Below are 51,549 nucleotides of genomic sequence, written 5' to 3' on the forward strand. Positions count from 1 at the left end.
TTGTCGCCACGAGCCACCAAGATCGCTGGCCCGTATTCGCAGACGCAACATTCAGTCAGCTCCTTGCCGTCGGTGGGGGCCGGCCGCGGGGGGGGCGGCGCCCCCGGCGGTTCTGGTTGATGCTCAGTGCGAAGGAGCCTCCGGTACGGCCGGGCGTTCACCCCGTACGTAGCCTTCGACGTAGATGTCCGGCTCCAGGTAGATGTGCTGGGACATCGGCTCGGCCTCGCGCACCGCGGCCTCGGCCGCGTTGATCGCGGCCGCGACAGCGGCGGCGTCGGAGCCGGGCTCGACCGCGACCTTCGCGGCGACCAGCACCTCTTCGGGGCCCAGGTGCAGGGTCTTGATGTGGATCAGCTTCTGGACGCCGGGCACACCCTCGATCGCCGCGATGATCTTCTGCTGCGCCTCGCGGGTCGCCGATTCGCCGAGCAGCAGGGACTTCATCTCGATCGCCAGGAAGATCGCCACCACGACCAGCAGCGCGCCGATCGCCATCGAGCCCGCGCCGTCGAACACACCGTTGCCGGTGGCAAGGGTCAGTACGACGCCGATCAGTGCCAGCACCAGACCGGTCAGCGCGGCGAAGTCCTCGAGCAGGATCACCGGCAGCTCCGGCGACCGCGCGTTGCGGATGAACCGCGACCACGACACGTGCCCGCGGACCTTGTTCGCCTCGACGATCGCAGTCCGGAACGAGAACGACTCCATCACGATCGCGGCGACCAGCACCACGACCGGGACCCACTTCCAGTTGTCGATCCCGTGCGGGTCGTGGATCTTGTGGTACCCCTCGTACAGCGCGAAGAGTCCACCGACGCTGAACAGCACGATCGCCACGATGAACGAGTACACGTAGCGTTCCCGGCCGAAGCCGAACTGGTGCAGCTCGTCGGCCTGCCGCTTGGCGCGCTTGGCGCCGACCAGCAGCAGGACCTGGTTGCCGGCGTCGGCCAGCGAGTGGATCGCCTCGGCCAGCATCGAGGCCGACTGGGTCAGGCCCCAGGCGGCGAACTTGGTGATCGCGATTCCGGTGTTCGCCAGCAGTGCCGCGACGACGGCCTTGTTACCGCCACCAGCCATGTCGGTCAGTCCTCCAGAGATTCAGGGGGGCTACAAATCGCCAGGAAATCAGCGAGCGGACACGACGAACGCCGTGCCGGAACCACGCAGGTTACAGGGTCCTTCGGGTCCACGAAGGAACGCGGACTGGCCACCGGCCAACGCTTCGGTCTCATCGGTGCCCTCGGCACCCACCGTGACCTCGCCGTCCACCACAGCGACGATCCGCGCGCCCTCCGCCGGTACGACGACGGCGTCGCCCGCGAGGTCGACCCGCCGGACGGCGAAGTACGGGCTGCCGGTCTCGTACGCCGTCACGCCCGGAGCCACGGACACCCCGCGCAGCAGCGGGTCGGCCAGCGGCTCGAAGTCGATCACCGAGACCAGCTCGGGGACGTCGACGTGCTTGCTGGTCAGACCGCCGCGGAGCACGTTGTCCGAGTTGGCCATCACCTCGAACCCGGTCCCCCGCAGGTAGGCGTGCACGTTCCCCGCCGGCAGGTAGACCGACTCGAACCGCTCCAGCCGAACCCGGTTGAGCAGCAGCGCAGCCAGTACGCCGGGGTCGTCGGGGAAGTCGACCGCAAGCCGCGCAAGCGTCTCCGCCTCGACGAGAAACTCCCCAGCGGGGGCGCGGGCAGGGGCGGGGGCGGTGTCGCCGGAGGCGCCGGGAGCGTCGTCGGCGGCGGCAACACGAGCGTCCACCTCCGCAACGCGAGCGTCGACGTCCGCGTCGGCAACGCGAGCGTCCACGTCGCCAACGCGAGCGTCCACGTCAACAACGCGAGCGTCGGCATCGGCACCGGGAGCATCGGCATCGGCGGCGCCAACGCGGGCGTCCGCGACGTACCGGTCGCAAGCGGCGCCCAGCGCCGCGACCAGCGGACGGATCGCATCCCGGTCGCTGCTCATGAACTCGGTGAACGCCTCGCGCAGCTTGCCGTCCCGCAGCGACGCGGTGAGCCCTTCGAGGGCTGCGGCGTCGAGGGCTTCGAGTAGTGCGACGGTCCGGTCCAGCGGCCGGAAGCCGACCAGTGCGTCGAACGGCTCGAGCGCGATCAGGATCTCCGGCTTCGGCCAGGAGTCCTTGTAGTTCCGGTCGCCCGCGTCCCGCGGGATGCCGGCCTCCTCGTCGCGCCGGTACCCGTCGACGGCCTGCTCCGGCGACGGGTGCGCCTGGATCGACAACGGCTGCGCGGCGGCCAGGATCTTGGCCAGGAAGGGGAAACGCCCGTCGAACCGCTCGGCCGTCTCCGCACCCAGAACCTCGGAAGGCGAGGCCGACACCAAGTCGTACAGCGACTCCCCCGACGGCAGCACGGACGGCGCCGACTCGTGCGCGCCCATCCACAGCTCAGCCTGCGGCGAACCGTCCGGCGAAACCCCGAGCAGCGCCGGGATCGCCGTCGGCGATCCCCACGCGTAGTCCCGCACGGTGTTGGACAGTCTGGCTACCACGCCGTCACCCGCACCCTCGTCATGCCGTCACTCACGCCGCATCATGTCGTCGCTCACGCCTCGTCGTGCCATCGCTCATGCCGTCACTCACGCCGCATCATGTCGTCGCTCACGCCTCGTCGTGCCATCGCATGCCGACACTCACCAAGCCGGATCGACGGCCGGGTTCCCCGGGACGATCGGGGTCTCGGTCGCCTCGGTGCCGTACCGGCCGAGCCCGATTCCCAGGTACGCCGCGGCGTACCGCCCGTGCTGGGTCAGCGCCGCGTACCGCGCGATGTCGGTCCCGCTGGCCTGCTTCACCACGTGCACGCGGACGTCGTTGCGCTCAGCCTTCTCCTCGAGCTGCCGGCGGTGCTCCGCGACACCGGCGTCCTCGACGCCGTCGTCCAGGATGACCAGGCCGGGACGCAGGTCGTCGGATCCCTCGAACGGGTCGGCGAAGAGGTCACGCGGCGGCTGGTTCAGCACCGGCAGCAGGTGTCCCGCGTCGGCGGCGAGCGCCGGACGGCCGCTGGCCAGCCGGAGCGCTTCGACGACACGACGCGCGGCACGCGCGGCCAGGACGGACCCGCCCCAGACGAGCGGCATCGCGTCCGCGAGCATCAGCGACAGGTCCTTGGCCGGGTTCGACGCGACGTCGTTGTTCGGCGAGCACTCGATCGCGACGTCGTCCAGCAGCGTCGCGACGGCCTTGGCGTCGACGACCGGGCCGAGCTCCATCTGGTGCAGCCCCTGCAGTACGGCGACCGCCGCGGCGAGCTGGTCGTCGGACTGCGACGGCAGGCGGATCGCGTGCCGCGAACCGGCCGAGGCCTGGGCGATCGGCGAGTCCGCCGGGCAGGCGACCATCAGGCCGCTGCCACGCCGTACGGCCTCGGAGGCGGCGGACATGGCCTCTTGGTCAGCGGCCGTGCCACCGAGCACGATCACCAGGTCGAGCGGACCGGTCCAGCCCGGCAGGCCGGGACCGGGCCACGCCACGAACGGCACCGGGCAGACCGGCTCGAGCACCGCACGGACCAGGCGAGCGTCCCGGCCGGCCGCGACGATCGCGCGCGGGCGGAAGCCGTCCGAGTCGAGCTTGGACAGCACCTCCTCGGCGGCGTCGATCTCGGCCCGGACGCGGGCTCCGGCGCCGGCGAGCCGGCGCAGCAGGTGGTCGGTCGCTTCGAGGGCGGCGGGGTCGTCCAGCCGCGAGTCGTCGAAGGAGCTCATCAGCGGGTTTCGGCCTCTTTGGTCTCCCGGGCTTCGTCGATCAGCAGCACGGGGATGTCGTCGCGCACCGGGTAGGCCAGCGCGCAGCCGGCGTTGGTGCAGATCAGCTCGTTGGCCTCGTCGTCCACGCGGAACTCGGAACGGCACTTCGGACAGACCAGGATGCTCAGCAGGTCGGGGTCCAGGTTCACTGCCATCAGTTCTTCTCCTCCACCGGTGCACCGGTGATCAGGGCCAGTACTTCGTCCCGGACACGCTCCATGGTGGCGGCGTCCCCGGCCTCGACGTTCAGCCGCAGCAGCGGCTCGGTGTTGGACGCGCGGACGTTGAACCACCACTGTCCCGCGTCGACCGTCAGACCGTCCAGATGGTCAACGGTAGTCCCGTCCTGCCCGGCGTAGGTGTCCTCGATCGCGGCGACCGTGGCGGCCGCGTTCTCGACCCGGCTGTTGATCTCGCCGGAGGCCACGTACCGCTCGTACTTGGCGAACAGCTCGCTGGCCGGCCTGTCCTGCTCACCGAGCGCGGCCAGCACGTGCAGCGCGGCCAGCATTCCGGTGTCCGCGCGCCAGAAGTCGCGGAAGTAGTAGTGCGCCGAGTGCTCGCCACCGAACACGGCGTCGGTCTCGGCCATCTGCTGCTTGATGAACGAGTGCCCGACCCGGGCCCGGATCGGCGTCCCGCCGTGCTCGGTGATCAGCTCCGGCACCGCCTTGGAGGTGATCAGGTTGTGGATCACCGCGGAGCCCGGGTGCTTGGCCAGCTCCCGGACGGCGACCGCGCCGGTGATCGCGCTCGGCGAGATCGGCTGACCGAGCTCGTCGATCACGAAGCAGCGGTCGGCGTCACCGTCGAAGGCGAGCCCGAGGTCGGCACCGACCTCGACCACCTTGGCCTGCAGGTCGACCAGGTTCTTCGGGTCGAGCGGGTTGGCCTCGTGGTTCGGGAAGTTGCCGTCCAGCTCGAAGTACAGCGGGACGATCTCGACCGGGCCGGTGGCGAAGACAGCCGGCACGGTGTGCCCGCCCATCCCGTTGCCGGCGTCGACGACGACCTTCAGCGGCCGGATGCCGGTCAGGTCGACCAGGTCGTTCAGATGATCGGCGTACGCCGTGAGCAGGTTCTTGCGGGTCACCCTGCCGGGCGCCGGGACGCTCGGGATCGGGTCGGCGACGGTCTTGGCGACCAGGTCCGCGATGTCCCGCAGGCCGGACTCCGCGCCGACCGGCGAGGCGCCGGCCCGGCACATCTTGATCCCGTTGTACTTGGCCGGGTTGTGGCTCGCGGTGAACATCGCGCCGGGCAGCTGAAGCCGCCCCGACGCGAAGTACAGCTGGTCGGTCGAGGCCAGACCGATGTCGATCACGTCGACCCCGGTACTGGCCGCCCCCTCGGCGAACGCCGCCGCCAGCGCGGGGCTGGACGGGCGCATGTCGTACCCGATCACGACCGCGCCCGGACCGGCGAGCACGTCGAGCACCTCGACGAACGCGGCACCGGTCGCCCGGGCCACCGCCTCGTCGAACTGGTCGGGGACGACCCCGCGTACGTCGTACGCCTTGAAGATGGCAGCTACGTCAACCATGAACGGACCCTATCCGGCCCTGGGCGTGCCCCGCTCACCAGGCACGCCCAGGCTGTGGACAACGGAGTCAGTTCTCGAACCAACCCGGGTTCTTGCGGTGGTGCACGGTCGGCAGCCGGCGCGGGCTGGTGGGTGCCGCCCAGCGGACCGCGTTGCCGAGGATCGTCTGGACTCCCGGCTGGTGGTACGTCGGGTACTCCTGGTCGCCCGGGCGGAAGTAGAAGACCCGGCCCTGGCCGCGGCGGTAGCAGCAGCCGGAGCGGAACACCTCGCCGCCGGAGAACGAGCTGACGAACACCAGCTCGTCCGGCTGCGGGATGTCGAACAGCTCGCCGTACATCTCCTCGCGCTCGATCACCAGCGGGTGCGGGACCCCCTGGGCGATCGGGTGCCCGGCCGCGACGGTCCAGAGCAGCTCGCGGTCGTTCTCGGAGCGCCAGTCGAGCGAGCAGGTCGTCCCCATCAGCTTGATGAAGATCTTCGAGAAGTGGGCCGAGTGCAGCGCGATCAGACCCATCCCGGACAGCACGTGCTTCTGCACCCGCTCCACGATCGCGTCGTCGACGTCGCCGTGCGCCGCGTGACCCCACCAGGTGAGCACGTCGGTGTCGGCGAGCACCTCCTCGGTCAGGCCGTGCTCGTCCTGCTGCAGCCAGGCGGTGCGCACGGTGGCGTCCTCGCCGAGCTGGGCACGGACGGCCGCCGCGATCGTCTCGTGCATCGTGTCGGGGTAGACCTTCTGGACCGACGCGTCGCGCTGGTCGTGGACGTTCTCGCCCCACACCGTGACGTTAACCATTGAGCACAACCTCTCGTCCTGCCTTCGCCGAGGCGTAGCAGGCGTCGATGACCTGGGTCCGGAGCAGAGCCTCCGAGCCGTTGTGGGCAGTCCAGTCGCCGGCCCGGACGATCGCGACGAACTCGCTGACCACCGCCCGGTGACCGAGCCCGGCACCGGTGGCCGGACGGACCTCGGCCGGTACGCCGCCGACGTCGGTGTAGATCCGCAGCGTGTCGGTGGTGGTGTAGTTCTGCACCTCGATCTTGGCGCCGCCCTCGGTGCCGAACAGCTCGATGCCGAAATTGTCACCGGGGGCCCGGTACGTCGCCCAGCTGGTCTCGAGCTGCAGCGCGCCGCCGCCCTCGAGCCGCAGGTACGCCGTGGCCAGGTCCTCGACCTCGAACTTCGAACCGAGCGTGTCGACGGTCGGCCGGATCGTGCTGCTCGCGCTGCCCCGGCCGCGCGGGCCGAGCTCGGCGAACGTGCTCGCGCTGACCGTGGTGACCTTCGGCTCCTGCAACAGGTGCAGGGCCATGTCGAGGATGTGCACGCCGAGGTCGATCAGCGGGCCGCCGCCGGACAGCTCGCGGTTGGTGAACCAGCCGCCCATGCCGGGGATGCCGTTGCGGCGCATCCAGTGCGCCTTGGCGTAGTAGATCCTGCCGAGCTGGCCCTCGTCGATCTGGTGCTTCAGTGCCGCGACGTCGCCGCGCTCGCGGTGGTTGAAGATCACCTTGAGCACCTTGCCGGCCTTCTTCGACGCCTCGACCATCGCCAGGCCCTCGTCGACCGTGCGGGCCAGCGGCTTCTCGCAGAGCACGTGCAGCCCCTGGTCCAGCGCGGCCAGCGCGATCGGGGCGTGCAGCTGCGTCGGCGTACCGATGCTGACGGCGTCCAGGCCGCCGTCCTGCAGGAGGTCCTCCCACTTCTCGTAGAGATGCGGTACCCGGTGCTTCTCGCCGAGCTCGGCCAGGATGTCCTTCTCCAGCCCGGCCAGCGCCACCACCTCGACATCCGGCAGCTCCGAGAACGCTTCGAGTGCGGTCCGCCCGGCAAAGCCGAGACCGACCACTCCGACCCGTAGTTTTTGATCGTTCACAGGTCAGGAGTCTTGTCAGTACCTGACGACGCGGTCAACCTCATCCCACGCTACGAAACACATTCGAACAACAGAACCCAAACCGACCGCAGCTGTTGAGAGCGCGTCAGCCCTGTTCGGTGTTGCCCTGGTTCTGCGTGTTGCTGGGGTCCTGGAGCATGCGGAGGTGGCCTCGGCGGGCGACCTCGACCGGGGCACCGGGTGTGGTGGAGCCGGGGCGGCCGGTGTCGCGCGGCGGTAGCGGCCGGGCGGCTTCCCGTACGGCGTTGGCCAGCGCTTCGAGGTCGTCGGACGAAGGGCCTGCTGCCGCCGGGTCCGGAGCGAGCCGGATCACTTCCCAGCCGTTCGGCGCGGTCAGCCGGTCGGCGTGGTCGGCGCAGAGGTCGTAGCAGTGGGGTTCCGCGTAGGTCGCCAGCGGGCCGAGGACACAGGTGGAGTCGGCGTACACGTACGTGAGCGTCGACACCGCCGGTCGATGACAGGCGGCGCGCGAACAGATCCTGGCGATGCTCACGACCAGACGTTACCCCCACTAGGCTGAGGGCGTGACCGAGGCTCGCCGTCATCGCAGGCACATCGACCGGCACGGCCGGGGCATGCTCGGGCCGATCAGCCGGCCGAGCAGCTTCGCGCCGCGTGGACTCCCGCTGCAACGCTCGTCGGCGGCGCAGTTCGACGAGGTGGTCGCGATCGAGGTGACGCGGCTGGAGAAACGGCTGCCGCAGGTGGTGGCCCGGGTCGAGTTCGCGATCGAGGACGTGCCGAACCTGGACGCCCACGCGGGCGAGATCCCGTTGACGCACTCCACGGGCGGCACGTCGCACGAGCCGTACCGGATCGTCGTCTTCCGCCGCCCGATCGAGCTCCGCGCCGAGCGCTCCGGCGCCGGGCTGGCCTGGCTGGTCCGCTCAGCCCTCGTCCTCGAGCTGGCCGACGTACTGGCGCTGTCGCCGGAGCAGATCGACCCGGACTTCGACGCCGAAGAGGACTAGGGCGTGTCTGGCAGTTCCCCGTCGTAGCGAGCAGGTGCTCGGTGCGGTAGCTCGGAGTGCTGGAGTGAAGCCCTCGATGTTTTTCCATCGTGGGCTTTGCTCCAGTGCTCCGAGGTGCCGTGCCGAGTGCCGCGCAGTAGGCGGGGAACTGCCAGACACGCCCCACCTACTTCAGCGCGGCGCCGACGTCGGGCTGAGCTCCGAGCTGGGCCCGGAAGACCAGCGACGTCGTCAGCGGCCAGACGGCGACCTGCGGGACATCGTCCTCGTCAGGCTTGGGGGCGGGCATCAGCGTGACGCCCGCGACGATGTCCCCGCGCAGCTGCTCGACCATCAAGTACGTCGGCTTCGCCTGCGGCTTGAACGTGATCAGCGTGGTCGCCCCACCCACCAGGTCGACCGACCGTGCCTGGACCATCTTGTTCGCCGCGTCCCGCAGCTCGAACTTGACGCCGGCCGTCTCCCCCGGCGCCGTCACCTGCAGCACCGCGGGCTGCGTGTGCGCCGGCAGCACCAGGTACGCCGGACCGCGCAGCGGCTCGGTCGCGCCGATCGACGCGAACTCCCGCACGGTCGAGTCCGTCACCCGCGCCGACGCCGTCACCGGCTGGTCGGAGGTGATCGTGACCGCGGACGCGTCCCCGTGCAGCACCTTCTCGAGCCGGATCACCTTCACCGACCCGGCCGGGATCTGCATCGTCGACAGCCCGGCGGGCTTGAACGGCCCGTTCGGCCCGTTCACGGTGATGTTCGCCGTGGCCTGCAGGTCGGTCGGGTTCGCCACGGTCAGGATCCGGACGCCACCACCGGGCGCGATCGCCGGTACGACGACCTTCTCCGCCGGCGTCGCCGACTGGTTCAGCCAGTCAACACCGGCCGCGACCTTGCCGGTCGTCGCGTTGTCACGCACGGCGGGAGCGACCCGGCCGCCGGTCGACTCGACGTGCAGCGCCAGATCACGCTGCCCGGCCGCGACCTGACCCAGGTAGATCTCAGTGGTCCCCCGCGCCGGTACGACGACGCCGCGCGCGTTCGGAGCATCCAGCTGCCCGCCCGGCCCGTACAGCGTGACGTTGACCTCGGCGTTGATGCTGTCCAGGTTGGTCAGGACCAGTACGTCGCGGCGGCCCGGCGCACCCGACGCACCGACGAACCAGAACGACGAACCCGGTACGACGCACGGAACGCTCGCCATGCCCCGGTTCACGCCCTCGGGCGCGGTCGTCGTCGCGGTCGCCGCCGTCCCGGCCGCCAGCGGACCGGTGCCCTGGATGCCCAGGGTCGTGAGCTTGCCGGTCGGAGCGGTCGTGGCGATCCGCCCGCGGGCGAGCACCGAGCCGACCGGGTTGGCGGTCGCGTCGAGCGGTGCGATCGACAGCGGCGCCTCGTCCCCGGACGCCGTCGGCGTCCCGTCGGGAAGCGTCGGGGCGACCGCGCTGACCAGGCTCTGCGTCTTCACTCCCGCGCCGGGCACCGGGCAGGCCAGGGCCGTCCGGTTCACGACCGTCCGGGCCGGCTCCTCGACGCCCTCGGCGCGAGTGGTCGCCGCCTTGGGCTTCGTCACGACGCCGACGCCGCCGGCCAGGGCCAGCGCGAGCACGCAGGCACCGATCCGGAACTTGAAGTCCGACAGCAGGGCGGTCACGAGCTCCTCCGGGCGTGGGTGCCGTGCGGTACGGCGACGGTCCGCCGCGCGCTCGGCAGGCAGAAGATCAGCGCGATCAGCCAGGCGATGATCCCGAGCACCCGCCACAGGCTCCGCACCTCGGACTCGACCGGCGTCCTGCCCTCGATCTTGGTCCGGTCGACGAGCCAGGACGCGTCGTTGTCGGCGGCGCTGGCCCGGGTCAGGCCGGGCAGCGAGTCGAGCGTGGACATCAGCGTCGGGTCGACCGGCGCCGGCAGGTACACGTAGTCGACGGCGAGCGCGGCGAGCTGCCGCCCTTCCTCTCCGGTGCCACCGCCGCCGAGCGCGGACAGCACGTCCGTGATCGGCTTGGTCTGCTCGGGCTTCGGCGCCGCTTCCAGCGCGCCCATCCGCGGCCCGCCCTCACGGACCAGCGAGAACCGGGTCGCACTGGTCGGGTCCTTGCGCACGACCAGGATCGACGCGTTCTGCGGTGGACCTTGCGAGGAGACCAGGTACGCCGGGAGGTCCTGCGCCGGGCCACGCCACAGCGGCCCGTCGTCACCTCGGACGAGCCAGAACCCGGCCGTCACGACCGAGGCGACCAGCACCACGCCGAGCACACCCTGGGCGATCAGGTCGGACGACTTGCCGATCGAGTCCCAGGCGACGGTGACGGTCATGATCCAGCCGGCCGTCATCAGGAACATCAGCGGACCGCTGCCACCACCGAGCCGGCTGGCGATCAGCGTCCCGGCCAGTCCGGCCAGTGCGGCGAACCAGCCGACCAGCTCGTACCGCTGGCGGGTCTCCCGCGTCAGCGCCAGCAGGGCCACCACGATGAGCGGTACGGCGAACCACCAGGGCGCGGGCGCGCCCGCCGGCGTACCGGTCAGGAGGTTGGCCAGGCTGTCGCCCGGGCCGACGGCCGCGGTCGGCGGGCCTCCCGCCTCTTGGCCGAGGCGTGACGGGTGCAGCACCAGCTGGATGGTCCACGGCAGCACCAGCACCAGACCGAGCACCACCGAGAACACCAGCTGCCGCCCCTGACGACGCCAGCCCAGTCCGAGCACCGCTCCGGCGGCCAGCGCGATGCCGACCAGCAGACCGAGCGCCGGGGTGAAGGCGAACAGGACGGCCTGGCAGATCCCGGCGAACCACGCCGCCCGCCAGCTGCCCTGGATGACCACGCGCCGGCGTCGCGCGACCGTGTGCACCGCCGCACCGAGCAGCGGCAGCACGATCGCGGCCACCACCGTCCCGATCCGGCCCTGCGAGATCGCACCGTTCGTGAACACCGCCAGCCCGTACGCCGAAGCGCCCCACGCGCGGGCGACCCGGTCGACGACGAAGGCCCGCAGCAGCGCCCACGCGGCCAGTGCGGCCAGCGGGATCGCTCCGAGCAGCAGCAGGTTCGTCGCGCCGGACGGGCCGAAGGTGATCGTCGACAGGGCCCAGAACTGGGCCAGCCAGGCCGGCGGCGTGACGCCTTCCGGCGCGGCGGCCGCGGCGTGCCACAGAGCCGCGAGGCTCTCGTGCGGCGGAAGCATCAGGTTGGACCGGAGCACGCCGCTGCCGATCAGGCCGCGGGCGGCGACGACCGCGCCGATCGCGAGCACCACCCACGCGACCAGGAACGGCCGGCGGATCAGCTGCCGGCGCCAGCGCGGCTGGTCGACCGCGACCCGGGCCGTGCTCTTGGCACGGCGGGCCGACGTCGGCGCCTGCTCCTCGGGCTCGTCGGCCCAGGCCTCGCGCAGCCGCTCGGTGATTGTGCTTCCGGTCTCCTCCAAGTTGTGCCGCAGCGCGTGCACGGACCGGGAGAACAGTCCCTTGATGTCGTCGTACGGGACCTTGTCGAGACGGCGGCGGTCCTTGCGGGCCTGTGTCCAGCCGCCGGCCAGCACCGTGCCGAGCAGGGCGGTCCACTCGTCGACGGCGCCGGACGGCGTCTTGCCGATCAGGAACCAGGCCGAGCGGACGACCGTGCCGGCCAGGAAGCGCAGGATCAGCAGCGGCAGGAGCTTGCCCGGCGCGTTGGCCAGGACGGTGTAGTAGGCGTGGGCGCGGTCCAGCTGGTACGCGTGCCGGCGGGTGCCGGCCAGGGCGCGCTCGCCGGTCGCGGCGGCCTGGGCGTGGTAGACGACCGCGTCGGGCGCCACGCCGACCTGGAAGCCGGCCCGGCTGGCCCGCCAGCCGAAGTCGAGGTCGTCGCGGAACATCGGCAGCCGCGGGTCGAACCCGTGCAGCGTCTGCCAGACGTCGCGGCGGACGAGCATGCCGGCCGAGCTCACCGAGAGCACCTGGCGTGGCTGGTCGTGCTGGCCCTGGTCGAGCTCACCGGCCTCGATGCCGGTGTCGCGCCGGCCGCCGAGCGACGTGCTGACGCCGACCTCGAGCAGCTCGCGGTCGCGTGGCCAGAGCCGCAGCTTGGGTCCCCAGATCCCGGTCTCCGGCGACAAAGTTGCCTGAAGCAACAGTTGTTCGAGCGCCTTGGGGGCGGGTGCGCAGTCGTCGTGCAGCAGCCAGAGCCACTCGACGACGGGGGTGTGGCCGTCGTCGCCGTACGGGCCGACCGCGGACGGGATCGGCGCGAAACCGACCGTTTCCAGGCCGCGGGTGACCGCCGTACCGAAACCGGTCCGGGCGGACAGGCTGACCACCGGCTCGACGCCGGGCATCTCGGCCAGCAACTGGGCGGTGTCGTCGGTGGAACCGGTGTCGATCGCGATCAGCCGGTCGGGGCGGCGGGCCATCGCCCACAGGGCCTCGGTCAGCCGGGGCAGCCAGGCGGCGCCCTCGTGCCCGACCACGACCGCGGTGACGACGTGCCGGACCGGTGCGCGACCCATGGGGTCTGTGGTGAGTCCGGTCGGGAAGTCGACGGCGTCGAAAAAGTCCCAGCCGGCCGGAGCTTCGGGTTCCATCAGGAGCGCTGCACCTCAAGGGGAAGGATCGGCCTGCCGCGAGCCCTGAGGTCACGGCGAGGTCTCACCTTACGCGAAGTGCGCAGGCCCCTGTACACAGCCGCGGGCCCCGGTGGACAGAGTCCGGCCGGGGCCTCACGCGGAAGTCTTGTTCGGTTGTTTTGCTACTGACACAGCGGCGACGGCGGGGTGGCAGGGCACCACGCCCGTCGATCCGTGGGTCTCTAGACGGCCTTCTTCTTCAGCTTGCGGCGCTCCCGCTCCGACAGCCCGCCCCAGATCCCGAAGCGCTCGTCGTTCTGCAGTGCGTACTCGAGGCACTCGCCCCGGACGTCACAACCGAGGCAGACCTTCTTCGCCTCGCGGGTGGAACCGCCCTTCTCCGGGAAGAAAGCCTCTGGATCGGTCTGGGCGCACAGCGCCCGTTCCTGCCAGTTCGGCTCCTCCTCGATCGCCTCACCGTCGACAATCGCCATCAGCGTTTCTGTCACGGTACGACCTCCTCGACCCTGTTCGTTCCCCTGTACATGTGGAGTTTGCGGTCCACATGCCTGACCTCGACCGTTCTGTGTGCTGAAAACGGTCCCCGATACCGAGTGTCCAACGAACGACACGGTTGAAATTACATTCCTGCAATCCACGAAAGTCAAGCCGTGGTCTGCTATTGGCGGTATCCGCAACACGGCTGCAAAAGAACGAGAGGCCTGTGTACACAGGCCTCTCGGACTCTTCACTGCCGCGTCAACCACCGGAAACCGCTCCAGGATCGGCACGATCGCGCCGACCTGGAATGCGTTGTCCCACGCATCCGCCGCTCGGCGCACCGTCGATCAGGACGGCTGCGACCACCAACCCTGCTGCCCGGCCTGACCCTGACCGCCCGGCTGCTGCGGCTGGTCGTCGTCCTTCGGGTCGTCGGCCGCGTCCTCGGAAACCCGCGGGTCCACCCGGGTCTCGTCAGCGGCGTCGGCGTCCGGCTGGGCCTGCGGCGCGGCGGCCGGTGCGGCCTCCTCGCCCTGCCAGGTCTGGCCACCCTGCTGCCAGTCCTGGTCCGACCAGCCCTGCTCGCCCGGGACCTGACCGGCCTCGTGCTGCGGCTGCTCGGCTACGTCGTGCGCGGCGGCCTCGTGCAGACCGGCGTCGTGCTGGCCGACCTCCTGCTGGCCGGCCTGGTGCTGAGCCGGCTCCTGGCCCTGCCACTCGGGCTGACCCGGCTGGCCGTACTGCGAGGCCTCGGTGCCACCCCACTGCTGCTGGCCGGCGTCGGCGCCGCCCCACTGCTGCTGCTCCTGCGGCCACTGCTGGCCCTGGGCGTCAGCGCCACCCCACTGCTGCTGCCCCTCGGGGCTCCACTGCTGGGTCGGCTCGACGCCCTGCGCCTCGGCAGCCGCCCAGGCCTGCTGGTCGCCCTGCGGCTGGTCGTCACCGGCGGACCAGGCCGGCTGCTGCTGCTCGCCCTGGTTCCAGCTCTGCTCCTGCGGCCACTGCTGGTCGCCACCGTGCTGAGCGGCCGCGTAACCACCGGCAGCGCCCGCGGCGGCACCGGCAGCGGCGCCCGCGCCGTACTGGCCGTACTGGCCCTGGGGCGCCTGGCCCTGCTCGTACTGGTTGCCGTAGGCGCCGTACTGCTGGCCCTGCTGGCCCTGCTGGCCGCCGTACTGCTGACCCTGCTGAGCACCCTGAGCGCCGTACTGGCCGCCGTACTGGCCCTGGCCCTGGCCGGCGAACTGGCCCTGCTGGGCCGGCTTGGGGACGCGCACCGGGGCGGGCAGCGTCTGGAAGGTGTTGAGGATGTAGTAGCCGGAGGCGCCGTACAGGGCCAGCCCACCGAGGCCGACCAGGAAGCCGGCGATCTTCGGGCCGACGTCGCTCGACGAACCGAACACGGCGAAGACCGTGATCAGCATGACCAGCGCGGCCAGGCCGACGACGACCAGCGCGGCCAGCGCGACGGTCCGGGCGTTCTGGGTGCGCTCACCCGCTTCCGCCACCAGCCACACCGCGACGGCGGGCGCCGCGGCGAGCAGCAGTCCGGACAGCTCGAGCGGGGTGAGTACGTTGCGTACCCCGCTGGCGGAGGCGGTGAACCCGGCACCGCCGACGAACAGCTGAAGCAGCGAGGCCAGGGCGACCAGGCCTGCGAAGGCGAGAAGGATGTACGCGACCGGCTCTCTGAGCTTCTTGGTTGCGTCGGTGACCACGAGGGCTCCTCGGGATGTTGGGGGCCGTGCGTTATTCAAGGCAACTGACGGATAACACACTTCGGAACGGTGTCAGACGCATGGCAGCATAGTCGTGCGGTGGCTCGTCCGATTGACGACTCGTGCAGACTCTTCCCATGCGATTGACAGTGCTGGCCGGTGGCATCGGCGGATCCACCTTCCTCCGCGGCCTGCTCAAGGCCCGTCCGGACGCCGAGATCACGGTGATCGGGAACACCGCGGACGACATCACCCTGTTCGGTCTGCGGGTCTGCCCGGACCTGGACACGGTGATGTACACCCTCGGCGACGGGATCTCCCAGGAGCGCGGCTGGGGACGTGAGGACGAGACCTGGGTGATCAAGGAGGAGCTCGCGGCGTACGGCGTGGAGCCGACCTGGTTCGGCCTGGGCGACCGGGACGTGGCGACCCACCTGGTCCGGACCCAGATGCTGGACGCGGGGTACGGGCTGACCGCGGTCACCGAGGCGCTGTGCGCCCGGTGGAAGCTGCCGGTCCGCCTGCTGCCGATGAGCGACGACCGGGTCGAGACCCACGTCGTGATCGACGACCCGGACAGTCCGGGGGCGAAGAAGGCGATCCACTTCCAGGAGTACTGGGTCCGTCTGCACGCCGAGGTGCCCGCGCACCAGATCGTCCCGGTCGGGTCCGAGAAGGCGAAGCCGGCGCCGGGTGTGCTGGAGGCCATCGCGAGCTGCGACGTGCTGATCCTGCCGCCGTCGAACCCGGTCGTCTCGATCGGCACGATCCTCGGCGTGCCCGGGATCCGGGAGGCCGTGCGCGACACCGCGGCCCCGGTGATCGGGCTGTCGCCGATCATCGGCACCGGCCCGGTCCGTGGCATGGCCGACAAGGTGCTCGCGGCCGTCGGCGTCGAGTCGACCGCCTCGGCGGTCGCCCGGTACTACGGTGCCCGCGCCCGCGACGGCGTGATCGACGGCTGGCTGATCGACACCTCCGACGCCGCCCAGCTCGACTCGATCGCCGGAGCCGGAATTCACGCCCAGGCGGTGCCGTTGTGGATGACGGACGAGACCACGACCGCGGCGATGGCCGACGCGGCCCTGAGCCTGGCGGAGGCTGTACGGCGATGAGGAAACACCTGGAGATCTTCGCGGTCACCGGACTGCCCGAGGTTGCGGCCGGGGACGACCTGGCCGCGCTGATCGGCGACGCGGCCGACCTGCGCGACGGCGACGTGGTCGCGGTGACGTCGAAGATCGTCAGCAAGGCGGAGGGCCGGCTGACCACCGGGAGCCGGCAGGACGCGATCGACGCCGAGCTGGTGCGGGTCGTGGCGCGGCGTGGGGAGACCCGGATCGTGCAGACCCGGCACGGGCTCGTGTTGGCCGCAGCGGGGACCGACACGTCGAACACGGCGCCAGGGACAGTGCTGCTGCTGCCGGTGGACCCGGATCGGTCGGCGCGTGAGCTTCGGGCCGCGCTGAAGGCCCGGTACGACGTGAACGTGGGCATCGTGGTGACGGACACGCTCGGGCGCCCCTGGCGGGTCGGGCAGATCGACCTGGCGATCGGTGCTGCCGGCGTACGGGTGGTCGAGGACCTGCGCGGGTCGACGGACTCACACGGGAACGTGCTGGCCGTGACCGAGCCGGCGGTGGCCGACGAGATCGCCTCCGCGGGCGAGCTGGTGAAGGGCAAGGCCGACGGGGTGCCGGTCGCCGTGCTGCGGGGGCTGGCGGACGTCGTACTGGCTGTTGGGGAGGACGGGCCGGGCGCGCGGGCACTGGTGCGCGACGCGGAGAACGACATGTTCAGCCTGGGGACCAGGGAGGCCGCGCGGGCCGCCGTACTGGAGCGGACGCCGCCTGGCGGGCCCCGCGAGGTCGACCCGGCGCTGTGGGACGGCGTGCTCGCGGACGACGAGGACGTGCACCTGGAGGTGCTGGAGACCTCGGTCGTCGTCTTCGGCGACAACCCGGTCGCGGTCGGGATCATCGCCGAACGCCTGGCCGTTCTGCTGCACGCCGAGGGCTACGGAGTCGCTGTCCGCACGGGTTCGGGCAGTGAGGCGACGGTCACGTTCGGCTCACGGTCGGACTGACTTTCTAGGCAACTTCTCAGGCTGGCTGCGTACACTGCATCCGCACGGCGGCGCCGGACCGCCCGGATCGGAAGACCAATCACTGTGGGTAAAGCGTCGTCGCAGAAGCAGTCGCGCCGCGAGATGGTAGAGAAGATGCAGCGGGACCAGGCCCGGTCCGACAAGCGCCGCACCCTGCTCATCGTCGCGGCCTCGATCGTGGTCGGCCTGGCGATCATCGCCTACCCGGCGATCAAGCTGATCCAGGACTCCCGGACCCGTGACCAGGCCCTGTCGTCGTTCGGCTCGGCGGCCTCCGGCGCGTCGTGCGACAAGATCGTCGACGACAAGGCCAGCGGTACGCAGGACCACAAGCCGGACGGCGAGCCCATCGCCTACCCGGTCTCGCCACCGTCGTCGGGCCCGCACTACGCCACCTGGGCGCCGTTCGGAAAGAAGTTCTACACCACCGACGACCGGCCCCCGGTGCCGAACCTGGTGCACAACCTCGAGCACGGCTACACGATCCTCTGGTACCGCGACACCCTGCCGCAGGACCAGGTCGACCAGATCGAGAACATCTCGAAGGCCAAGCTGCCCGACTCCTCGCTCGGCAAGTTCATCGCGGCCCCCTTCAAGGAGGCGGACGGACTCGCGTGGCCCGAGGGCAAGAACGTCGCCTTCTCCCACTGGAGCGGCAACGCGCAGGGCGCGACCACCGCGCTGGGCCACCGTCAGTTCTGCGGCTCGGTCTCCGGTGAGGCCCTGACCCAGTTCATGGACAAGTACCCGGCCATGGACGCCCAGGAGCCCAACGGCGGCTGATCTCCACCTCTGCCTGAAAGGGCACCCGATCCACGGATCGGGTGCCCTTTTGCCGTACGGCGTACCGCAGGCTCAGACGTAGCGTTCCGCGTGGTCGGACTGGACCTGGGCGACCAGGTCCTTGACGCGTTCGCCGTCGGCCAGGGGGCAGACCATCGTGACGTCGTGGGTGTGGACGATGATGTGGCCGCGCAGGCCGACCGCGGCGATCAGGTGGTCGGGGTCGTCGGTGACGATCACGTTGTCGTTGGAGTCGAGCAGGCAGCTGAGCGCCGAGCCGTCGTGACGGTTGCCCTTGGCATCGACCTCGTAGGTGCCGGCGAGGGCGGCCCAGGAGCCGACGTCGAGCCAGTGCACGGGCATCGGGACGACGACCACGTCGGCGTCGACCTTGCCCTGGGAGGCCGGTTCCATCACGGCGTAGTCGACCGAGATCTTGCGCAGCGTCGGGTAGATCGCGGCCAGCGTCGCGTCCCGCTCGGGGGTGTCCCAGACCGAAGCGACCTGCCGCAGCTGCGCGGCCGACTCGGGCAGCAGCGCGTCGAGCACGCTGAGCACGGTCTCGGCGCGCCAGACGAACATGCCGGAGTTCCACCAGAACCGCCCGGTGGCCAGGTACTCCTCGGCGGTCGCGCGGTCCGGCTTCTCGCGGAACCGGTCGACCACGTACGCCGCCGTACCGTCGATCGCGTCGCCGCGTTCGACGTACCCGAGCCCGGTGTGCGGGTGGGTCGGCTCGATGCCGAACGTGACCAGCGACCGCGGCCGCTGCTCGACCAGCTCGAAGCCGCTCTCGATCGCCTGCCGGAACTCGGCCTCGGGCGTGATCAGGTGGTCCGACCCGACGATCGCCAGGACGGCGTCCGGATCGTTGCGCGCCACCACGGCCGAGGCCAGGCCGACCGCGTTCGCGGTGTCGCGCCCGACCGGCTCGCCGATGATGTTGTTCTCACCGAGCTCGGGCAGCTCCTCGCGCACGAGGTCGGTGTGCGCCGCGACGGTGCAGACGTAGATGTTCTCCGGCTCGACCAGCCCGATCAGCCGGTCGTACGCCACCCGCAGCAACGAGTTCCCCGCCGCCAACGGCAGCACCTGCTTGGGCTTGTCCGCCCGGGACAACGGCCACAACCGAGTCCCCGACCCACCCGCCAGAATCACCACGTTCCGCATGAGGAAGAACCCTACCTGCCCGCCCGACCAGACAACCCCACCTGCTGGTCTACCTTCAGCCGGCCGGTTCCTCCGGCTCCGGCACCTCACAAGCCGGCCCCTCAGGAATCGCCGGTGCGGGAACGGCCGGCGGCAGCCGCAGGTGAGCCATGTCCGCGGGCACCTGAGCGCCCGGCACCCAGATCCGGTCGGACTCGCCGTCGATCCCGGTGGCCGGAGCGTCGGTGAGCCGGAAGCGGTCCCGTAGGCGGCCGTAGAAGTCGGTCGGCCGGAGCCGGACCAGCCGCAGCGGACGTGTGGAGCCATAGACACCGATCCAGTCGCCCGGGTCGAGGACGCCGCGGAGCTGGCCGTCGATGCTGACCGCGGCCTGGCCGGAGTGCGGCAGCACGCGCAGGCCGATCGGCTCGTCGGGCGCCGCGATGACGCTGCGGTTGAAGGTCATGTGCGGAGCGACCGGCGTGAACACGATCGCCTCCGTGTTCGGCGACAGGATCGGTCCACCAGCGGCGAAGCTGTACGCCGTACTGCCGGTCGGTGTCGCCACGATCACCGCGTCCGCCGAGTACGACGCGAGCAGCCGGCCGGACAGGTACACCCCCAGCGCGACCTGGTGGTCCCGCGCCAGCTTCTCCAGCACGACGTCGTTCAGCGCGGTGACGTCCAGCGCGACGCCCCAGCTGTCCCCGTCCCCGTCGGGCCGTACGGCGGGCGGCGGCAACGACGGCCCGTGCCCGTACCGCAGCAGGGCGTCGATCCCGGCCGGGATCTCCAGCGCCCGCGACGCGCGCATGGTCAGCGTCATCCGCTTCTCGATCGTGGCCTCGTCGCGGTGCACCGCCTCGAGCGCCTCCTCGACGTCGCTGCAGGCCACCTCGGTCAGGAACCCGACCTTGCCGAGGTCCACGCCGAGCACCGCGGCGTCGTTCTTCGCCGCGATCCGGGCCCCTCGCAGGAACGTCCCGTCCCCACCGAGCGTGACGACCAGGTCCGGGTTGCCGGCGTGGTGCAGCTCGTCCATCCCGCCGCGACGGTCCTCGTGCAGCTTCCACACGTCGATGTCGGTGCAGCCGATGTCGTTGGCCTTGCACCAGGCACGAACCACGTCGGCCGCCTGGACTGCCAGCGGACGGCCCTGGTGCACGACCAGGCCGAGGCGACTGATGGGCACGGCGTTCTCCTTCGGCTACGGCGGGACCGGTCAGCACAACGGTAGGGCTTCCGGACAAGATCGCCACCGACGGCCGACATTTCCCTGACATTCGCTCGGCAGGGTGGCCGGTATGACCACGACACGACTCTTCCGCTGGGCCCCGCTGCTGCTCGTCGCGGTGCTCGCCACCGGGTGCTCGGCCGGCGCCTCAGCCGGTACGGCGGACAAGACGCCCGACATCGCCACACTGACCACCCCACCGCCGTCCTCCGGCAAGCCGTCCGGGACGCAGAGCCGGGCAAGCGACCCGGACGCCGGGCGGCCGCGGGAGCGGATCGACATGACCGACGCCGACCGGGACCGGCTGTACCAGGGCTACCTGACCTGCATGAAGGACAACGGCATCGACGTACTGGCCGAGCGGTCGAAGCCGAAGGAGCCCGGTGTCCTGGGCAGCGGCGGCCGGACCACGGACCCGGCGAAGGCGAAGAAGGCCGGCGCGGCCTGCGAGAACAAGCTGCCGCTGCCGGCCTGGGAGATCGACGCGAAGAACCCGGACGCGATCGACTTCGGCCGCAAGGTCGTGGCGTGCCTGAAGACCAAGGGCGTCAAGTACGTCGAGCTGTCGACCGGGAACGACAGCGGCATCGTCGGCCCGTCCCTCGGCGGCCCGCAGAACGACGCCGAGTCGATCCGCAAGGGCATGAACCTCACTCCCGAGTGCCAGCGCGAGGTGGCCGGCAAGTGAGCTCACTCGGTACGCCGGGGCGCCGCTTCCGGTCTCGGCGGGCAGTCGCGCTGGTCGTCGGGGCGGCGCTGGTGGCCGGCGCGGGCTACGCGGGCTTCCGGATCTTCGACCGGCCGGCGCCGGCTGTTGCTTCCGACGGACCGGACCCGGCGGAGACGGTGGCCGTAGAGCGGACAGATCTGTCTCAGGCCCGCGAGCTGTCCGGCGATCTCGGCTACGGCGGCAAGAAGACCGTGAAGGCCCGTGCGACCGGCACGATCACCTGGCTGCCCAAACCCGGTACGACGATCAACCGCGGCGACGTCCTGCTGCGCGTCGACGACAAGCCGATCGTGCTCTTCTACGGCAGCACCCCGCTCTTCCGCACGCTTGGTCCGCCGAAGAAGCCGGCGACCCCACCGGCGACCCCACCGACGACCCCACCGCCGCCTCCCGCCAAGCCCGTGAGCGGACCCGACGTCAAAGTGGTCAAGCAGAACCTCGCCGCCCTCGATTTCCTCGGCACCACCGGCAGCGACAGGCTCACCGCCGCGACCACGACCGCGATCAAGCACTGGCAGAAGTCGCTCGACCTCGACCAGACCGGCATCCTCGATCCCACCTCTGTCGTCGTCCTGCCCGGCGCGCTCCGCGTGGACAGCCTGAACGTGGCCGTCGGCGACCCCGCACCGGCCGACGTCCTCGGAGTCACCTCGACCGAGAAGCTCGTCACCCTGCCCCTCGACGCCGACGACACAGCCGGCGTACGGGCCGGGCTGAAGGTGAAGCTCACCCTGCCCAACGGCAAGTCGACCACCGGGACGGTCCGCGCGGTCAGCACCGACGCGGCTCCACCGCCGAGTGACGGCAGCCCGGCCGACGGCGGGAAGAAGCCGCAGGTGACCGCCTCCGTCGCCCTCGACCAGCAGGCCGCGGCGAACGGGATCGACTCCGGCCCGACCACCGTGACCGTGCCCGGCGCGGTCCGCAAGGGCGTGCTCGTCGTACCGGTCGCCGCGCTCCTGGCCCTGCGCGAAGGCGGCTACGCCGTTCAGGTCGTCAACGGCACCACCACGTCGCTGGTCGGCGTGAAGACCGGAATGTTTGCCGATGGCAACGTCGAGGTCACCGGCGCGGGCCTGCAGGCCGGGCAGAAGGTGGTGACCACCTCATGACGACCCCGGTCGTCGAGCTCCGCCACGCCGTCAAGCAGTACGCCGGTGGAGTGCGTGCCCTCGACAACGTCTCCCTCCGCATCGACGCCGGTGAGCTGCTGGCCATCGTCGGCCCGTCGGGCTCCGGAAAGTCCACGCTGCTCAACCTGATGGGCACCCTCGACCGCCCGACCGAAGGCACGGTCGAGCTCCAGGGCCACGACGTCACCGCCCTGTCCGACCGGCAACTCTCCGCCCTCCGCGGCCGCTCGATCGGCTTCGTCTTCCAGCAGTTCCACCTGTCCGACGGCCACACCGCCACCGAGAACGTCGCCACCGGCCTCCTGTACGCCGGTACGCCGCGCCGCCACCGCAAGCCGCTCGCCCTCGAAGCGCTGGACAAGGTCGGCCTCAGCCACCGCGCCACCCACCGCCCCCACGAGCTCTCCGGCGGCGAACGCCAACGCGTCGCCATCGCCCGAGCCCTCGTCAACAACCCGGCGCTGGTGCTGGCCGACGAGCCGACCGGCGCCCTCGACACGGCCACCGGCCAAGCGGTCCTGCAGCTCCTCACCACCCTCCACGCCACCGGCACGACGATCGCCGTCATCACCCACGACCGCGAGATCGCCGCCCAACTCCCCAGAAAAGTCGAAGTCCGCGACGGCCGCCTGGTGAACACATGAAACGCCGCACCGAAATCACGGCACCTGTTCGCCTGGCACTTTCTGACCTTCTGCTGCTGGGACTCACGCGACTCAGGACAAGGCCTCTAAGAGCTGCCCTCTCGGCGCTCGGCATCTCCATCGGCATCGCGACCGTGGTCGTCGTCACCGGCATCCCTGCCTCCAGTCAACAAGCAGTCATGGACGAACTGGCCAACCTGGGCCCCGATCTCCTCAGAGCAGCAGCCGTCCCGGATCAGTCCCACAGCGACACCCCCGCCGGCTTGCCCGAGGCATCGATCGGGATGGCGGGCCGGATCGGCCCGGTGCAGGAGACCAGCGGCGTCGCCAACGTGCACGCGGGCGTCCGCCGTACCGACAAGGTCGACTCCACCGGCACCGGCATCACCGTGCTCGCCGCCAAGCCGAACCTCCTCCCGTTGCTCGGAGCAAAGATTCACTCCGGCACCTTCCTGACGACGGCCAACGAGCACTTCCCCACCGTCGTCCTCGGCGCGAAAGCCGCCACCTGGCTGGGAATCACCGACCTCCCACCCGGGCAACCGAAGCCGAGGATCCTCCTCGACGACACCTGGTTCACCGTCGTCGGCATCCTCGCCCGATCACCCCTCGCACCGGACGTCGAGCAATCCGTCCTCGTCGGCTGGGACGCCGCCAAGACCACCCTCGCCTTCGACGGCCGCCCCTCGGTCGTCTACGTCCGCGCCACCGACACCTCCCTCGAAGACGTCCGCGCAGTCCTCGGCCGAACCCTCAACCCCGAACAACCCGGCCTCGTCCAGGTCAGCCGCCCGTCCGAAGCCCTCGCCGCCCAACGCATCACCCAGAACGCGTTCTCCACCCTCTTCCTCGGCCTGGCCGGCGTGGCCCTCCTCGTCGGCGGCATCGGCGTCGCCAACACCATGGTGATCTCGGTGCTCGAAAGACGCCGCGAGATCGGCCTGCGCCGGGCCCTGGGCGCCAACCGAGGCCAGATCCGCGGCCAGTTCCTCACCGAGTCCGTCGTGCTCTGCACGATCGGCGGCCTGCTCGGCGCCGTCCTCGGCATCCTCGGCGTAATCGGCTACGCCAACTCCCAGGGCTGGCCGGTCGTGATCCCCGCCAACGCCCTGCTCGCGGGAGTCGGCGCGAGCATCGTGGTCGGCGTCCTCGCGGGCGTCTACCCCGCCGTACGGGCGTCCCTGCTCACCCCCACGGAGGCCCTCGCCGCCGACTAGCTGTACCGAATGCAGATTGGCGCACCGCCCGGGAGTGCGCCCAAGCGACATCGCCGACGCGGCCGGGAAAGTAGTGGCAGAGGTACCGACCGACAGGACGTCTCAAGACTCGCCGGACCACGATCCCGCGGTTCGCGCCTGGATCCTGCTCCCCCGCGCGCCTCGAGCAGGAGACCTCCTGTCGGTCGGTCCCGCACACGACCCCGCCAGCCGGGCCGGTGGGCCGCAGAGCGGGTTGGCGGCGGAGCTAGTTAGCGGTTGACAGGCAGCAGGCCGCGGGCAGCAGGCAGTTGTCTAGCGCAATTGTCAGGATCTCGTCCCGGTGCACCGGAGTACGTCGGAAGCAACGGAGCCTCGACCTACAGTAGGAACCATGTGTGCGCAGGTCGTGCTGGCCGAGGACGACGCGAAGCAGGCCGAGCTCGTCCGCCGGTACCTCGAGCGTGAGCACCACCAGGTCGTCGTGGTCGGCGACGGCCGGTCCGCGCTCGAAGAGGTCCGCCGGCTGCAGCCCGACCTGCTCGTGCTCGACGTGATGCTGCCCGGGGTCGACGGCCTGGACGTCTGCCGCATCCTGCGCCGCGAGTCCGACCTCCCCGTGCTGATGCTGACCGCGCGCACCGAGGAGGACGACATGCTGCTCGGTCTCGACCTCGGCGCCGACGACTACATGACCAAGCCGTTCAGCCCGCGCGAGCTCGCCGCCCGCGTCCGCACCCTGCTCCGCCGCAGCCGCCCCGCGGCGAGCAGCACCGAGCCGGACCAGCTGCTCCGCGTCGGCGGCCTCACGATCGACCTCGCCCGCCACGAACTGTTTGCCGACGGCAAGAAAACGGCCTGTACGCCGGGCGAGTTCCGGCTGATCGCGACGATGGCCGCCAGACCGCACCGGGTCTTCACCCGGGCCCAGCTGCTCGAGCAGCTGCACGGCATCGACCAGTACATCACCACCCGCACGATCGACACCCACGTGCTCAACCTGCGCAAGAAGATCGAGCCGGAGCCGCGACGCCCGGTCCGCCTGCTCACCGTGTACGGCGTCGGCTACAAGCTGACCGACAGCTGACATGCCGGCCCGCAGGAGCATCCTGGTCCGGCTGCTCGCGGGCGCCGTCCTGGTCTCGCTCTGCTCGATCGCCGCGACCGCCTGGCTCGCCGCCCGCAGTACGACGGTCGCCATCCAGCAGGAGCAGGGCCGCGCGCTCGCCGACGACAGCAAGATCTACGACGCCCTGCTCGGCTACGCCGCGACGCACGCGGCCTGGCCCGGCGTCGGCAAGCTGATCGAGCAGCTCGGCCGCGAGACCGGCCGGCAGATCACGCTGACCACCAACGACCGCACGCTGATCGCCGGACCGGCCACGGACCTGGCCAGCGCGTCGTCGGTGGCGATCGACCCGTTCGCCGTCGACCCGGACCTCGGCGGCGCCGAGCGCATCGATCCGCGCGTGGTCGGCCCGTACAAGCTCAGCGCGGCCGACCAGAAGTACCTCGGCGACATCGCCCAGCGGGTGCTGAGCTGCGTCCGGACCAGGACCGGCGTCGGCACGATCGTGACGGCCCCGACCGGACGCCCGAAGATCGTCGGGGTCGGCGACGCGACCGTCAACGCCTGTGACACCAACGGCATCCTGGACGCGCTGACCGTGTCGGAGCGCAAGCCGTACTCGCAGCTGCAGACGATGATCAACACCTGCCTGGTCGCGCAGAACATCCAGTACACGATCAAGCTGCAACCCGACCTCACCTGGACCGTCTTCGACCCCGCCGTCAGCGCCCCGGCCCCGCAGCAGGCCGTCCCGAGCGAACGGATCGAGGGGTGCGTCACGCAGTCCAAACGCGCCCAGCTCGACCCGTACGTCGCACCGCTGGCGCGCCTGTTCGTGAACACCCCGAGCCGCGCCGAGGCCGGGTTCGACCTCTCCCCGGCGAACCAGAAGCGGATCGCCGGAGTCGCCGCGGCCGTCCTCCTGATCACGGTGATCATCACCGTCGCGGGCGGCTTCCGGTTGGTGCAGCCGTTGCGGGCACTGACCCGGGCGTCGCGGCGGATGACCGGCGGCGACGAGTCGGTCCGGGTCCGCGTCCGCGGGAGCGACGAGATCGGGCAACTGTCGGCGGCGTTCAACGAGCTGGCCGACAGCCGCGCGCGCACCGAATCGTTGCGCCGGGCAATGGTGAGCGACATCGCCCACGAGCTGCGGACGCCGCTGAGCAACATCCGCGGCTGGCTGGAGGCGGTCGAGGACGGCGTGACGAAGCCCGACCAGGCGTTCATCCAGTCGATGAGCGAGGAGGCGGCGCTGCTCCAGCACATCATCGACGACCTCCGCGACCTGGCCACCGCCGACGCCGGCAACCTGCGCATCCACCCCGAGCGGGTTCACCTGCCCACGCTGTTCGAGCAGGTGGTTGCAGCCCACCACTCAGAGGGCGTCACCCTCAGCCAGACTTCCCCGGATCTCGAGCTGGACGCCGACCCCGTACGGCTGCGGCAGGTCCTCGGCAACCTCGTCGCCAACGCCCTGCGCTTCACCCCCGCCGGCGGATCCGTCCGTCTGGAAGGCCGCCGAGAAGGCACCGACACCGTCATCGACGTGATCGACACCGGCACCGGGATCTCCCCCGACGACCTGCCCAAGGTCTTCGACCGCTTCTGGCGCGCCGAGCAGTCCCGCAACCGCCACACCGGCGGCAGCGGCCTCGGCCTGGCGATCGTCCGCAGCCTGGTCGAGGCCCACCACGGTCAGGTCACCGCGACCAGCGTGCTCGGCGAAGGCTCGACCTTCACGATCCGTCTGCCGAGCTAGCCTCCCGGTGCATCCGGGCGAACTCGTGCCGGAACTGCGGCCGCTCGACGATCTGCTCCGACCACGGCAGCTGCACCCGTACGACGCCGCCCGCCACGACGGTCACCGCGAAGACGGCGCCCGCCGGGTCGATGGTGGCCAGCTGCACGCTGACCGCGTCCGGGTGCCCGCCGAGGGCGCGGACGATCTGCAACGAGTCGTCCGCGTGGTCCTCGTTCATGTGCCGCAGCACGGCGGCCACGATCTCCGGCGTGAACGGTTCGGTCATCCCCGCACCTTCTTCCGTCGAGCCACCAGCACGAGTGCGCCACCCGCGAGCAGCAGCACGCCACCCACCACCGGCAACCAGAACGCCGCACCACCTGTGCTCGCCAAGGACGAACCGGTCGGCTTGGTGGGCACATCGCTGATCGGCAATTCGGACGGCTGGCTGCCGGTCGGGGTGGCAGTAGGAGTGGGAGTCGGAGTGGCGCTTGGTGGTACGGAAGCCTTCACCGAGAAGGAACCAGTAGCGGCAACCCCATTCCCCGCGGACAACGTCATCAGGTGCTTGCCCACCGCCAACGAGGCCGGCACCTTCCACCGGAAGCTGACGGTGCCGTCTTGTCCGACCGTCTGTTCACCGACCGAGCCGGCTTGACGACCGCTCTCGAACTGCAGCGGGATCCTCACGTCGAAGGCCCGGTTGCCCGTCGAGCGGTGATCGGCCCTCAGGTAGAGGACACAACCGTTGGGAGCTTCGGCGCACTTTGTGTGCTCGTCGGACGACTTCACCTCGACCGACGTCCGGGCGACCTTGTCGGCGCCGATCGGCACGACCAACTCCTCCGACCCGGCGTACGGGAAGTTCGTGATCCACTGCGACGTCCCCGACGCGCCCGTCATGTCGGCACCACCGATCGCCGGTGACGCCTGCTGGCCCGAGCCGTTGTCGACCGCTGTCAGCAGGTAGAACCCGCTCGGCGCCGCGGCCGTGTTCGCCTTGCTGTTGGTCAGTCCGGTGACCCGCGCCAAGACCTTCGCCCCGTCCGCGACCACGAGCTTGCCCTCAGCAACCTTCACTCCGGCGCCGCTGACGACCACCGACTGTCCACGGGCGTTCGTGAAAGTGAACTCCGGCACCCCCGGCGTCGACTCCGCGTCAACGACGGCGCTGACCCGAGCACCCGCCGGAAACCCGGTCCCCTCGATCGACAGCTCAGCGCCCGGAGCCACCGCATCCGGCGACACCTTCACCGCGGGATCGACCGCCGCCGTCACCGTCAGTACGGCGGCCGCCGACGTCGCCGACCCCGCCTCGTTGCTGAACACCGCGCGGTACCGCGACCCGTTGTCCCCCGCAACCACCCCGGCGAGGCTGACGGAAGGCGTCACCGCGGACGGCGACGCGATCGGAGCCCAGCTCTTCCCCTCGTCAGCGCTGCGCTCCCACTGCACCGTCGGCGTACCGGTCGCGGCCGCGGTGAACGTCACCGTGTCCCCGGCCACCACCGAGACGGCGACGGGCTGCTTCGTCACCACCGGCAGCACTGGCTGCGGCCCGGCCGGCTGGAAGGTGATCTTCCGGAACACGTCCTGCGACCGATCGTCGCGGTGGTCGACCACCGAGTTGTCCGAGGCCAACGGCGAGTTGAAGCTCGCGATGTGGCAGGCGACCGCGAGGCAGTCGACGTCGGCGCCCTCGTTGGTGAACGTCACCGTGGTCTCGACCGACGCCTCGAACGTCCCCTCAGCGGTGGTCACGACGCGCTGCGCGCCCGAGAACGGCGACGGGTTCGACTCCCCGACGACACCCTGCGGCGTCTGCGCGACGTACAAGGCACGCTGCGGCGCGAAGCCCGCCCCCTTCACCACGACGGCCTGGCCGTCGGCGAGGTCGGCAGCAGGCGTCACCGTCAGCACCGGCGCCTCAGTGTTGCCGAAAGCAACGACCTTGAGCAGCTCCTGCGTCGCGTTCGGTAAAGCTCCACCCGCCGCGTAGGTCGCGACACCGTACGTCCCGGTCGCCGTAGAAGCGGGCTTCACGGTCAGCGTGGTCTCGAACGTGCCGTCCGGCGTCAGCGTCACGTACGCCGGGTTGGCGCCACCCGGCCGGGACGCGTCGGGCAGCGCCCACTTCTGGTCGAGCACGCGCCGCGCCTCGGGGGCCGCGTTCTTGGACGGCTGCCAGACGTGGTCGAAGCTGCCGAACACGACGTACACGCCGGCGGGCAGACCGGGCGTGACCGGCGGCCGGGTGGACGGGTTGGACGCCGGGTCGTAGCCGCTGCCGCGGACCGTGACGGTCGCGCCGGCGGCGGGCACGGCGCCGAGCGGGTTGCCGTCGGCACCGAACAGTTCGAGCTTCGGCGTCCAGACCGGCGCGGTGGTGAGCTCGACCGAGAAGCTGATCGGGTCGAGCGCCGTACCGGCGGTGTAGAAGTTCGCGAACGCCGGGACGCCGGCCTCGGTCAGCTTGGTCGGTGCGGCGGTCACCGTGGCGACGCCGTCCTTCACGACGACCGGGTGCGTGCTGAAGTCGACGTCGGCGAGCACCACGTCGTCGTACGTAGCAGGCTGGCCGGTCTCCAGACTCTTGCTGACCACGTCCGCGACGACCGTGCCGGTGCTGCCGGTGGTGGTGATCCGCACCTCGGTGACGGTCATCTCGAGCAGCGGGTTGCCGGCCTGCATCTCGTGGCCCTTGAAATAGACGCCGCCGGTGAAACCGACCTGCTCGGCCGTACCGCTGCCGCCCGGGAACCGGAAGGTGTTGTCGGCATTGCGGGTCGCGGGCTCGCGCATCGTGATCGAGCCGTGCGCGATCGGGCCCTCGATGTAGGTACGGAACGATGCCTTCAGCCCCCAGTCGAGGGTGTTCAGCGGCGGACCCTCAGGGTCGGGGTCACCGCCGCCGGCGAACGTCACCGGTACGGCGAGCTCGTGGGCCGCGTTGACCGCGGAGCCGCCGGGGTAGGTGTAGACACCGTAGTTGCGCGGGTTCTCGGCGACGGTCTTCGCCTTCACCTTCACCTCGAACGTGCCGTCGGCGTTCAGCAGCACCAGGCGAGGCTTCTGGTTCGGGAAGTCGGTGCCGACCTGGTCGAACGAGGTCTGCGGGAGCGCCCACTTGGTGTCGATCAGCGTGCGCGTCGTCGAGTCCGCGCCGGCGGACGGCCGCCAGGTGTCGGCGAACGAGCCGAAGACGACGTACACGCCGGCCGGCTGTCCCGGGGTCACCGGAACGCGGGTCGAAAGGTTGGCCGCCGGGTCGAAGCCGGTTCCCCGCACAGTGAGCTCTTCACCGTCGGTCACACCAGTGGTCTTGGAGACCTCCAGCTTCGGCTCGAAGGCAAGAGCATCAGGAGTAGGCGCAGCCACACCAGGAAGAGCAGAAGCAGAAACAACGGCCAACGAGGCAAGGGCAACCAGCACTACACGAATAAGGTCTCGGCGAGAGGTCATGGGGCCTCCCGGTCTGGACTGAGGGGTGGAGGGAGCGAAGCGACCGGAGCGACGAGGGAAGACCGGGAGACCAAGCCCCATGACCACGCCGGTGCCGAAGGCCCGGCCAAAAAGTACGGTCATGCGGTGGGCTCCTTGCGGCGGCGGGTAGCGACGATGGTGGTGGTACCGACGGCAGCCAGTACGGCGGCGGCGACGAGCAGCGTCATCGTCGTGCCGCCGGTGTTGGCGAGCGGGCCGTCCTGCTGCTTGACCGGCGTGCTGGGGTCAGTGGCGGGCGGCTTGACGATCGTCGAGGACTTCGGAGTCGTGGGCGTCGGAGTCGTGGCCGTCGGCTTCGACGACGAAGCACCGGCGAAGGTGACCGGGATCAGCACGTCCGCCGTACGGTCGGCCGTGCGGGTGTGATCGGCGCGGGTCCCGATCACGCACCCGTTCGGCGCGACCTTCCGGTCCAGACAGTTGGTGAACTGGTCCTTCGCCTTCACCGTCAGCCGGACCTCGAACGACCCCTTGCCCCCACTCTGCGTGAATGGCGTCGCCAGCCCCTCGCCGTACGACGGCGGGTTGGACGAGATCCACGCCGACGTCCCGGAGGCGCCCTGCATGTCCACCCCTCCCAGGCAGGGCGACGGCAGTTGCCCGGGGCCCTTGCTCACGCAGAACGCGACGTAGATCCCCTTGTTCAGGTCGAATCCCCGGCCACGCACGGTGACGGAGGTCCCGTTCGGATCCAGTCCCTGACTGCGCGACACGGTGACCACCTGCCCCTGCGGCCCGGTCGCGGCCGGTACGGCGGACGCGACGGAGCTCCCCCAGACCAACCCCCCAACCCCTAAGACCACAATTCCAGCGACACTTTTATAGGTAAGCCTCACCTAACTTAGGTTAACCTAAGTCTCGTGACCTCACCATCGGGCCCGACGGCCACCGCTCAGCCGCCGTTCTCGCAGCGACTCCGGGAACGGAGTCTCAGCCTGCACCGAGACGCCGAAGGGAGCACCTACCTGACCGCGCTGACCAGCGGCCATCTCGACCTCGGCGCGTACGCCGCCCTGGTCGCCCAGCACGCGGTCATCTACCAGGCTCTCGAACGCGTCGGCGCCGGTCTGGCCGACGACCTGGTCGCGGGCCCGTTCCACTTCCCGCAGCTCAATCGCAGCCTGGTACTCGAGGCCGACCTCGCCTACCTGCGATCGGTCGGCGTCGAGATCCCCGAGTCGACCGCCGCGACGCTCCGGTACGCCGGGCGCCTGGAGGAGCTGGCGACCTGGCCGGGTGGGTTCATCGCGCACCACTACGTCCGCTACCTCGGCGACCTGTCCGGCGGGCAGGCGATCGGCCGGCTCGTCGCGTCGGCGTACGGGCTGGACAAGAACGGCGTGCGGTTCTACACGTTCGAGCAGATCCCGGCGGTGAAGCCGTTCAAGGACCGCTACCGGACGCTGCTCGACGAGACCCCGTTCGACGTCCGGGAGCAGGACCAGGTGCTCGAAGAGGTGCTGCTCGCCTACCGCTTCAACGTCGACGTCCTGGCGTCCCTGGCCGAACTCGTCCAGCCGCCGGTCGCGTCGTGAACGTACGCCGGTCGCTCGCCGTACTCCTCGCGGCCGGGCTGCTCGCCACCAGCGGCTGCGGCGCCCCCGCCGCCTCGCAGGAGGTCGCGGCGCCCGGTGTCGTCGACGCCTGCCTGCCTGCGGTCAAGGGTTTCGCGATCAGCACCGACGCCGACGGCAAACCGTTGCCCAAGGCAACACCAAGTACCGGCGGCAGCGATCCCCACACCTTGTCCGGCCCGTCGACCGCCACGCTCGCCGACCACTCGATCCACCCCGTGCAAGGCGACCAGCCGAGGCTCCCCGTCGCCGTGAAGTCCTGCGACGGCCGGCAGGTCCAGGTCAAGGACACCAGCCGGATCATCCCCGTCGACCTCTACGGGACGCTCGCCGAGATCGTCTTCAGCCTCGGCCTCGGCGACCAGGTCGTCGGCCGCGACACCTCCACCGGTCTCCCCGAGGCCGCCGCGCTCCCGAAGGTCACGCCGTCCGCGCACGACCTGAACGCCGAGGCGATCCTCGCGCTCGACCCGACCGTCGTACTGACCGACAAGAGCATCGGCCCGCCCGAGGTGCTCGCCCAGCTGCGCGCGTCCGGCGTCCCGGTGATCTTCTTCGACGACGCCCGCACGATGGACAACATCCCGAGCCAGATCCGCGCGGTCGCCGGCGCCCTCGGCGTGCCCGAGCGCGGTGAGCAGCTGGTTCGCCGTACGCAGGACGAGATCGTCAAGTCCCTCGGCCTCGCGCCAGCCACCGGCAAGCCGCTCAGGATGACGTTTCTGTACGTGCGCGGCTCCGCGGGCGTCTACCTGATGAGCGGTCCCGGCTCGGGCGCCGACGCGATGATCAAGTCGATCGGCGGCGTCGACACCGGCACCGACATCGGGCTGACGAAACCGTTCGTCCCGCTCACCAGCGAGGCACTGATCCGGTCGCAACCCGACCTGATCATCGTGATGACCGAGGGGCTCAAGTCGCTCAAGGGCGTCGACGGGCTGCTCGAGCTGCCCGGCATCGCCCAGACTCCGGCCGGCCGGCACCGCCGGATCGTCGACATGAACGACACCGAGCTGCTCAGCTTCGGCCCGCGCACCGGCCGCACGGTCGAGGCGCTGGCCAAGGCCGTCTACGCCCCGTGAGGCGTTTACGGTCCGCCGGTCTGCTGACCGGCCTCGCAGTCGCCCTGCTCATCATCTCTGTCGTCGCCGCCGGTGTCGGGCAACTGCCCATCCCGCCAGCAGAAATCATCGGTTCGGTCATGCACCGCATCGACAGCGGGCTGGAAGGCCTGCTGCACCTCGAGCTCCCGCTCGACCTCGGCCCACTGCCCCACCATCCCCAGGGCGACAACGCCTTGTGGAAGGTTCGTTTTCCACGGGTGGCGCTGGCCGTGCTCGTGGGCGCGTCGTTGGCGACCGCGGGCGCGCTCATGCAAGGCGTCTTCGGCAACCCGCTGGCCGAGCCGTCGGTCGTCGGCGTCTCCTCCGGCGCCGCGGTCGGCGCCAGTCTGGTGATCGTCACCGGCATCACCTGGCTCGGCCACTGGACGATCGCGGTCGCTGCCTTCACCACCGGCCTCGCGACCACCCTGCTCGTCCACAGCCTGTCGCGCGCCGGCCGCCGGACCGAGATCGTCACGCTCGTCCTCACCGGTATCGCGGTCAACTCGCTCGCCTTCACGCTGATCTCGTTCGCGACCTTCATCGCCGACACCAGCGCCCGTGAGCAGCTCGTCTTCTGGCAGCTGGGCAGCCTCAACGGCGCCACCTGGCAAGGAGTCTCGGCAGTTGCCCCCTTCACCCTCGTCGGCCTGGCCGCCGCCTTCGTCCTGGCCAAACGACTCGACCTCCTGGCGCTCGGCGACCGCTCCGCGGCCCACCTCGGCGTCGACGTCGAGAAGCTCCGGCTGGTCGCGATCGTCGTGGTCGCCCTGCTCGTCGGCGCCAGCGTCGCCTTCAGCGGCATCATCGGCTTCGTCGGGCTGGTCGTCCCGCACCTGATCCGGATGATCGCCGGCCCCGGCCACCGATTGTTGCTCCCGGCAAGTGCTCTGGCCGGTGGCGTGCTGGTGATCTGTGCCGACCTGCTGGCCCGCACGCTGATCCGCAACGCCGACCTCCCGATCGGCATGATCACTTCCCTGGTCGGAGCGCCGTTCTTCTTCTGGCTGCTCAGAAGAACCCGTGCCAGCCAAGGAGGCTGGGGATGAGACGCCGCCTGCCCGACCGCCTGCCGGCCGGTACGGCGATCGCCGCCGCCCACGACATCTCCGTGAAGCTCGGCGGCACCCAGGTCCTCGACCAGGTCACGCTGGCCGTCCGCACCGGCGAGGTCCTCGCCCTGGTCGGCCCCAACGGCGCCGGCAAGTCCACGCTGCTCGGCGTACTGAGTGGTGACCTGCCACCCGAGCAAGGCAGCGTCGAGCTGCACGGCGAACCCCTCCAGCACTGGTCGCCGGTCGAGGCCGCCATGCGCCGCGCCGTGATGGTGCAGCAGGCAACGATCTCGTTCCCGTTCCCGGTCGGCCAGATCGTCGCGATGGGCCGTTCACCGTGGGACGGCACAGAACGCGCCGACCGCGACGAGGAAGCCATCCGTACGGCGCTCGACCGCGCCGACGCCGAGGCCTTCACCGGCCGCGTCTTCAACTCCCTGTCCGGCGGCGAACGCGCCCGCGTCTCACTCGCCCGGGCGCTGGCCCAGGAGACCCAGCTGCTCCTGCTCGACGAGCCGACAGCGGCTCTCGACCTGCACCACCAGGAGGACGTCCTCCAGCTCGCCCGCCGGCGGGCGGCCGCAGGCGATGCCGTCGTGATCGTCCTGCACGACCTCAACCTCGCCGCGGGCTACGCGGACCGCATCGCCGTCCTGTCCCAGGGCCGCCTGGCGGCGTACGGACAACCCACCGAGGTCCTGACGGCCGAGCTGATCACCGACGTCTACCAGCACCAGGTCGAGGTCTGGCCGCACCCGACGACCGGCGCCCCGATCATTCTTCCGGAACGTTCCGCGCGGCCGTGATGATCGGGTCGGTCTCGTCGTCGAACTCCCCGATCACCTCCTCCAGCAGGTCCTCCAGCGCGACCACACCCACCGGCCGCCCATCCTCCTGGCTGTGCAGATCAATGACGGCGGCCAACTGCGACCGCCGTTCACGCATCACCCGGATCGCTGCCGCCACCGGCGTACTCGCGGGCAGCTCCAGCGGTGCGGTCATCAGGTCGAAGGCGTGCAGCGTCTTGCCGCCACCGGTCGTCGCCCGGGCCGCGTCCCGCACGTGCACGATCCCGCACAGCGTCCGCGTCTCGACCGACACCACCGCGAGCCGCGACCGCCCTTGCTGCCGACTGGCCAGCTCGACCTCCCGCGCCGTCGCCTCGGCCCGGACCGTCGCCAGCTGAGCCGTCGGCGTCATCACCTGCGCGACGGTCGTGTTCTGCAGCGCGAGCATCGCCGTCAGCAGGTCGTGCTCGGCGGCCTCCAGCGTGCCGTGCTCACCGGACGACTCGATCAGCAACCGCAGCTCGTCCGGCCCGTGCGCGTTGGCGATCTCGTTCTGCGGCGTGACGCCGACGGCCCGCACGCACACGTTCGCCATCCAGTTCAGCACCACCAGCAACGGCCGGAACACGTAGGTGAACCCGCGGAACGGAAGCGCGAGGATCAGCGCCGACCGCTCCGGATCGCTGATCGCCCACGACTTCGGTGCCATCTCGCCGAGCAGCACGTGCAGCAGGCCGATCCCGCCGACGGCGATGATCAGCGCGATCACGTGCCCGACGTTCTCCGGCAGGCCGACCAGCTCGAAGAGCGGGTGCAGCAGATGGGCCACGGCCGGTTCGGACAGCGATCCGAGTCCCAGCGTGCACAGCGTGATCCCGAGCTGCGCGCCCGCGAGCATCAGCGACAGCTCGCTCACTCCGGCGATCGCTGCTCGGGCGGCGCGGCTCCCTTCGGCCGCGGCCTGTTCGAGGCGGTGCCGCTTCGACGCGACCAGCGCGAACTCGGCCGACACGAAGAACCCGTTGCAGACCAGGAGAACCAGCGAGATCAGCAGCGCGACCGTCGTACTCATGAGAGCCGCTCCAGGACGATCAGGCCGGGCACGTGCCGCAGTACGGTCTGCACTGTCACTCGGGCACGCTCCGGCGGCAGCTGCCGCCCGTCGTGGTCGAACCGCACCGGCAACGGGATCACCACTTCGTCACCGACCACCGGGACCCGCCCGAGCCGCGCCATCACCAGTCCGGACACCGTGTCGTAGTCCTCGTCCTCGGGCAGTGAGATCCCGGTCCCTTCCTCGACCTCGTCGAGCCGCCAGCGGGCCGGCAGCGCCCAGCTCCCGTCGCCGTTGTCGATCAGGTCGCCCTCGGGCAGGTCGTCCTCGTCCCGGATCGGCCCGACCAGCTCCTCGGCGATGTCCTCCAGCGACACCACCCCGGCGAAACCGCCGAACTCGTCGACCACGATCGCCAGCTGGCGGTGCGTCGTACGAAGCTGCTCCAGTACGACGGGCAGGGGCAGCGTGTCAGGAATGACGACCGGCGGCGCCGCGAGCGACCCGGTCGTCACGTGGTGCCGGTCGCCGGGCTCCACCTCGACGACGTCGCCGATCGCGATCACCCCGACCACCTCGTCGACCGAGGACGCGACCACCGGGAACCGGCTGTGCCCGGTGTCGAGCAGCTCGACCACGCGGGTCAGCGGGTCGTCCTCGTGCACGGTGATCACGTCCACCCGCGGCACCATCACCTCGCCCGCGAGCCGGCCGCGGAAGTCGAGGCCGCGATCGAGCAGCCGGGTGGTGTCCTGGTCCAGCAGGCCTTGCTCGTACGACGTGGCGATGATCCGGTCGAGGTCCTGTGCGGTCGCGCCCTGCGGCAGCTCCTCGACCGGCTCGATGCCGACTCGGCGCAGGATCCGGTTCGAGGTGGTGTCGAACAGGTGGATGACCGGCCCGAACACGGTCAGGTACATCAGCGTCGACCGGGACAGCCGCAGCGCGATCGCCTCGGCCCGGGCGATCGCCAGGTTCTTCGGGGCCAGTTCGCCGAACACCATCTGGATCACCGTGGCCAGCAGCAGCGCGGCGATCACCGACACGGTCAGGCTGACACCCTCCGGCATCCCGGCCGCGCCGAACACCTTCTGCAGGCCCTCACCCAGGTAGGGCTCGGCGAAGTACCCGGCCAGCAGCGCGGTCACGGTGATCCCGACCTGGGCGCCGGAAAGCACGAACGACAGCCGGGCGGTGACCTTCAGAGCCCGGGCCGCGGCCGCGTTCCCGTCGTCGGCCAGTCCCTGCAGCCTGTTGCGGTCGACCGCGACGTAGGAGAACTCCTGCGCGACGAAGTAGCCGGTGGCAACGGTCAGGGCCAGGATCAGCGCGAGGCCGATCAGGATCAGCATGCACCGACCCTACCGGCGAAACCTTCAGGAGAACTCGAGGCCCTGCAGCACGGCGGGGTCGGTCGCGTCGAGGCCTTCCTCGGCCGCCTTGGCGTACCAACGCATCTGCTCGGCGTCGCGGCCCTCGGCGGGCCGGCCGGCGATCCAGTACGCGACCGTGTGCAGGTCGTCGCGCTGCACGGCCAGGTCCTTCAGCAGGTACCCGCGAGTCGCCCGCCCGCGTCAGCCGCCTGATCTCGGACCTGATCGTCCGGCTCATGACATCTCCTCACCAGGCCATGGACCGTATGGTTTAGCCAAGGCTAACCTAACCGTTATGAGCCTCGGCGTGGATCCCGGTCTTCAGACCGGCCTGGAGTTGGTACGGCGACCGATCACGGCGACCGTGCTGGCGAGAACCGTGCTCAACCGCCGGCTGATCAGGGTCACCGTCAGCGCCCCGGAGCTGGACCGGTTCGAGTACGCCGGGCCCGACCACCTGGTCCGGATCTTCCTGCCACCGCGCCCGGGCGCGGACCTGGTGCTCCCGCAGACCGAGCGCTGGTGGCCCGAGCTGCAGGACCTGCCGGAGGCGAGCAGGCCGATCGTACGCAACTACACCGTGCGGGCGTTCGACCCGGCCGCTCGTCGGATGGGCATCGACTTCGTCGTGCACGGCACCGGCCCGGGCTCGACGTTCGCGCGGTCCGCCTCCCCGGGCGACCGGCTCGGCATCCTCAGCGACGGCGCCGACTACGCGCCGCCGCAGGACACCGACTGGCAACTGCTGGTCGGCGACGAGACCGCGCTGCCCGCGATCGCGGCGATCATCGAGCAGCTCGGGCCCGACGACCGCGCGATGGCGTTCCTCGAGGTCGGCGACCGCGACGACGAGCTGCGGATCCCGCGGCACCCCGGCGTACGGATCCACTGGCTGCACCGCGGCGAGGCCCGCCCCGGCGCCACCGACCTCCTGCTCCGCCGGCTGCGCGAGACCGCCCTCCCGACCGGCCGCGCCTACGCCTGGATCGCCGGCGAGTCCTCGCTGGTCACGTCGGTCCGGCGCCACCTCGTCACCGAACGCGGCCTGGACAAGCCCCAGATCTACTTCTGCGGCTACTGGCGCCGGATGGAAGTCTGACCTCGACCAGAATCCCGTCGGTCAGCTCGTGGGCGACGGGGGCTTTTGAGGAGATGCCGAGTCCGTTGCCGGATCGACGGCGGGGGCGTTGGCGCGTTCCTCGGCCGTCGGCTCGACCGGGGCCAGATCCAGCTTCGCCTCGCGGGTGACCTTCTTCAGCTCGACCAACGCCTTGGCCGTGTTGCGGGTCAGCTCCGGCAGGCGGTTCGCGCCGAAGAGCAGGACCACGACGACCAGCAGCACGATCCACTCGCCGCCTTCGGGCAGCGCCAGCAGTGTGTCCATCGAATGCCTTCTTTCTCCCCGACCACGCTAACCCCGACCGGCAAACGTAGGCTTCACGGCATGGCCGGAACCCTGCCCGAACTCTTCGCCGCCGCGGTCCGCCGCGACGGCGCCAGTCCGTTCCTCACCCACTACGACGACGTCACCGGCGAGCGGATCGAGCTCAGCGCGGTCACCACCGCGAACTGGGTCGCCAAGACCGCGAACCTGCTCGTCGACGAGTACGAGCTCGAACCGGACGAGACCGTCGCGATCGGCCTGCCGCCGCACTGGCTCGGCGTTGTCTGGGCGCTGGCGACCTGGTCGGCCGGCGCGTCGGTGACCACCGGCGAGGGCGACCTGGCGATCACCGGCCCGGACTTCCGGGTCCGCGGCCGGCGCGAGTCGATCGCGTCCGCGCTGCTGCCGCTCGGCGGGCGCTTCCGCGAGCCGGTGCCGGACGGCGTGCACGACTACGGCGCCGAGGTCTACAACCACCCCGACCTGTTCGTGCCGTTCAACCCACCGGCGGCCGGCACTCCGGCGTACGACGGACGCACGCACGCCGAGGTGATCGCGGCCGCGGCGCCGATCGCCGAGCGGGTCCTGGTCACCCGCGACCTGGTCGACCCGGCCGGGCTCGAGCTGCTGGTCGGGGTGATCTCCGGGGGTGGTTCGATCGTGCTCTGCCGCAACCTCGACCCGGCCAAGCTGGAGCGCCGGCTCGCGGACGAGAAGGTCGACCGAGTGGTGGAGGACTGATGGTGCAGCGGTTCGAGGGCAAGGTCGCGCTGGTCACCGCGGCGGCGCAGGGCATCGGGGCCGCGGTCGCGCGGCGGATCGCGGCCGAGGGCGGCCTCGTGGTGCTCGCCGACCTGCAGGAGGACAAGCTCGCCGACGTGGTCGGCGAGCTCGGCGCGGACCGTGCGCTGGCGGTGAAGCTCGACGTGACCAGCCGCGACGAGATCGACGCGGCCGTCGCGGCGGCGGTCGAGCGCTTCGGGCGGCTCGACGTACTGGTGAACAACGCCGGCGGCTGCATCGTCAACTCGAAGCCGGAAGACACCGCGGCCGAGGACTGGCACCGCCAGCTCGACCTCACGCTCGTCAGCGCCGCGCAGTGCGTGCAGTCGGCGCTCCCGCACCTGCTCGAGTCCCGCGGCAACGTGGTGACGATCAGCTCGGTGAACGGACTGGCCGCCTTCGGCAACACCGAGTACTCCGCCGCCAAGGCCGGTCAGATCGCGATGACCCAGAACTTCGCCGCCCGCTTCGGCGGCCGCGGCGTCCGCTTCAACATCGTTGCCCCCGGCACCATTCGGACGCCGAACTGGGACACCCAGCCCGACGCGCTGGTCCGGCTCGCCAAGCTGTACCCGCTGGGCCGCGTCGGCGAGCCCGAGGACATCGCGGCCGCCGTCGCGTTCCTCGCCTCCGACGACGCCGCCTGGATCACCGGCCTCACTCTCCCGGTCGAAGGCGGAGTCCTGCTCGGCGCCGCCGCCGTCAACCTCGCCGCACCCCTCGAAGTGCGGTAGAGCTTGACCTTCACATTGATGTGAAGGCCTAGCGTCCTGTGCCATGACCCAGCGACGCGCCTCGATCATCCACGGCTACGGGGCTTCCCCCGACGACCACTGGTTCGGGTGGCTGGCCGGACAACTCGACGCACGCGGGATCCCGGCCAGCATCCCGCTCCTCCCGAACCCGCTGGGCCCGGACCCCGCCCAGTGGGCGGAGGTCGTCAGCGCCGACGTGGGAACCCCTGACGAGAACTCGATCGTCGTCGCGCACAGCCTGGGCTGCCTGACGGTACTGCGCCACCTGCGATCACTGACCACCCCGTGGCGCCTCGGCACCCTCGTACTGGTCTCCGGCTTCGTCGACCACCTGCCCGCGCTTCCGGAGCTGGACACCTTCGTCGCAGACGGCTGCGACACCGACGGCCTCGGCAACCACGTCGACCGGCTGACGATCATCCGGTCGGACGCGGATCCGTACGTTCCCCCCGCTCACACCGACCACCTGGCCGGCCTGCTCAGGACGTCCGCACAGGTCGTCCCCGGAGCCGGTCACTTCCTCGCCTCCGACGGCGTCACGTCGCTCCCCGAGGTTCTCGACGCGATCGCGACGTCTCACGGTGTGGACGTTGCGCGGAGTGAAAGTGCAGTAACTCTATCGTCTTTGTATGACTGACACCCCGAGCTGGTCCTTCGAGACCCGGCAGATCCACGCTGGCCAGACGTCCGACCCGACCACCAAGGCTCGGGCGCTGCCGATCTACCAGACGACGTCGTACACCTTCGACAGCACCGACCACGCGGCCGGCCTGTTCGGGCTGCAGGAGTTCGGGAACATCTACACCCGGATCCAGAACCCGACGCAGGACGCCGTCGAGCAGCGGATCGCCAGCCTGGAAGGGGGAACGGCCGCGCTCCTGGTCTCCTCCGGGCAGGCCGCGACCTCGCTCGCGCTGCTCAACGTCGCGGAGGCCGGCGACCACGTCGTCAGCAGCCCGAGCCTGTACGGCGGCACGTACAACCTGTTCCACTACACGTTCCCGAAGCTCGGCATCGAGGTGAGCTTCGTCGAGGACCCGAGCGACCTGGAGTCCTGGAAGGCCGCGATCAGGCCGAACACCAAGGCGTTGTTCGGCGAGACGATCGCGAACCCGAAGAGCGAGATCTTCGACGTCGAGGGCATCGCCGGCGTCGCGCACGAGTTCGGCGTCCCGCTGATCGTCGACAACACCGTCGCCACGCCGTACGTGCTGCGTCCGCTGGAGCACGGCGCCGACGTCGTCGTGCACTCGGCCACCAAGTACCTGGGCGGTCACGGTACGGCGATCGCCGGCGTGATCGTCGACTCCGGCAAGTTCGACTACGCCGCGAACCCGGAGCGCTTCCCCGGCTTCAACCAGCCCGACGAGAGCTACCACGGCCTCACCTACGGCACCGCGCTCGGCGTCGGCTCCGACCTCGGCAACCTGGCGTACATCCTGAAGGCCCGCGTCCAGTGGCTGCGTGACCTCGGCACGGCGGTGTCGCCGTTCAACGCGTTCCTCATCGCCCAGGGCCTGGAGACCTTGTCGCTGCGGATCGAGCGGCACCTGGACAACGCGCTCAAGGTCGCGCAGTGGCTCGAAGCCCGCGACGAGGTGGACAGCGTCGCGTACGCGAGCCTGCCATCCAGCCGGTACTACGAGCTGGCGCAGAAGTACACGCCGCGCGGCGCCGGCGCCGTGGTCGCGTTCGAGATCAACGGCGGTGTCGACGCGGGCAAGCGGTTCGTGAACGCGCTGCAGCTGCACAGCCACGTCGCCAACATCGGTGACGTCCGGTCGCTGGTGATCCACCCGGCCTCGACCACGCACAGCCAGCTGTCCGCCGAGGACCAGCTCGCCTCCGGCGTCACCCCGGGCCTGGTCCGGCTCGCCGTCGGCCTGGAGCACATCGACGACATCCTCGCCGACCTCGAGGTCGGATTCGCCGCGGCCAAGTCGGCCTGACCCCCGTGGACCAGGATCGCCCACCCGAGGCGGATCCCTCACCAGGTCAGGTGGCCGGTGAGTGGCGGGTGGGCGATCCTGCCGGCGCCCGGCAGTTCGCGGCCGTCGGCGCACTGCCGTTGGAGTACGGCGCGACGCTGCCCGACGTGACGATCGCGTACGAGACCTGGGGGCGGCTGAACAGCGGCGGCGACAACGCCGTACTGATCTGTCATGCGCTCACCGGGGATGCGCATGTGGTCGGTCCGACCGGTCCGGGGCAGCCGACCCCGGGCTGGTGGGACGGGCTGATCCCGGCGTACCTGAACCCGGACGACTTCTACGTCGTGGCGGCGAACGTGCTCGGTGGGTGCCAGGGCACGACCGGTCCGTCGTCGCAGGCGCCCGACGGGCGGGCGTGGGGCAGCCGGTTCCCGGCGATCACGATTCGCGACCAGGTCGCCGCCGAGGCCTTGCTCGCCTCCGCGTTGGGAATCGAGCGCTGGGCAGGAGTGATCGGCGGCTCGATGGGTGGGATGCGGGCGCTCGAATGGCCGTTGCTCCATCCGGAGCGGGTCGCGACGGCCGTCGTACTGGCGTCGACCGGGTACGCGACGGCCGAGCAGATCGCGTGGTGCGCGCCGCAGCTCGCCGCGATCGAGGCCGACCCGCACTGGCACGGCGGCGACTACTACGCGACCGGCGAGGCGCCGACTGCCGGGCTCGGCATCGCGCGCCGGATCGCGCACGTGACCTACCGGTCCGAGTACGAGCTGGCGACGCGCTTCGGCCGCAAGCCCCAGGGCGACGGCCGGTACGCCGTCGAGTCGTACCTCGACCACCACGCGACGAAGCTGTCCGCGCGCTTCGACGCCGGCTCGTACGTCGTGCTGACGCGCGCGATGAACTCGCACGACATCGGCCGGGACCGCGGCGGCCTGGGCCAGGCCCTCAAACCGTTGCAGGCCAAGCTCGTGGTTGCCGCCGTCGACTCCGACCGCCTCTACCCGGCCCGCCTGTCCACCGAACTGGCCGAGGCGACCAACGTTCCACTGCACCTGGTCAAGTCGCCGTACGGGCACGACGGCTTCCTGATCGAGCTGGAGCAGGTCGGCCACCTGATCGCGGAGGCGCTGACGCGGTAAGAGATCCTATGAACTATGGCGACGACCTGTGGACAGTCCGTGACCATCCCCCTACGCTGTGCGGAATTCATCGGATCTCTGTGGGGGCTCGGATGCGCACAGCTGGTTTCGCCCTACTCGCTGCGGCAACCCTGATGGCCGGCCTGACCGTGCCGCCTGAGCGGTCTCAAGCGGCACCACCGCCGAAGAGCCCCGGCGAGCTGGCGCTCTGGTACACCGCGCCGGCGACCGACTGGGAGTCCGAGGCGCTGCCGATCGGCAACGGCGCGAGCGGCGCGATGGTGTTCGGCGACCCCGCGACCGAGCACCTGCAGCTGAACGAGAAGACCCTGTGGACCGGCGGGCCGGGATCCCAGCAGGGCTACGACTTCGGCAACTGGCGCACGCCGCGGCCGACCGCGCTGACCGACCTCCGCACGATGATCGACCGCGACCTCAAGGTCGCGCCCGACGTCGCGACGAACCTGCTGGCGCAGAACGAGATCGGCTTCGGCGACTACCAGCCCCTGCTCGACCTGAAGCTCGCCATGCAGCACGGCGGCAGCGCGACGTCGTACCGACGGCACCTCGACATCGAGAACTCGCTCGCCGGAGTCCAGTACGACGTCGACGGCGTGCGCCACACGCGCGAGTACTTCGCCAGCGCGCCCGGCAACGTGATCGTCGCGCGTCTCAGCGCGGACCGACGCGGCAAGGTCGGGTTCACCGCGAGTCTGACCGGCGAGGCGAACCGCACGCTGACAGCGACGGCCCAGCGCGGCCGGATCACCGTCAAGGGCGCGCTGCTCGACAACGGGCTTCGGTACGAGCTGCAGGCGCAGGTCCTGACCACCGGTGGGACCAGGACCGACAACGCCGACGGCACGGTCACGGTCTCGGGTGCGGACTCGGCGGTGCTGGTGATGAGCTCGGGGACCGACTACTCCGACGTCTACCCGACGTACCGGGGCAAGGATCCGCACGCGGGGGTCACCGGCCGGATCGATGCCGCGAGCAAGCTTTCGTACGGCGTACTGAAGGCACTGCACGTCGCCGATCACCGGAAGCTGTTCGACCGGGTGAACCTGGACCTCGGTCAGGTGATGCCGGACGTGCCGACCGACGAGCTGCTCACCCAGTACCAGCAGGGGACGGCGACGCCCGCGGCGCGGAAGGCATTGGAGACGCTGTTCTTCCAGTACGGGCGGTACTTGCTGGTGGCATCGTCCCGCGGCAACTCGCCGCTGCCCGCGAACCTGCAGGGCGTCTGGAACCACTCGACGACGCCGCCGTGGCACGCGGACTACCACGTCAACATCAACCTGCAGATGAACTACTGGCCGGCCGAGACCACGAACCTGAGCGAGACGACGGCGCCGCTGTTCGACTTCGTCGACGCGCTGGTTCCGCCGGGACGGGTGACGGCTCGGGAGATGTTCGGGGCCGACGGCTGGGTCGTGCACAGCCAAACGAATCCGTTCGGCTTCACCGGCGTGATCGGGTACCCGCTGGCGTTCTGGATGCCGGACGCGGGCGGCTGGCTCGCGCAGCACTACTGGGAGCACTACCAGTTCACGCAGGACAAACGGTTCCTGAAGGAGCGGGCGTACCCGCTGATGAAGGAGCTGGCCGCGTTCTGGATCGACGAGCTGCAGGTCGACCCGCGCGACGGGAAGCTGGTGGTCAGCCCGAGCTTCTCGCCCGAGCACGGCGACTACTCGGCCGGCGCGGCGATGCCGCAGCAGATCGTGTGGGACCTGTTCACCAACCTGTCCGAGGCGGCGCCGCTGGTCGGTGAGTCCTCGGCGTACCGGGCTGAGCTCGCGTCGGTACTGGAGCGGCTCGACCCGGGGACGAAGGTCGGCTCGTGGGGCCAGCTGCAGGAGTGGAAGGAGGACTGGGACGACCCGGCCGACCAGCACCGGCACACGTCGCAGCTCTTCGGACTGCACCCTGGGCGGCAGATCCTGCCGTTGGAGAACCCCACGCTGGCCGCGGCCGCCGTGAAGACGCTGGAGGGTCGCGGCGACGGCGGCACCGGGTGGAGCAAGGCGTGGAAGATCAACTTCTGGGCGCGGCTGCTCGACGGCAACCACTCGCACAAGATGCTCGCGGAGCAGCTCAAGACGAGCACGCTGAAGAACCTGTGGGACACCCACCCGCCGTTCCAGATCGACGGCAACTTCGGCGCGACCGCCGGGGTCGCGGAGATGCTGCTGCAGAGCCACGCCGGCGTCGTCGACGTACTGCCCGCACTGCCGGACGCCTGGGCCGACAAGGGCTCGTACGACGGTCTGCGGGCGCGTGGTGCGATCACGGTCGGCGCGACGTGGGCCTCGGGAGCGGCGTCCGAGCTGCGGGTCCGGCCTGACCGTTCGGGTGATGTTGCCCTGCGCAACAAGATCTTCGGCGGGCCGTTCACGGTGACCGATCAGCACGGACGGGCGGTTGGATTCCAGCGGACCGGGACGGACACGATCACCTTCGACGCTGCCGGCGGGCGGACGTACCTGGTCCGGGCCAAGGCCCAGCTCCAGGTCACCGCACCGGACGCCGTCGCGCTGAAACCCGTTGAGGTCAAGGCCTCGCTGACCGGCACGCTCGCGGCAGGCGACCTCAAGCTGAGCGCACCCGACGGCTGGACGGTCTCTCCGGCCACCGTGAAGACGCCTGCGGTCAAGCCAGGCAGGCCGTTCACCACGACCTTCACCGTCACGCCGACGATGGCATCCGGCGAAGGCGACTTCACTTTGACCGCCTCCCACACCAGCCCCGACGGAAACCTCACGGCCCGAGCCGGCACCGGTCTGTGGCGCGTCAACCTCGCCCGCGGCAAACCCGCGACGCAGAGCTCGACCATCCTCGACGCGGCAGCCTCCCGAGCCGTGGACGGAAACACCAGCGGCAGCTGGGGCGACAACTCCGTCACCCACACCGCCGAGCCCTCCACGGAAGCCTGGTGGCAGGTCGACCTAGGCGGGGCCGAGGCGCTGTCCCAGCTGGCCCTCTACAACCGCACCGACTGCTGCTCCGACCGCCTCAGCAACTACTGGATCCTCACGTCGGAGTCCCCCATCACCGCGTCGACCTTGGAGGAAGCCCGCAACACCCCCGGCGTCACCGCACTCCAACAGACCGCTGTCGCCGGCAGCCCGACCCTGGTCGACCTGGACACCACAGCCCGCTACGTCCGCATCCAGTTGGAGTCCCAGTCCACCCCGCTCTCCATCGCCGAGGTCAAACTCCACCCCGCGGGTGGTTGACGTACTCCGGTGGAAACAGCCAGCCAGTACGACGAAGCATCGACCGGTCAGGTGGGGTCGGTGAACGTGATCGGCTTGCCGGTGGCGCGGGCGTAGGCGATCTCCCGGCTCGTGGACTCGCCGATGTAGCCGCCGGGGTTGACGATCAGGACACGGTCGGCCAGGTCGATCTTGCGCAGGTGGAGAGCGCCCAGCGCGGTCTTCTGCTCGTTGGTGATCGACTGGTCGGCTTCGTGATCCTCGGCGCGGGGGAAGACACCCGGCGCGACGACGATGGCGCCGGCCAAGGTCAGGTCGCGGTTCGCCGCGAGCATCTCGTCCACGAACCGGGCAGAGCCGCAGATGCACACGATCTCGGGCCGGTCAGACACGCCCTAGCCTCTTGGCCAGGATTCCCAGGCGGAGGCGAACATTTCGTCGACGGTGTGGGTGTTCTTCCACTCCAGGTCGCGGGCGGCGAGCTCGCCGGAGGCTACGACGCGCGAAGGGTCGCCGGGGCGGCGAGGGGCTTCGCCGGGGGTGAAGTCGATGCCGGTGACGCGGCGGGCGGCGTCCATGATCTGGCGGACGCTCGTGCCCGTGCCGGAGCCGAGGTTGTAGACGGGCTCGAGGGTCTTGCCGGAGTCGAGTGCGCGGGCGGCAGCGACGTGGGCACGGGCGAGGTCGGCGACGTGGACGTAGTCCTTGACCGACGTGCCGTCGGGGGTCGGGTGGTCGGTGCCGTAGATCTGCGGGACCTTGCCCTGCGTCAGCAGGTTGCAGACGATCGGGAACAGGTTGTACGGGCTCGCGTCGTACACCTTCGGGTCACCGGACCCGACCACGTTGAAGTAGCGCAGCGACGTGTGGTTCAGCTCGACGGCCTTCGCCTGGTCCGCGAGCAGCCACTCGCCGACGAGCTTCGTCTCGCCGTACGGGCTCTGCGGGTCGGGTGTCGTCTGCTCGGTGACGACCTCGTCGGCGGGCGTGCCGTAGACGCCCGCGCTGGAGGAGAACACGAGGTTGCGCACGCCGGTGTCGGCCATCGCGTTCAGCAGCGAGACCATCGCGGTGACGTTCTGCGTGTAGGTGTGCATCGGCTTGTCCACCGACACCCCGGCGTACTTGTAGCCGGCCAGGTGCACCACACCGCTCACGCCCGCGAGCGTCGACCGGACCACCTCGGTGTCGAGGAGGTTCGCCTCGACGAACGGCACCCCCTCGACCAGGAACTCGGGCTTCCCGCTGGACAGATCGTCGATCACGACGACGTCGATCCCGTCCGCCACGAAGGCCCGCACCACGTGCGCTCCGATGTACCCCGCACCACCAGTTACCAGCCAAGTCATGTCCGCATCCTCTCACTCCTCGACGGCCGGTTCCGAACCCGTACCAGAGGGCAATGATCGGACTTGTGCTCGCCGCCGGGGCCGGCCGCCGCCTCCGCCCGCCCGGGAAGCGGGACTGCGCGAGGTCAAGAACTAGCGGGTGACGGTCACACTCGCGCGGTCGTGGCGGCGCTCGCGCGGGTGACCTCGATCGGCTGCTCGATCAGCTCGGTGACGATCGACCCGTCGGCAGGGACCAGCCAAGGACTCCCCGGTTCGCCGTCGGGGTTCGCCTTCCACGCGCGGCAGACCTTCGGCACCTTGATCGGGTAGATCCGCAGCGCGCCCTCGCGATCGATGTGCAAGCGCAGGAACCCCTTGTAGTCCTCGAGGCTCTGCCCCGCGAACACCTCGTTGGTGTTGAACCCGAACCGGCAGGCGACCAGCAGGTAGACCCCGACCACCAACGAGTCCACGAAGCCCACCAGCACCGGCGTACCGATCAAAGCGACCACCACGGTCACCCACTGCGCAGCGTCAGCCTCCAGCCGGTACAGCACGACCGCCCAGAACCCCGCGAGCGCCAGGTGCGCCGCCGAGTGCAGCACACCAGCGACTCCAGCAGCGAACGAACTTCGCTCCAGCCCCAACCGCGCGAACAGCACCCCGCCGACCACGGTCCCCAACACGGCAAAGGCCGCGGGCGTCCAGACGGCCAGCGTCCCGAACACGCCCCGCGGATCCGTCGCCAGCCCGAACTGCACCAGCAACGCGATCACCGTCTGCAGGAACGCGGTCAGCCCCCAGAACCCGGGATTGCGCCAGGGCAGCCGGAAGATCCCGTTCGCCAGCCGCGACGACTCCTCCCGCGACGGGTACGTCTGCGCCCGGTCGAAGGTCGTGTGCTCGTCGGTTTCGGTCACCCGCGACGTCTTCGGCGGCAGCTCGAGACTCTTCGGCAGCAGATGCGTGGCGGTCAGGTACGCACCTCCACCTCCACTGGTGATCCGCTGGCCGGTCCCGTCCTGCTCGGCGTACCGGGCGTAGTGGTGCGAGTCGCCGGACAGCATCACGTGCACGGTCGCGCCGGCCGGGCGGACGATCTCGCGCTCGAAGAACCGGATCGCGTCGTAGCCGCGGGCGTCGCCACCCGATCCGGCCTTGATCCACGCGGGTTTCGGCGTACAGAGAATGACGCCGTCGCCCTCGCGCATCTGCGTCGTCGCGCGCCGGAAGTACGCCAGCTGCGGCGCGTCGATGTACTCGTCGAACTGGGTGTCGATCGCCAGCAGCCACCAGCGCTGCGGCAGCTGGATCGCGAAGTAGCTGCGGGCCTGCTCGGTGTCCCACCCTCCTACCGGCCGGCTCTGCGCGAACACCCGCAGGAACGCGGTCAGCCCGTCGTACCAGTCGTGGTTGCCCGGCAGAGCGAACAGCGTGGGCCGGTCCTCCACCTCTTCTTCCCGCGGAAAGGCCGCCCGGTACGGGCCTTTCGTGCGGTCCTCGTACGCCGTCGCGGACGCGGCCGGGTAGGCCTGGTCGCCGCCCATCACGAGCACCTGGCCCCGCGGCAGGTGCAGGTTACCGGCGGGCGACAGCTCCGGCGCCGCGAGCACGGAAGCGATCGAGTACGTCGCGTCGAAGCCGTCGCCGAGGTCGGCCACGAAGTCGAACCACAGCTCGTCGTCGCCGTGGTGGTAGATCTCGGCCTGCAGCGCGCTCTGCAGCTCGCGCTTGTCGGCGTACGCACCGAAGATGCCGGCCAGGAGGGCCTTCAGACCGGCGCTCGCGAGAACGGTCGGGAGGAGCCAGCGAACAGCTCCCCGGCGGCGGAATCCGAGCTGCTCCTCGGACAGGTCGTGCGGGCGGGAATCCTTCACCCGCAGAAGGTATGCGGTCCTCGGCGTACTCGCCGCAACGGTGGCAAATCGTTGCCGACCCGCGACCATCCGTCACCGACTGAAACGGTTCAGAGCGCGCCGATGTGAGTCCACGGCCCGGAGCCCAGTAGATTGGCCCGCATGTCAACCGCCGCCGAGTCGGCCACCACCGCGGACGCCGCGGCACTGGCCGAACGCTACGGGTTGTCCAAGAGCGCGGCGCGTCCGCCGTTCTGGGGCTACCTCCGTGAACTGTGGGGCCGTCGCCAGTTCATCTACAGCTACGCCCGCGCGCGCACGTACGCGCTGTACGCGGGGGCCCGGCTGGGATCGGTCTGGCAGATCCTCACCCCACTACTGAACGCCGGGGTCTACTACCTGGCCTTCGGTGTCCTGCTGGGTACCAGGGGCGGGATCGACAACTACCCGGCCTTCCTGATCTGCGGCATGTTCATCTTCACCTACACGCAGCGCTCGATGACCGAGGGTTCGCGGGCGATCGCGACGAACATGTCGCTGATCCGCACGCTGCACTTCCCGCGCGCGACACTGCCGCTGGCCTACGTGGTCAACGAGCTGAACCAGCTGTTCATCTCGATGGGCATCCTGCTGCTGCTGGTCGGCTTCACCGACGGGCCGGCGCTGAGCTGGTTCCTGGTGGTCCCGGCGCTGCTGCTGCAGACCATGTTCAACGTCGGCGTCACGCTGATCTTCGCGCGGCTCGGGACCTTCCTGACCGACATCAGCCAGCTGCTGCCGTTCATCACCCGCACCTGGCTGTACGCGTCCGGCATCTTCTTCTCGATCCCGGACAAGCTGCGCGACGCGGACGCCCCGGGCTGGGTGATCCACCTGCTGGCGCTGAACCCGATCTCGGCCTACATCGACATCATGCGCAGCGCGCTGCTGGAGTCGCACGAGAAGCACTCGCTGCCGAACGCGTGGCCGATCGCCATCGGCTGGGCGGTAGTAGCCTTCGTCGGCGGTTTCATCTACTTCTGGCGAGCGGAGGACAGGTATGGCCGTGGCTGAGACGGCAGCTCCGACCCCGGCGGCCCCCGCGCCGGCGGCAGAGTTCGCCCCCACCGTGATCGCCGACCAGGTCAACATCATCTACAAGGTGGCGGCCGGCTCCGGCGGCAAGGGCACCGCGGCGACCGCGTTCCGGCGGATCCTCAAGCGCCAGGACCGGCCGACGATCCGCGAGGTGCACGCGGTCAAGAACGTCACGTTCACCGCGCACAAGGGCGACGCGATCGGCCTGATCGGGCGCAACGGCTCGGGCAAGTCGACGCTGCTGCGCGCGATCGCCGGGCTGCTGCCGCCGGCCTCCGGCGCGATCTACACCGGCGGCCAGCCGTCCCTGCTGGGCGTCAACGCCGCGATGATGAACGACCTGACCGGCGACCGGAACGTGGTGCTGGGCTGCCTGGCGATGGGCATGAGCCCGGCCGAGATCGACGAGCGGTACGACGAGATCGTCGAGTTCTCCGGGATCGGCGACTTCATCGACCTGCCGATGTCGACGTACTCCTCGGGCATGTCGGCGCGGCTGAAGTTCGCGATCGCCTCGGCCAAGACGCACGACATCCTGCTCGTCGACGAGGCGCTGGCGACGGGTGACGCGGAGTTCCGGGTCCGCTCGGAGCAGAAGATCAAGGACCTGCGCGACCAGGCCGGCACGGTCTTCCTGGTCAGCCACTCCCTCGACGTCGTGCTGGACACCTGCAACCGGGCGATCTGGCTCGACAAGGGTGTGCTGAAGATGGACGGCGACGTGAAGGAAGTTGTCGACGCGTACAACAAGGAAGCCACCGGCAAGCGCTGAGCCTGCCGCGAAGAACCCCGGGACCTTTGCGTGAACTGGTCCCCGGAAGTTGGACTGGTTGGATAAGAGCCTAGGCCGCGAGGGTCTGGGTCCGGTATTGCACCGGG

The 51,549-nt window shown here is 70.4% G+C and carries 47 protein-coding genes; 23 read left to right on the forward strand and 24 right to left on the reverse strand.

The window, feature by feature from the left end:
* Nucleotides 1-123 precede the first annotated feature (123 nt).
* The 8 genes from ACLQ2O_RS41425 to ACLQ2O_RS41460 form a co-directional block, all read right to left on the reverse strand.
* Complete coding sequence (locus ACLQ2O_RS41425) at nt 124-1,083, reverse strand: cation diffusion facilitator family transporter (RefSeq protein ID WP_425843294.1); 960 nt, start codon at nt 1,081-1,083, stop codon at nt 124-126.
* Nucleotides 1,084-1,131: 48 nt separating this feature from the next.
* Complete coding sequence (manA, locus tag ACLQ2O_RS41430; protein ID WP_425843296.1) at nt 1,132-2,520, reverse strand: mannose-6-phosphate isomerase, class I; 1,389 nt, start codon at nt 2,518-2,520, stop codon at nt 1,132-1,134.
* A 141-nt stretch (nt 2,521-2,661) separates the two neighbouring features.
* A complete protein-coding gene (locus ACLQ2O_RS41435; RefSeq protein ID WP_425843298.1) occupies nt 2,662-3,738 on the reverse strand; it encodes an SIS domain-containing protein in 1,077 nt (358 codons plus the stop codon).
* On the reverse strand, nt 3,738-3,935 hold the full coding sequence (locus ACLQ2O_RS41440; RefSeq protein ID WP_425843300.1) for a Trm112 family protein: 198 nt from the start codon (nt 3,933-3,935) through the stop codon (nt 3,738-3,740). Before ACLQ2O_RS41440 ends, ACLQ2O_RS41435 begins: the two co-directional genes overlap by 1 nt.
* Nucleotides 3,935-5,323: a phosphomannomutase/phosphoglucomutase gene (locus ACLQ2O_RS41445; RefSeq protein ID WP_425843302.1), complete on the reverse strand. Its 1,389-nt coding sequence runs from the start codon at nt 5,321-5,323 to the stop codon at nt 3,935-3,937. Before ACLQ2O_RS41445 ends, ACLQ2O_RS41440 begins: the two co-directional genes overlap by 1 nt.
* A gap of 67 nt (nt 5,324-5,390) precedes the next feature.
* Nucleotides 5,391-6,122 (reverse strand): ThuA domain-containing protein, encoded by a 732-nt coding sequence (locus ACLQ2O_RS41450; RefSeq protein WP_425843304.1) that lies wholly within the window; start codon nt 6,120-6,122, stop codon nt 5,391-5,393.
* A complete protein-coding gene (locus tag ACLQ2O_RS41455; protein WP_425843306.1) occupies nt 6,115-7,203 on the reverse strand; it encodes a Gfo/Idh/MocA family protein in 1,089 nt (362 codons plus the stop codon). The genes ACLQ2O_RS41450 and ACLQ2O_RS41455 overlap by 8 nt, the downstream gene beginning before the upstream one ends.
* 106 nt (nt 7,204-7,309) lie before the next feature.
* A complete protein-coding gene (locus ACLQ2O_RS41460; RefSeq protein ID WP_425843308.1) occupies nt 7,310-7,717 on the reverse strand; it encodes a DUF3499 domain-containing protein in 408 nt (135 codons plus the stop codon).
* Between the two features lie 31 nt (nt 7,718-7,748).
* On the opposite strand from ACLQ2O_RS41460, the gene ACLQ2O_RS41465 reads away from it, so the two are divergent.
* Nucleotides 7,749-8,195: a metallopeptidase family protein gene (locus ACLQ2O_RS41465; RefSeq protein ID WP_425843310.1), complete on the forward strand. Its 447-nt coding sequence runs from the start codon at nt 7,749-7,751 to the stop codon at nt 8,193-8,195.
* A 166-nt stretch (nt 8,196-8,361) separates the two neighbouring features.
* Here ACLQ2O_RS41465 and ACLQ2O_RS41470 read toward each other — a convergent pair whose 3' ends face one another.
* From ACLQ2O_RS41470 to ACLQ2O_RS41485, 4 genes are all read right to left on the reverse strand, one after another.
* Nucleotides 8,362-9,840 (reverse strand): DUF5719 family protein, encoded by a 1,479-nt coding sequence (locus ACLQ2O_RS41470; protein ID WP_425843312.1) that lies wholly within the window; start codon nt 9,838-9,840, stop codon nt 8,362-8,364.
* Complete coding sequence (locus ACLQ2O_RS41475) at nt 9,837-12,749, reverse strand: glycosyltransferase (RefSeq protein WP_425843314.1); 2,913 nt, start codon at nt 12,747-12,749, stop codon at nt 9,837-9,839. Before ACLQ2O_RS41475 ends, ACLQ2O_RS41470 begins: the two co-directional genes overlap by 4 nt.
* Nucleotides 12,750-12,973: 224 nt before the next feature.
* Nucleotides 12,974-13,225 carry a WhiB family transcriptional regulator gene (locus tag ACLQ2O_RS41480; protein ID WP_020389877.1) on the reverse strand — a complete coding sequence of 84 codons (252 nt, stop codon included), beginning with the start codon at nt 13,223-13,225 and terminating at the stop codon, nt 12,974-12,976.
* A gap of 354 nt (nt 13,226-13,579) precedes the next feature.
* Nucleotides 13,580-14,950, reverse strand: a complete 1,371-nt coding sequence (locus tag ACLQ2O_RS41485; protein WP_425843316.1) for a hypothetical protein — start codon at nt 14,948-14,950, stop codon at nt 13,580-13,582.
* 137 nt (nt 14,951-15,087) lie between these two features.
* Between ACLQ2O_RS41485 and cofD the strand changes: the two genes are divergently transcribed.
* From cofD to ACLQ2O_RS41500, 3 genes are all read left to right on the forward strand, one after another.
* Entirely contained in the window at nt 15,088-16,065 is a 978-nt protein-coding gene (gene cofD / locus ACLQ2O_RS41490; protein WP_425843318.1) for a 2-phospho-L-lactate transferase, read from the forward strand.
* Nucleotides 16,062-17,036, forward strand: a complete 975-nt coding sequence (locus ACLQ2O_RS41495) for a coenzyme F420-0:L-glutamate ligase (RefSeq protein ID WP_425843320.1) — start codon at nt 16,062-16,064, stop codon at nt 17,034-17,036. Before cofD ends, ACLQ2O_RS41495 begins: the two co-directional genes overlap by 4 nt.
* Before the next feature lie 135 nt (nt 17,037-17,171).
* Nucleotides 17,172-17,840 (forward strand): DUF3105 domain-containing protein, encoded by a 669-nt coding sequence (locus ACLQ2O_RS41500; protein WP_425843322.1) that lies wholly within the window; start codon nt 17,172-17,174, stop codon nt 17,838-17,840.
* Between the two features lie 72 nt (nt 17,841-17,912).
* On the opposite strand, the gene ACLQ2O_RS41505 is transcribed toward ACLQ2O_RS41500, so the two are convergent.
* The gene (locus ACLQ2O_RS41505; protein ID WP_425843324.1) at nt 17,913-19,010 is read right to left on the reverse strand and encodes a mannose-1-phosphate guanylyltransferase; all 1,098 of its coding nucleotides are present in this window, start codon (nt 19,008-19,010) and stop codon (nt 17,913-17,915) included.
* 55 nt (nt 19,011-19,065) lie between these two features.
* Nucleotides 19,066-20,181 (reverse strand): NAD(+)/NADH kinase, encoded by a 1,116-nt coding sequence (locus ACLQ2O_RS41510; protein WP_425843326.1) that lies wholly within the window; start codon nt 20,179-20,181, stop codon nt 19,066-19,068.
* Between the two features lie 112 nt (nt 20,182-20,293).
* Here ACLQ2O_RS41510 and ACLQ2O_RS41515 point away from each other — a divergent pair, with 112 nt between their 5' ends.
* The 6 genes from ACLQ2O_RS41515 to ACLQ2O_RS41540 all read left to right on the forward strand — a co-directional run bounded on the left by ACLQ2O_RS41515 (nt 20,294) and on the right by ACLQ2O_RS41540 (nt 26,757).
* On the forward strand, nt 20,294-20,911 hold the full coding sequence (locus tag ACLQ2O_RS41515; protein WP_425843328.1) for a hypothetical protein: 618 nt from the start codon (nt 20,294-20,296) through the stop codon (nt 20,909-20,911).
* Nucleotides 20,908-22,065: a peptidoglycan-binding protein gene (locus tag ACLQ2O_RS41520; RefSeq protein WP_425843330.1), complete on the forward strand. Its 1,158-nt coding sequence runs from the start codon at nt 20,908-20,910 to the stop codon at nt 22,063-22,065. The genes ACLQ2O_RS41515 and ACLQ2O_RS41520 overlap by 4 nt, the downstream gene beginning before the upstream one ends.
* Nucleotides 22,062-22,730, forward strand: a complete 669-nt coding sequence (locus tag ACLQ2O_RS41525; protein ID WP_425843332.1) for an ABC transporter ATP-binding protein — start codon at nt 22,062-22,064, stop codon at nt 22,728-22,730. Before ACLQ2O_RS41520 ends, ACLQ2O_RS41525 begins: the two co-directional genes overlap by 4 nt.
* Nucleotides 22,727-23,947: an ABC transporter permease gene (locus ACLQ2O_RS41530; protein WP_425843334.1), complete on the forward strand. Its 1,221-nt coding sequence runs from the start codon at nt 22,727-22,729 to the stop codon at nt 23,945-23,947. The genes ACLQ2O_RS41525 and ACLQ2O_RS41530 overlap by 4 nt, the downstream gene beginning before the upstream one ends.
* A 373-nt stretch (nt 23,948-24,320) precedes the next feature.
* The gene (locus ACLQ2O_RS41535) at nt 24,321-25,013 is read left to right on the forward strand and encodes a response regulator (protein ID WP_425843336.1); all 693 of its coding nucleotides are present in this window, start codon (nt 24,321-24,323) and stop codon (nt 25,011-25,013) included.
* Between the two features lies 1 nt (nt 25,014).
* Entirely contained in the window at nt 25,015-26,757 is a 1,743-nt protein-coding gene (locus tag ACLQ2O_RS41540; protein ID WP_425843338.1) for a sensor histidine kinase, read from the forward strand.
* Here ACLQ2O_RS41540 and ACLQ2O_RS41545 read toward each other — a convergent pair.
* From ACLQ2O_RS41545 to ACLQ2O_RS41555, 3 genes are all read right to left on the reverse strand, one after another.
* Nucleotides 26,735-27,025, reverse strand: a complete 291-nt coding sequence (locus ACLQ2O_RS41545) for a DUF2470 domain-containing protein (RefSeq protein ID WP_425843340.1) — start codon at nt 27,023-27,025, stop codon at nt 26,735-26,737. The genes ACLQ2O_RS41540 and ACLQ2O_RS41545 overlap by 23 nt on opposite strands.
* Nucleotides 27,022-30,117: an HtaA domain-containing protein gene (locus ACLQ2O_RS41550; RefSeq protein WP_425843342.1), complete on the reverse strand. Its 3,096-nt coding sequence runs from the start codon at nt 30,115-30,117 to the stop codon at nt 27,022-27,024. Before ACLQ2O_RS41550 ends, ACLQ2O_RS41545 begins: the two co-directional genes overlap by 4 nt.
* A gap of 203 nt (nt 30,118-30,320) precedes the next feature.
* Nucleotides 30,321-31,025, reverse strand: coding sequence for an LPXTG cell wall anchor domain-containing protein (locus tag ACLQ2O_RS41555; RefSeq protein WP_425843344.1), 705 nt, complete (start codon nt 31,023-31,025; stop codon nt 30,321-30,323).
* 78 nt (nt 31,026-31,103) lie between these two features.
* Between ACLQ2O_RS41555 and ACLQ2O_RS41560 the strand changes: the two genes are divergently transcribed.
* Genes ACLQ2O_RS41560 through ACLQ2O_RS41575 form a run of 4 tightly spaced genes read left to right on the forward strand, consistent with a single transcriptional unit; the run spans nt 31,104 to nt 34,781 of the window.
* A complete protein-coding gene (locus ACLQ2O_RS41560) occupies nt 31,104-31,778 on the forward strand; it encodes a heme oxygenase (biliverdin-producing) (RefSeq protein ID WP_425843346.1) in 675 nt (224 codons plus the stop codon).
* The gene (locus tag ACLQ2O_RS41565) at nt 31,775-32,899 is read left to right on the forward strand and encodes a heme/hemin ABC transporter substrate-binding protein (protein WP_425843348.1); all 1,125 of its coding nucleotides are present in this window, start codon (nt 31,775-31,777) and stop codon (nt 32,897-32,899) included. Before ACLQ2O_RS41560 ends, ACLQ2O_RS41565 begins: the two co-directional genes overlap by 4 nt.
* Complete coding sequence (locus tag ACLQ2O_RS41570; protein WP_425843350.1) at nt 32,896-33,969, forward strand: FecCD family ABC transporter permease; 1,074 nt, start codon at nt 32,896-32,898, stop codon at nt 33,967-33,969. Before ACLQ2O_RS41565 ends, ACLQ2O_RS41570 begins: the two co-directional genes overlap by 4 nt.
* Nucleotides 33,966-34,781: a heme ABC transporter ATP-binding protein gene (locus ACLQ2O_RS41575; protein ID WP_425843352.1), complete on the forward strand. Its 816-nt coding sequence runs from the start codon at nt 33,966-33,968 to the stop codon at nt 34,779-34,781. Before ACLQ2O_RS41570 ends, ACLQ2O_RS41575 begins: the two co-directional genes overlap by 4 nt.
* On the opposite strand, the gene ACLQ2O_RS41580 is transcribed toward ACLQ2O_RS41575, so the two are convergent.
* Genes ACLQ2O_RS41580 through ACLQ2O_RS41590 form a run of 3 tightly spaced genes read right to left on the reverse strand, consistent with a single transcriptional unit; the run spans nt 34,750 to nt 37,349 of the window.
* Nucleotides 34,750-35,835 (reverse strand): hemolysin family protein, encoded by a 1,086-nt coding sequence (locus ACLQ2O_RS41580; RefSeq protein WP_425843354.1) that lies wholly within the window; start codon nt 35,833-35,835, stop codon nt 34,750-34,752. The genes ACLQ2O_RS41575 and ACLQ2O_RS41580 overlap by 32 nt on opposite strands.
* On the reverse strand, nt 35,832-37,169 hold the full coding sequence (locus ACLQ2O_RS41585; RefSeq protein ID WP_425843356.1) for a hemolysin family protein: 1,338 nt from the start codon (nt 37,167-37,169) through the stop codon (nt 35,832-35,834). Before ACLQ2O_RS41585 ends, ACLQ2O_RS41580 begins: the two co-directional genes overlap by 4 nt.
* A 24-nt stretch (nt 37,170-37,193) precedes the next feature.
* On the reverse strand, nt 37,194-37,349 hold the full coding sequence (locus ACLQ2O_RS41590; protein WP_425843358.1) for a hypothetical protein: 156 nt from the start codon (nt 37,347-37,349) through the stop codon (nt 37,194-37,196).
* 136 nt (nt 37,350-37,485) lie between these two features.
* Here ACLQ2O_RS41590 and ACLQ2O_RS41595 point away from each other — a divergent pair, with 136 nt between their 5' ends.
* Entirely contained in the window at nt 37,486-38,289 is an 804-nt protein-coding gene (locus tag ACLQ2O_RS41595; protein WP_425843360.1) for a siderophore-interacting protein, read from the forward strand.
* Nucleotides 38,290-38,310: 21 nt separating this feature from the next.
* Here the strand turns inward: ACLQ2O_RS41595 and ACLQ2O_RS41600 are convergent, their stop codons facing one another.
* Nucleotides 38,311-38,574 carry a Sec-independent protein translocase subunit TatA/TatB gene (locus ACLQ2O_RS41600; protein ID WP_425843362.1) on the reverse strand — a complete coding sequence of 88 codons (264 nt, stop codon included), beginning with the start codon at nt 38,572-38,574 and terminating at the stop codon, nt 38,311-38,313.
* 60 nt (nt 38,575-38,634) lie between these two features.
* Between ACLQ2O_RS41600 and ACLQ2O_RS41605 the strand changes: the two genes are divergently transcribed.
* The 6 genes from ACLQ2O_RS41605 (at nt 38,635) to ACLQ2O_RS41630 (ending at nt 46,427) form a co-directional block, all read left to right on the forward strand.
* Nucleotides 38,635-39,315, forward strand: coding sequence for a TIGR03089 family protein (locus ACLQ2O_RS41605; protein WP_425843364.1), 681 nt, complete (start codon nt 38,635-38,637; stop codon nt 39,313-39,315).
* Nucleotides 39,315-40,091, forward strand: a complete 777-nt coding sequence (locus tag ACLQ2O_RS41610; protein ID WP_425843366.1) for an SDR family NAD(P)-dependent oxidoreductase — start codon at nt 39,315-39,317, stop codon at nt 40,089-40,091. Before ACLQ2O_RS41605 ends, ACLQ2O_RS41610 begins: the two co-directional genes overlap by 1 nt.
* A gap of 43 nt (nt 40,092-40,134) precedes the next feature.
* On the forward strand, nt 40,135-40,749 hold the full coding sequence (locus tag ACLQ2O_RS41615; RefSeq protein WP_425843368.1) for an RBBP9/YdeN family alpha/beta hydrolase: 615 nt from the start codon (nt 40,135-40,137) through the stop codon (nt 40,747-40,749).
* On the forward strand, nt 40,742-42,061 hold the full coding sequence (locus tag ACLQ2O_RS41620; RefSeq protein ID WP_425843370.1) for a bifunctional o-acetylhomoserine/o-acetylserine sulfhydrylase: 1,320 nt from the start codon (nt 40,742-40,744) through the stop codon (nt 42,059-42,061). The genes ACLQ2O_RS41615 and ACLQ2O_RS41620 overlap by 8 nt, the downstream gene beginning before the upstream one ends.
* 68 nt (nt 42,062-42,129) lie before the next feature.
* Entirely contained in the window at nt 42,130-43,185 is a 1,056-nt protein-coding gene (metX, locus tag ACLQ2O_RS41625; protein ID WP_425843372.1) for a homoserine O-acetyltransferase MetX, read from the forward strand.
* A 92-nt stretch (nt 43,186-43,277) separates the two neighbouring features.
* Nucleotides 43,278-46,427: a glycosyl hydrolase family 95 catalytic domain-containing protein gene (locus tag ACLQ2O_RS41630; RefSeq protein WP_425843374.1), complete on the forward strand. Its 3,150-nt coding sequence runs from the start codon at nt 43,278-43,280 to the stop codon at nt 46,425-46,427.
* Between the two features lie 47 nt (nt 46,428-46,474).
* On the opposite strand, the gene ACLQ2O_RS41635 is transcribed toward ACLQ2O_RS41630, so the two are convergent.
* The 3 genes from ACLQ2O_RS41635 to ACLQ2O_RS41645 all read right to left on the reverse strand — a co-directional run bounded on the left by ACLQ2O_RS41635 (nt 46,475) and on the right by ACLQ2O_RS41645 (nt 49,614).
* Nucleotides 46,475-46,798 carry a hypothetical protein gene (locus ACLQ2O_RS41635; RefSeq protein ID WP_425843376.1) on the reverse strand — a complete coding sequence of 108 codons (324 nt, stop codon included), beginning with the start codon at nt 46,796-46,798 and terminating at the stop codon, nt 46,475-46,477.
* Between the two features lie 3 nt (nt 46,799-46,801).
* The gene (gene galE / locus ACLQ2O_RS41640; RefSeq protein ID WP_425843378.1) at nt 46,802-47,755 is read right to left on the reverse strand and encodes a UDP-glucose 4-epimerase GalE; all 954 of its coding nucleotides are present in this window, start codon (nt 47,753-47,755) and stop codon (nt 46,802-46,804) included.
* Nucleotides 47,756-47,901: 146 nt separating this feature from the next.
* Nucleotides 47,902-49,614: a metallophosphoesterase gene (locus ACLQ2O_RS41645; protein ID WP_425843380.1), complete on the reverse strand. Its 1,713-nt coding sequence runs from the start codon at nt 49,612-49,614 to the stop codon at nt 47,902-47,904.
* Nucleotides 49,615-49,755: 141 nt separating this feature from the next.
* Between ACLQ2O_RS41645 and ACLQ2O_RS41650 the strand changes: the two genes are divergently transcribed.
* Nucleotides 49,756-50,646, forward strand: a complete 891-nt coding sequence (locus ACLQ2O_RS41650; protein ID WP_425843382.1) for an ABC transporter permease — start codon at nt 49,756-49,758, stop codon at nt 50,644-50,646.
* Nucleotides 50,633-51,442 carry an ABC transporter ATP-binding protein gene (locus tag ACLQ2O_RS41655; RefSeq protein WP_425843384.1) on the forward strand — a complete coding sequence of 270 codons (810 nt, stop codon included), beginning with the start codon at nt 50,633-50,635 and terminating at the stop codon, nt 51,440-51,442. The genes ACLQ2O_RS41650 and ACLQ2O_RS41655 overlap by 14 nt, the downstream gene beginning before the upstream one ends.
* The last annotated feature ends 107 nt before the right edge of the window (nt 51,443-51,549 follow it).

The sequence above is a fragment of the Kribbella sp. DT2 genome, from assembly GCF_049844575.1.
In the GTDB taxonomy this organism is placed as follows: Bacteria; Actinomycetota; Actinomycetes; order Propionibacteriales; family Kribbellaceae; genus Kribbella.

Coding starts and splice junctions, on each gene's coding strand:
- ACLQ2O_RS41425 (WP_425843294.1), bottom strand. CDS start 1,083: ATGGCTGGTGGCGGTAACAAGGCCGTCGTCGCGGCACTGCTGGCGAAC.
- ACLQ2O_RS41435 (WP_425843298.1), bottom strand. CDS start 3,738: ATGAGCTCCTTCGACGACTCGCGGCTGGACGACCCCGCCGCCCTCGAA.
- ACLQ2O_RS41440 (WP_425843300.1), bottom strand. CDS start 3,935: ATGGCAGTGAACCTGGACCCCGACCTGCTGAGCATCCTGGTCTGTCCG.
- ACLQ2O_RS41445 (WP_425843302.1), bottom strand. CDS start 5,323: ATGGTTGACGTAGCTGCCATCTTCAAGGCGTACGACGTACGCGGGGTC.
- ACLQ2O_RS41450 (WP_425843304.1), bottom strand. CDS start 6,122: ATGGTTAACGTCACGGTGTGGGGCGAGAACGTCCACGACCAGCGCGAC.
- ACLQ2O_RS41475 (WP_425843314.1), bottom strand. CDS start 12,749: ATGGAACCCGAAGCTCCGGCCGGCTGGGACTTTTTCGACGCCGTCGAC.
- ACLQ2O_RS41480 (WP_020389877.1), bottom strand. CDS start 13,225: ATGGCGATTGTCGACGGTGAGGCGATCGAGGAGGAGCCGAACTGGCAG.
- cofD (WP_425843318.1), top strand. CDS start 15,088: ATGCGATTGACAGTGCTGGCCGGTGGCATCGGCGGATCCACCTTCCTC.
- ACLQ2O_RS41495 (WP_425843320.1), top strand. CDS start 16,062: ATGAGGAAACACCTGGAGATCTTCGCGGTCACCGGACTGCCCGAGGTT.
- ACLQ2O_RS41500 (WP_425843322.1), top strand. CDS start 17,172: ATGCAGCGGGACCAGGCCCGGTCCGACAAGCGCCGCACCCTGCTCATC.
- ACLQ2O_RS41505 (WP_425843324.1), bottom strand. CDS start 19,010: ATGCGGAACGTGGTGATTCTGGCGGGTGGGTCGGGGACTCGGTTGTGG.
- ACLQ2O_RS41515 (WP_425843328.1), top strand. CDS start 20,294: ATGACCACGACACGACTCTTCCGCTGGGCCCCGCTGCTGCTCGTCGCG.
- ACLQ2O_RS41525 (WP_425843332.1), top strand. CDS start 22,062: ATGACGACCCCGGTCGTCGAGCTCCGCCACGCCGTCAAGCAGTACGCC.
- ACLQ2O_RS41530 (WP_425843334.1), top strand. CDS start 22,727: ATGAAACGCCGCACCGAAATCACGGCACCTGTTCGCCTGGCACTTTCT.
- ACLQ2O_RS41535 (WP_425843336.1), top strand. CDS start 24,321: ATGTGTGCGCAGGTCGTGCTGGCCGAGGACGACGCGAAGCAGGCCGAG.
- ACLQ2O_RS41540 (WP_425843338.1), top strand. CDS start 25,015: ATGCCGGCCCGCAGGAGCATCCTGGTCCGGCTGCTCGCGGGCGCCGTC.
- ACLQ2O_RS41545 (WP_425843340.1), bottom strand. CDS start 27,025: ATGACCGAACCGTTCACGCCGGAGATCGTGGCCGCCGTGCTGCGGCAC.
- ACLQ2O_RS41575 (WP_425843352.1), top strand. CDS start 33,966: ATGAGACGCCGCCTGCCCGACCGCCTGCCGGCCGGTACGGCGATCGCC.
- ACLQ2O_RS41580 (WP_425843354.1), bottom strand. CDS start 35,835: ATGAGTACGACGGTCGCGCTGCTGATCTCGCTGGTTCTCCTGGTCTGC.
- ACLQ2O_RS41585 (WP_425843356.1), bottom strand. CDS start 37,169: ATGCTGATCCTGATCGGCCTCGCGCTGATCCTGGCCCTGACCGTTGCC.
- ACLQ2O_RS41595 (WP_425843360.1), top strand. CDS start 37,486: ATGAGCCTCGGCGTGGATCCCGGTCTTCAGACCGGCCTGGAGTTGGTA.
- ACLQ2O_RS41600 (WP_425843362.1), bottom strand. CDS start 38,574: ATGGACACACTGCTGGCGCTGCCCGAAGGCGGCGAGTGGATCGTGCTG.
- ACLQ2O_RS41605 (WP_425843364.1), top strand. CDS start 38,635: ATGGCCGGAACCCTGCCCGAACTCTTCGCCGCCGCGGTCCGCCGCGAC.
- ACLQ2O_RS41610 (WP_425843366.1), top strand. CDS start 39,315: ATGGTGCAGCGGTTCGAGGGCAAGGTCGCGCTGGTCACCGCGGCGGCG.
- ACLQ2O_RS41615 (WP_425843368.1), top strand. CDS start 40,135: ATGACCCAGCGACGCGCCTCGATCATCCACGGCTACGGGGCTTCCCCC.
- ACLQ2O_RS41620 (WP_425843370.1), top strand. CDS start 40,742: ATGACTGACACCCCGAGCTGGTCCTTCGAGACCCGGCAGATCCACGCT.
- ACLQ2O_RS41630 (WP_425843374.1), top strand. CDS start 43,278: ATGCGCACAGCTGGTTTCGCCCTACTCGCTGCGGCAACCCTGATGGCC.
- galE (WP_425843378.1), bottom strand. CDS start 47,755: ATGACTTGGCTGGTAACTGGTGGTGCGGGGTACATCGGAGCGCACGTG.
- ACLQ2O_RS41650 (WP_425843382.1), top strand. CDS start 49,756: ATGTCAACCGCCGCCGAGTCGGCCACCACCGCGGACGCCGCGGCACTG.
- ACLQ2O_RS41655 (WP_425843384.1), top strand. CDS start 50,633: ATGGCCGTGGCTGAGACGGCAGCTCCGACCCCGGCGGCCCCCGCGCCG.